This is a genomic window from Rhodococcus sp. NPDC059179, assembly GCF_042754885.1.
GTDB lineage: Bacteria > Actinomycetota > Actinomycetes > Mycobacteriales > Mycobacteriaceae > Rhodococcus_G.
The window spans coordinates 1-55,118 of record NZ_JBHZBV010000013.1 but is presented as its reverse complement, the minus strand read 5'-3'; the positions used below and the strand labels follow the sequence as shown (position 1 = coordinate 55,118).

Genomic DNA, 55,118 nt, shown 5'->3' with positions numbered 1-55,118 from the left:
CGACGCTGACCGGCGTCATCAGCATCGAGCGGGTCTCAGGCGAGGGCTACGCGGTAGGCACCCGCTGGCGCGAGACGCGCAAGATGCTGGGCAAGGAGGCGGCCGAGGAGATGTGGGTCGCCGAGGTCGAGGCGGAGCGCCGGACCGTGGTGAAGGCGAACTCCCGCGGCGCCGACTACACGACGTCTTTCACCCTCGCCCCGAGCGGCGACGGCACCGATCTCTCGATGACCTTCACGGCCGATGCGGACAAGTCGAGCTTCCTCGCGAAGGCGCTGATGAAGCTCTTCGGCGGGCTCGGCGCGAAGGCCACCGCGAAGATGATGGCGCAGGACCTGCGCGACATCGCGGCCGCAGCCGAAGCTGCCTGACCCTCGCGGCTCAGGCGCCGATCGAACTCTTGAGCATCGGCAGCATTGCCCACAGCTGGTCCTGCCAGTACGGCCAGGCATGGGTGCCGACGGCGGGGAAGTCGAAGTGCGCGGAGTCGATGCCCATGGTGAGCAGCCGGACTTGGAAGGCCCTGGTCTGAGCCAGCGACAGCGCCTCCAGCCCCATCCCCGTCGCGGTGTTGAGGTAGTCGATCGGATACACGGGCCGGTTGTGCGGTCCCGGCAGCCCGCTGGCCGCGGAGATCCACATCGGTAGCCCGCGCAGCCCCTCCGCCTGGACGAACGGGTCGTGCCGCAGCCACGCCGGGTCCCAGGGCGGACCCCACATGCAGTCCGAGTTGTACAGGCCCGCGTCGAGCATCGCGATCCGGATGGCCTCACGCATCCCGGGAGCCGACAGGTTGAGGTAGCCGGACAACGCGCCTGCGAAGGTGAACTGGTCGCGGTGATGGGCGGCCAGGATCAGCGCCGCGTTACCGCCCATCGACAACCCCACGACGGCGTTGTCGGTGCGGCTGATCCCGTACCGGGCCGCGAGGTGATCGGGCAGGTTCTGGGTGAGGAACGACTCCCACATGTATGTATATGGCTGGTTGGTGAAGTTGTTCGGTGCGTACCAGTCCGCATAGAAGCTGGACTCGCCGCCGACCGGTTCGATCACGTTGACCCCGTGGTCGGACAACCAGGCGGCGTTGGTCTCGTGCTCCCAGCCGCTCACGTCGTTGGTCGCTCGGATGCCGTCGAGTAGGTAGACCGCCCGGTTGCTGCCGTTGTTCGCCAGCCACATCCGGACCTTGATCCGCCCGACGCCGCCTGGTGCGGTCACCCAGTCCTCGTGAAACCGGTCATACGGATTGGCCGAGGCGGGCGCGGCGGCGCCGAGCGCCAGCCCGAGAGGCAACACCAGTGCTGCGATCACCAGCAGCACCGCAGACCGTGCCGCGTCCCTGACACCCCTCGTAGATCCACGCATCGCCATCGACCTCCGTCGTGACTTGAATCACATTTGCACCACGCTATTCCCCGCGACCACCCCCGGGTCGGATCCTCGGCGCAATCGTTACCTGCGCGTGGCCCGGCCCGCCGAGGGGCAACCCGCGCGTGCGCCACGCCGACCCGGAGAAAATGGCCCGAAAAATGCCATCAAACCAACCGATAGGTATGTCCGATTCGATACATTGACCGGCGAACGTGGCACGGCCACGCGGATCCTTGGGGAGGGGCAGCACGATGAGGGGAAACTGGTCGATTCGGGGGCGCGGACCGGGGGGCACCCATGCCTAGGCCCGGCCCGGTGCGACCGCTCGTCGGGGTGAAGATGGACGCCGTGCGGATCGAGGAGTACGACGCCCAGGCCCAGCAGGAGGGCCTGCTCATGAAGTCCGGTAAGCCCAACCGATCGGAACTGATCCGGATCAAGCTGGCGTTCGCCGACGAGCACATGCCGAACGGCTGGCGTCCCTGACGGACTAGACGCGGGAGTTCACCGGGGACAGTGCCCACGGACCGTCGCCTGCGAGCTCCAACTGCTGGGTGTGGTGCTGGTCGACCGTGCTGCGGTGACTGACGCTGACAAGAATGGTGTCGGGCACCTCCGCGCGGATCAGGCTGTACAGCGAGTACTCCAGGCCCTCGTCGACCGCCGAAGTGGCCTCGTCGAGGAACGCCACCTTCGGTCGGATCAGCAGGATCCGGGCGAACGCGATCCGCTGCTGCTCGCCGGGCGAGAGGATCTTCGCCCAATCCGCCTCTTCGTCGAGGCGGCCGACGAGGTGCCCCAGGTGAACATTGCCGAGGGTGGTGCGAATCGCGGAATCGTCGACGTCGTCTGGCTTCGCCGGATAGCAGACCGCCGTTCTCAGGTCGCCGAGCGGCAGATAAGGGATCTGCGAGAGGAACAGTGTGTCGTCGCCCTCGGGTCGGCGCAATTCACCGTCCGCGTAGGGCCACATCTCGGCCAGCGATCGGAGCAGCGTCGTCTTCCCGCTCCCCGACGGCCCCTTGACCACCAACGCATCTCCCGTCGCCAGTCGCAGGCTCAGGTCGTCGATCAGCACGTCGCCATCGGGCCGCCGAACGGCGATGTCGACGAGTTCGACTCCGCCGTCGGTGTCCGAAACTGCGATCTGCGGTAGTCCGCGCGACTCCCGACTCGCCTCCTTGAGCCCATGGAGACGGATCAGCGAGGCCCGATAGGCGGTGAAGTCGTCGTAGGACTCGCGGAAGAACGACAGCGAGTCATGGATCTCACTGAAGGCTCGGCCGGTCTGCTGTAGGTCGCCGAGCGTCACGGCGCCGGAGAAGAACCGCGGCCCCTGAACCAGGTACGGGAAGATCACCGACGCCTGCCCGACGCCGAAGTTCCAGGCGGTGAACTTGAGGTTCCTGAACACGATCTGCCAGGCGTTGCGGATCACCGCGGCGAACCTGGTCAGCAATCCGCGGCGCTCGACCCGCTCGCCCCGATAGAACGCGACGTTCTCCGCGCTGTCACGCAGGCGCACCAGCGCGTACCGGAAGTTCGCCGTGAAGCGTTCCCGCAGGTAGTTGAGCTGGATGAGCGGGTAACCGATCCAGAAGGCAATCGCGGTGGTGACCAGCACGTAGACGAAGACGAGAAACATCATCGCCCTCGGCACCTCGACGCCGAAGATGTTCAGCGGGCCGGAGAGTTCCCAGAGAATCTGGGTGAACGAGATTACCGACAGGACCGACCCGACCGCACCTGGCGCGGTTCCACCACCGAGCGAGAGTTGCCGCGACGTGACGGCGAAATCGGTGATGTCCTGCTGGATGCGCTGGTCCGGGTTGTCGATCGTGTTGTCGATGAACTGCCCGCGATAGTAGGCCCGCCCGTTCAGCCAATCGCCAGCGAATCGGTCGGTCAGCCACACCCGCCAGCGGATGTCGAAAGCCTGGCTGAGATAGATGCTGACCAACGCCCGGACCACGTGAATCGCTGCCAACACGCAGAAGAGCCACATTGCGGACCAGAAACCGTCCCGCGCCGAATCGAGCGCGGCGGAATCACCGCCCGACAGGGCCTGCGCCCCCAACTGGAGCGAGGTGTAGAGGTCGTTGCTCCAGTAGGTGATGAGGACATTGACGCGCACCAGACAGACCACGAGCAACAGCAGGGCGGCCAGGTGCGCCCAAACCAACGCCCTGCCAGGGCCGACGAAGTAGTCGCCGCTGATCGCCCAGAACTGACGCCCCCATCGGGTGTGCCGAAGGAGGAGAACTGCGACGACAACGAAGCAGACGGCCGTGATCCCGAAGGTGATCACGATCCACTTCAGACTCTCGACGAGCTCATCGCTCCAGACTCTGGATGTCTCCATGGGGCCACCTATCAGCTACGACGGGCAGAGCCTGCGAAGTGTAACCCCGGACACACCCCAACGCGCGGACATGGGCGCTTTGCCCGTTTCCTCAGGCCGTCAACGATTTTCAGCGCAGCGTCGGACGGCTCGCGATGCCTACTTCCGGCTCGGGAAATGCCGGATCAGGCCCTCCTGCACCACGGTGGCGAGCAGCTGACCCTCGATCGAGAAGAACCGGCCGGTCGCCAGCCCGCGCGAGCCGGCGGCCACGGGCGACTCGGTCGCATACAACACCCACTCGTCGAACCGGAACGGCCGGTGGAACCAGATCGAGTGGTTCACGGTGGCCGCGACGATGCGGTCAAGGCCCCAGGACAGCCCGTGGGTGGTGATGATCGAATCGAGCACCGTGGTGTCCGAGGAATAGCCCATGGTCGCGACATGGATGAGCGGGTCGTCGGGCAGCTCGCCGTCCGCCTTCATCCAGACCCGGTTGTGGTTGAGCTTCTCCCCGGTGCCCTTGAGAATCCAGCTCGGGTCGTTCGCATAGCGCATGTCGATCGGCTTGAGCGCGTTGACGAACATCTGCAGCCGGTCCTCGAACCCGACGAAGTGGTCGCCGAGCGGCGGCAGGGTGTCCGGGTAGGGAACATCCGGGACCTCCACCGCGTGCTCGAGGCCCTTGCCCCAGTCCTGGAACGCCACGAGCATCACGCAGAGTTCCTGGTCGTCCTGGTACGCGGTGACCTGACGGTTCGCGAAGGCCCGGCCGTCGCGGTGGCGCTGCACCCGGTACTCGATCGGCCGCTTGACGTCGCCGCCTCGGATGAAGTGGGCGTTGATCGCGTGCACCGGCCGATCGCCGGACACCGTGCGCCCGGCCGCGATGATCGCCTGGGACACCAGCTGGCCGCCGAACGTCCGGCTGCCGAGCTGGGACTGCGGCGGATGGTGCCCCAGGAATACGTCGTCGCCGAGCTGCTCGAGGTCGAGCACACTGAGGAGGGTGTCGAGGTCCCCCGCCCGAACGGGACGGGGCTGCGCCCCCGCGTCAGTCACCTAGTGGTCCTCTTCTCCAATGCGATGCACGTGAATCAAGTTGGTCGAGCCTACTGTGCCCGGGGGCGAGCCCGCCACGATCACGACCAGATCGCCCTTGTTGTACCGCCCGAGCGACAGCAGCGCGGTGTCGACCTGACCGATCATCTGGTCCGTCGTCGAGACCGGTGGCACCAGGAAGGTTTCGGTGCCCCAGGTCAGGGTCAGCTGACTGCGCACCTCCGGCAGCGGGGTGAAGGCCAGCAGCGGAAGCGGCGTGTGCAGCCGTGCGAGCCGGCGGACCGTATCACCGGACTGGGTGAACGCGACCAGTGCCTTCGCGTCGAGTCGCTCCCCGATATCGCGTGCGGCGTAGGAGATCACGCCGCGCTTGGTCCTGGGCACGTGGGTCAGCGGGGGAACCCGGGTGGATTCGTTCTCCACGGCCTGGACGATGCGGGCCATCGTCTGCACGGTCTCCATCACGAACTTGCCGACGGAGGTCTCCCCCGACAGCATCACGGCGTCGGCGCCGTCCAGGACGGCATTCGCGACGTCCGAGGCCTCCGCGCGGGTCGGCCGGGAGTTCTCGATCATCGACTCGAGCATCTGGGTCGCCACGATCACCGGCTTCGCGTTCTCGCGGGCGATCTGGATGGCGCGCTTCTGCACCAGAGGCACCTGCTCGAGCGGCAGCTCCACGCCGAGGTCGCCGCGGGCCACCATCACCGCGTCGAAGGCGAGGACGATTGCCTCGAGGTTCTCGATCGCCTCCGGCTTCTCCAGCTTCGCGATCACCGGAACGCGTCGGTCGAGACGGTCCATCACCCCGTGCACCAGCTCCACGTCGGCGGGCGACCGGACGAAGGACAGCGCGATGAAGTCCACACCGAGGCGCAGCGCGAACTCGAGGTCCTCGATGTCCTTCTCGGACATCGCGGGCACCGAGACGTCCATCCCCGGCAGCGAGACACCCTTGTTGTTGCTGACCGGGCCACCCTCGGTGACCTCACAGACGACGTCGTTGCCGTCGATGGCCGTGACGGTCAGTCCGACCTTGCCGTCGTCGACGAGCAGGCGGTCGCCTGGCTTGGCATCCTTGGCCAGCTCCTTGTAGGTGGTGGAGACGCGGTCGTGGGTGCCGTCGCAGTCCTCGACCGTGATCCGCACCTCCTCGCCGTTCTCCCACACGGTGGCGCCGGTGGCGAAGCGGCCGAGGCGGATCTTCGGCCCCTGCAGGTCGGCCAGGATGCCGACGGCCTTGCCGGTCGCTTCGGAGGCCGCGCGCACCCGCCGGTAGTTCTCCTCGTGGTCGGCGTGCTCGCCGTGGCTGAAGTTCAGGCGGGCCACGTCCATGCCGCTCTCGACGAGCTCACGAATACGTTCCCCGGTCGCGGTCGCGGGGCCGAGTGTGCACACAATCTTCGTCCGTCGGGTCACGCGTCGAGCCTAGTCGGTGCCCTCACGCATCTCCATCGGAGGCGGTGAATTGTGCATACATACAGACAATTAGACCCATTGTGTTCGTCAGCAATTCACACGACGGCAAGCGGCAGCGCCGTCGGGTGCACCGGCGAGGGCAGATCCGAGGTCCCCGAGAGGTACACGTCGACGCCCCGCGCCGCCGATCGACCCTCGGCGATCGCCCACACCACCAGCGAGGCCCCACGGTGCGCGTCGCCGCACACGAAGACCCCCGGCTCGGTCGTCTGCCAGTCCGGGCCGCAGGACAGCACGCCGCGCCGGGTCAACGACAGCCCGAGGTCGTCCAGCAATCTGCTGTACTCGACACCCTCGAAGCCGATCGCGAAAAGTGCCATTTCACAAGGCAGTTCGACCTCCTCGCCGACCGGTCTGACGTGCCTGCGTCCCGCCTCGTCCCGGCTGACCTTCACCTCGGCAAGCACCATCGCCCGCACGTTGCCCTGCTCGTCGCCGAGGAAGCGCTGCACAGCCACCTCGTAACGCCGGACGCCACCCTCCGCGTGTGCAGGCGAGGTACGCAGCACCATCGGCCAGGACGGCCATGGGGAGCGCTCGTCGTCCCGCTCGGTCGGAAGCTCAGGGTTGTAGTCGAGCTGCGTCACCGATGCCGCACCCTGCCGGTGCGCGGTGCCGAGGCAGTCGGCCCCGGTGTCGCCGCCCCCGATGATCACCACATGCTTGCCCTTCGCGGTGATCGGGCTCGCGCCGTCGCCCTCGCATTCCCGGTTCGACGGCACCAGGTGGTCCATCGCCAGGTGGATGCCCTTGAGCTCGCGGCCCTCCACAGTGGTGTTGTCCCGCGCCCGCAGCGCCCCGACGGCCAGCACGACGGCGTCGAACTCGGCGCGCAGCTGCTCGACGGTCAGGTCTACGCCCACCTCGCAGTCGGTGACGAAATGCGTTCCTTCGGCGCGCATCTGGGTCAACCGCCGCTCCAGGATCGCCTTGTCCATCTTGAAGGCGGGGATGCCGTACCGCAGCAGACCGCCGAGGCGGTCGTCGCGCTCGAGCACGGTCACGTCGTGCCCGGCGCGGGTCAACTGCTGCGCCGCAGCCAGGCCGCCCGGTCCGGAGCCGACCACCGCGACCTTCTTACCCGTGCTGATCGCCGGGAGCTGGGGCGCGACCGTGCCGCCCTCCCACGCCGCGTCCGCGATGGCCTGTTCGATCCGCTTGATGGTCACGCTGCCGCCGGTGTCGTTCTCGGCGATCGACAGCACGCACGCGGCCTCGCACGGCGCGGGGCAGACCCGGCCGGTGAACTCCGGGAAGTTGTTGGTGGCGTGCAGCCGTTCCGCGGCCGCACCCCACCGGTCGCGGCGCACCAGGTCGTTCCAGTCGGGGATCAGGTTTCCCAGCGGGCAGCCCGCGGAACCGGAGTGGCAGAACGGAACCCCGCAGTCCATGCAGCGGGACGCCTGCTCCGCGACCTCCCTGGCACGCTCCGCGGCGGGCTGCGGCGCGTAGACCTCCTGCCAGTCGCCGACCCGCTCGGTGACGGGGCGCTTGGGCGCGTCCTTCTTGACCACCTTCATGAAGCCCTGGGGATCAGCCACGAGCCGCCTCCATGATCGCCGTGTCCACGTCGCGGCCCTCGGCGCGAGCGAGTCGGGTCGCGTCGAGCACCCGCTGATAGTCGATCGGCAGCACCTTGGTGAACAGCGCGCTCCGGCGCGGCCAGTCCGCCAGCACCGAGACCGCCAGCGGCGAGCCGGTCCAGTGCCGGTGCCGGGAGACCGCCTCGTACAGCCAGGCCAGATCGTCGGCATCGAGGCGCTGCAGGGTGACCATCGCCGGGTTCACCATCGCCGGATCCAGGTCCAGCACGTACGCGATGCCGCCGGACATGCCTGCCGCGAGGTTGCGCCCCGTGCGCCCGAGCACCACGACGCGGCCGCCGGTCATGTACTCGCAGGCGTGGTCGCCGACGCCCTCGACCACCGCGGTGGCACCGGAGTTGCGCACCGAGAACCGTTCGCCCACCAGGCCCCGCAGATACACCTCTCCGGAGGTCGCGCCGTAGAGCAGGGTGTTGCCCGCGATCACCTGCCCCTGCGCCGCGAACGGCGCGTCCGGGGACGGCCGAACGACGATCCGGCCGCCCGAAAGCCCCTTGCCGACATAGTCGTTCGCGTCACCGATCATGTCGATCGTGACCCCGGGGGGCAGGAACGCGCCAAGCGACTGTCCGGCCGAGCCGGTCAGTTCCACCCGGATGGTGTCGTCCGGCAGCCCCTCCGCACCGTAGCGGCGGGTGACCTCGGACCCCAGCAGGGTGCCGACCGTGCGGTTGACGTTGCGCACCGGCAGCTCCAGGCGCACCGGATGCGCGTCCTCCAGCGCCCCCTCGGCGAGCTGGATCAGGGTGCGGTCCAGAGCCAGCTCCAGCCCGTGGTCCTGGTCGCGCTGTCTGCGACGCTGGGCCATCGGCGTGCCGTCGCGGTCGGTCGGGATCGCGAAGATCGACGACAGGTCGAGTCCGCGGCTCTTCCAGTGCGCGACGCCCTCCGCGGTCTCGAGCACGTCGGCCCGGCCGACCGCCTCGTCGACGCTGCGGAACCCGAGCTGCGCCAGGTACTCCCGGACGTCCTGGGCGATGAACCGGAAGAACTCCTCGACGAACTCCGGCTTGCCGTTGTACCGCTTGCGCAGCTCCGGGTTCTGGGTGGCCACCCCGACCGGGCAGGTATCGAGGTGGCAGACCCGCATCATGATGCAGCCGGCCACGATCAACGGCGCCGTGGAGAAGCCGAACTCCTCGGCACCGAGCAACGCCGCCACCATCACGTCCCGGCCGGTGCGCAGTCCGCCGTCGCACTGCACGGTGATCCGATCTCGGAGACCGTTGAGCACCAACGTCTGCTGCGCGTCGGCGAGCCCGATCTCCCATGGCGCGCCCGCGTGCTTGAGCGAGGTCAGCGGGGACGCGCCGGTACCGCCGTCGTGACCGGAGATCAGCACCACGTCGGCGTGTGCCTTCGACACCCCCGCCGCGACGGTGCCGACGCCGACCGAGCTGACCAGCTTCACGTGCACGCGGGCCTGCTCGTTCGCGTTCTTCAGGTCGTGGATCAGCTGGGCGAGGTCCTCGATCGAGTAGATGTCGTGGTGCGGCGGCGGGGAGATCAGTCCGACGCCAGGCGTGGAATGCCTGGTCTTGGCCACCCACGGGTACACCTTGTAGGCGGGCAGCTGACCGCCTTCACCCGGCTTGGCGCCCTGGGCCATCTTGATCTGAATGTCGGTGCCGTTCACCAGGTAGTCGCTGGTCACGCCGAATCGGCCGCTGGCGACCTGCTTGACCGCGCTGCGCCTGCGCGGGTCGTAGAGCCGGTCGGTGTCCTCGCCACCCTCCCCCGAATTCGACCGCCCGCCGAGGTTGTTCATCGCGATCGCCATCGTCTCGTGCGCCTCGGCGGAGATCGACCCGTAGCTCATCGCGCCCGTGTTGAAGCGCGTCACGATGGACTCCACCGACTCCACCTCGTCGAGCGGGACCGGCGCGCGAAGGCCGTCGCGGAACCGGAAGAGACCGCGCAGCGTGCCGCCCGCCGCGGCCAGCCGGTTCACCTCATCGCTGTACCGGGCGAACACCTCGTGCTGGCCCGTCCGGGTCGCGTGCTGGAGCAGGAACACCGTCTCCGGGGTGAACAGGTGCAGCTCGCCCTCGCGTCGGAACTGGTATTCGCCGCCCACCTCCAGTCGGCGGTGCGCGCGGTCGGTCGGGTTGTCGGGATACGCGATCCGGTGCCGGATCCGGACCTCCTCGGCGAGCACGTCGAGGCCGACGCCGCCCAGTTTGCTGACGGTGCCGGTGAAGTACTCGTCCACCAGTTCGTGATCGAGCCCGATCGCCTCGAAAACCTGTGCCGCCGTGTAGGACCCGACGGTCGAGATGCCCATCTTGGACATCACCTTGAGCACGCCCTTGCCCAGCCCGGTCAGGTAGTTGCGGACCGCGATCTGCGGTTCCACCCCGACCAGCTCACCCTCGCTGACCAAGTCCTCGATGGACTCCATCGCCAGGTACGGATTGACCGCGGCGGCGCCGAAACCGATCAGCAGCGCCAGGTGGTGCACCTCGCGCGCATCGCCGGTCTCCACCACCAGCGCCACCTTCGTGCGCTCCTTGGTCCGCACCAGGTGGTGGTGCACGGCCGAGACCGCGAGCAGCGACGGGATCGGTGCGCGGGCATGATCCGAGTCGCGGTCGGAGATGACCAGCGTCCGGTATCCGGCTGCGATGGCCTCACTCGCCGAGGCCCGCAGCTCCTCGATCGCCTCGGCCATGCCCTCGCCGCCGCGCTCCACGTCGTAGAGGGCCCGCAGCACCGTGGTGGCCAGGCCCTGGATGTCACCGTCGTCGTTGATGTGGATGATCTTGCCGAGCTCGTCGTTGTCGAGCACCGGCCAGGGCAGCACGATCTGACGGCACGAGGCCGCGGTCGGCTCGAGCAGGTTCTGCTCCGGCCCCATCACCCGGGAGAGGGAGGTGACGACCTCCTCCCGGATCGCATCCAGCGGCGGATTGGTCACCTGCGCGAACAACTCGATGAAGTAGTCGTAGATCAGCCGCGAGCGCTCCGACATCACCGCCACCGGGGTGTCGGTACCCATCGAGCCCAACGGCTCCCCGACCGCGGCGGCCATCGGGGCCAGCAGGATCCGGAGGTCTTCCTCGGTGTACCCGAAGAGCACCTGCCTGCGCACCACCGATTCGTGCGGATGCTGCAGGTGGACGCGTTCCGGCAGTTCCTTGAGCTCGAGCAGCCCGCTGTGCAGCCACTCCGAGTACGGACGCTCCTGCGCCAACCGCAGCTTGGCCTCCGCGTCGGGCACCATCCGCCCGTTCGCGGTGTCGACGAGGAACATCTGGCCCGGTTCCAGCCTGCCCTTGGCCACCACCTCGGACGGCGGCACCTCGAGGACACCGCTCTCGCTGGCGAGGATCACCCGCCCATCGGCGGTCTGCCACCACCGGCCGGGCCGCAGGCCGTTGCGGTCGAGCACCGCCCCCACCTCGGTGCCGTCGGTGAAGGTGACGCAGGCAGGACCGTCCCACGGCTCCATCAGCGAGGCGTGGTACCGGTAGAACGCGCGCCGGTCGGCGTTCATCTCGGTGTGGTTCTCCCACGACTCGGGCACCATCATCATCACCGCGTGCGCCACGCTGCGGCCGCCGAGATGCAGCAGTTCGAGCACCTCGTCGAAGGACGCGGAGTCCGACGCCTCGGGCGTGCAGATCGGGAAGAGCCGTTCGAGGTCACCGGGAATCAGCTCGCTGGCGAGCAGCGCCTCCCGCGCGTGCATCCGGTTCCGATTCCCTCGCACGGTGTTGATCTCGCCGTTGTGCGCTACGAACCGGAACGGGTGCGCCAGCGGCCAGGACGGGAAGGTGTTGGTGGAGAACCTGCTGTGCACGATCGCGATCGCGCTGTGGCAACGGTCGTCGCGCAGGTCGGGGAAGTATGCGGGCAGCTGCGCGGTGGTCAGCATCCCCTTGTAGACCATCGTCCGGCTCGACAGCGACGGGAAGTACACGCCGGTGCCGTCCGCCTCCACCTGCGGGGTGACCTGTTCGGCGCGCTTGCGCAGGCCGTAGACCAGGCGGTCGAGGTCCAGGCCCGCGGGTCTGCCGTCCCTGCCCTGCGGTGCGGCCACGAACAGGTGGCTCATGTGCGGCATGCAGTCGCGCGCGGCGCGGCCGATGTCCGCTCCGTCGGGATCGACCGGCACCTCCCGCCAGCCGAGCACCTCGAGCCCCTCCTCCGCGGCGATCGCCTCGATCCGCTCGACTGCGGCGGCGCGCCGGTCCGGCGCCTGCGGGAGAAAGCAGATCCCGGCGGCGTAGGTGTTGGCGCCGGCCTGGTTCGGCGCGGGCAGAGTGAACCCGACGACCTCACCGAGCAGAGCGGCAGGCAGTTGCAACAGGATGCCGGCGCCGTCACCGCTGTTCGGTTCGGCGCCAGCGGCGCCGCGATGTTCGAGGTTCGCCAGGGCGAGGAGTCCATCCGCGACGATGGAGTGCGAGCGCCTGCCGAGGATGTCGGCCACCATCGCGACACCGCACGAGTCGGCCTCATGGGCCGGGTCGTATAGACCCTGCGGCGCGGGCGTGTGAGAGAACAGCACCTGGGCACCTCCACGGGGCGGCCACCGTCATGGCTCGGGGCACATGAGGCAGATGACGTCCGGTGTGGCGCACAGGTGGAGACGGCCGAGCGTCACACTCGGGTGCGCCCAGTTTAACAGCGGATACACCGCTCCAATAGCGGCCAATAGGTGCTTTTCCGCTGGTCGCGGGCAGGCTGCTCAGACCGGGCTCGACTCCGGAAATGACTGCGCATCGGCGAAGGCCGCCAGATCCACTTGCCGGTGCGAATTCGAGATGCCCGTGACCACGCACGTGCCCAGCGCGCCGATCCGGTCGTACATCGTGGCCGTCGCCACGACGATCCCGCCCGCCGCGACATGGTCTTGAGCCTGCAACCCGAGCTCGGAACCCTCAGGTAGGCGTGACAGTGTCACCGTCATGTCGCAGTTGATGTAACCCACGCCCTCGGTCCCCCAGTTGCACACCAGGTTGGTTGCGTCGCCGACAAATGCGGCCCTCTGGAACGGCGACATCGGCTCACCTTCGACCAGATAGGCCAGGTTGTGCCACGCACACTTTCTTTCCCTGTTCTGGCCTGAGGCGAAGTCACCGGTCCATTCGAATTCGCCGGACTTGAACAGTGGCGGGTCGCCGTGGACTCCTGCCAGCTTCTGCACGGGCACTGGCAACTGCTGCTCCGGCTGCCACACCTGCCCGGGCGGCGGCTGGGCGCCAGCCAGGTACATCACCGTCGCGCGTGCCCGCACCTGGCCGTGCTGCACGATCGAGGCATCGACCACGCGCACTCGTTTACCGTCTCGGACCACCTCGCTGTGCAACTCGATCGGCTCGTTGAGCACCGGCCGAAACAGATCGACGGTGTATCGAGCCGGAATGAAACCCGCACCAGGACAATGGGTTTCCAGCTGGCGGGCCAGAAGTCCACACACCGCGGTCCCGCCCACCTGCGTCGGGGACCAAGGGCTGACCGACCACTCGGTCGCGAGATAGCGTCCGTCGACCACTGTGAAGAATGCAAACACCGCGCTATACCCCTCCCGTTTCAAGACCCTCGAATTAGAACATGTTCCAGAACGGAAGTTGACCAATCGACACCCCTTGCATCGGACCACCATTCGAGTAGACTCGAACATACGAGCGAACGCGGGGGGTGTTGGCGGTGGGGGCTACGGCGGAGATGACGGTCACCGACCGCGAACGTGGCCTGCTCGCCGCGGTCGGCGCGACCGCCCGCGCCGAGAACGCCGCGGCCGCCGGTCTGATCGGCCAGATCATGGGCTACATCGACTCCCGCTGCGTCTTCGCGGCCGCAGCGCCCGGATCCCGGTTCGACGGGGTCACCGCGGCACGGTCCGCGATCGCCGAACTCGCGCTCGAACTGTCCACCTCGTTCAAGTCGGTCGCCGGCCTGATGCGCCTCGGCTACGCCCTCGACCGGGTCCCCGCGGTGTCCGCCGCGTTCACCACCGGGGACATCTCGCTGCGGAAGGTCCGGGTGATCGCCGAACACACCCGCGGCGCCACCCTCGCCGCCCTCAAGCGCCTCGACACAACCATCGCCGTCGCCGCCCGCCGGCTGGCGCCCGGCCCCCTGGGTGTGGAGATCGACCGGTTGCTCATCGAGGACGACGCGAACTGGGCGGAGCGGGCCCGCCGCGGAGCCGAGGCCACCGCGAAGGTCCGCACGCACCGGCGTCCACACGGCATGGGTGTGCTGTCGGTGACCCTGACCGCGGTGCAGATGACCGCGGTGACCACCCAGATCGCAGAGGTCGCCAAGACCGTCTGCTTCCGGGATCCCCGGACCACCGACGAACTGTGCGTCGCCGCGTTCCTCGCGATCACCCAGGGCCACCGCAGCCTCGCCTGCCACTGCACCGACACGCAGTGCCCCGCCAAGACCAACCCCGAACCCGCACCGCCGCAGGTCCGGGTCAACATCATGTGCGGCCTCGAAACCCTCCTCGGCCTCTGCGACAACCCGGGCTACCTCGCCGGCTACGGATATTTGGATCCCGCCCAGACCCGCGCCCTCGCCGAAGACGCCACCTGGCAGGCGCTGATGGACTGCGCCGCAGCCACACTCGACCGCCTACGGAAACAAACCGGGTGTAGATGCGACAGCGCTACCGCTACCGAAGGCTCCGCCAACTCTCACACCGACGATGAGAACGACGCCGGGACCGATAGCGACTCTGAGGCTGCGAACAATTACGGCGTCGACTCCGAGGCGGATGGTAACGCTGGGAACAGCGACGGCACCGATAGCTACAGCGACGCTGGGCCCAGTGATGACGACGATGACGACGACCACGGCAGCGGTGACGCCGGTCCCGCGCCGGGGCCACCGCCGGGACCCGAAACACCCGGCCCCACACCACAATCAGGGAGTGCCGCGGCGCCCGGACCGGGTCTGCGCATATTCAAGAGCGCGGTCATGCCCGCCGGGACCCTCGCACCACCCGGCCGCAAACTCCCGCAGCCCGGCCTCGTTTCACCCGCCACCACGATCAACGGCCTCTACCGCGCGATCCTGACCGACCCAGGACAGATCGTCGCCGAATTCCCCGACGGCCACGGCGGCTTCACCCAACCACCACCGGGCGCCCTCACCTACCAACCCAACGACCTACTCGCCGCCGCCGTCAGACTCCGCGACGGCACCTGCCGACACCCCGGATGCACCGTGCCCGCGGCCGACTGCCAGATCGACCACATCGTCGCGTTCCTCAAGGCCAACCCGACCCTCGGCGGCTGGACCATCCTGGCGAACCTGCAATGCCTGTGCGTACTGCATCACCAACTCAAGACCGCAGGCCTGTGGAGCTACGACATGCTGACCGGCGCCATCATGCACATCCACAACAACCTCGGCCAACACGGCCTCACGCTGCCCGTCCGCCGACGCAGTAGCGACTGTCGGTGACGTCAGCTCCGGAGCTTGAGGCCCCGGCCGTCGCGGACGTTCCCGACGAGAATCATGATCCCGTCGATCACTGACCACAGCCAGAATCCGATGACGAACGGGATGCCGATCAGCAGGAAGGACATGACGATCGCGAAGAACATGCCGAGCAACTGCACGAGACCGAGCACGGTACTTCCCATGTAGAGCCGGCCCACCCCACAGATGGACAGGAACGGCAGCAGGATCTGCAGGAGCCCGGCCGCCACCTTCGACTTGTCCGACAGCGGCTCCCCCGTGATCGGGTCACGGCCGAAGGGCGCACCCGGATCTGCGCCTGCGAATCCGTAGCCGGGCACGCCGGCGAACTGCTGCATCGCGGGCGGCTGGGTGAACCCTGGTGGCGGTGGGTACGCCGGCCCACTGCCGGGTGCCCCGTAGACCGGCCCGGGCGCCTGCGGGTAGCCGGTGCCCGAGGACTCGTTAGTCGGATACTGGGAGGTCGGGTCGTCCCAGGTGCCGCCGTTCTCGATCCGCTTCCGCCAGTCGTCGTCCGGTGCGGTCACGTGTCGTCCCCCTGCGTCGTGGCGTCGTTCTTCGGCGGCGCGTCGGTCGGGCTCGCGGTCACCGCGCCGCTTCCATCAGGAGCGGTCTCGGGCCGCGGCTGATCCGCCGGGTGCTCCGCCAGGTACGCCTCGCGGGCCTTGCCGATCCGCAGCTCGGCGGGCGTCTCGCGGCCCTTCTTCGCGGTGAGGAAGTAGATCACCGCGCCGATGAACACGATCACCGAGGTGAACGAGTTGATCCGGATCCCGGCGATGAGCGTCGCGTGGTCGTCGCGCATCAGCTCGACGAAGAACCGGCCCAGGCAGTACCCAGCGACGTAGAGCGCGAACAGCCGGCCGTGGCCGATCCGGTAGCGGCGGTCCACCCACACCAGCAGCGCGACGATCAGCAGGTTCCACACCAGCTCGTACAGGAAGGTCGGGTGCACGACCTTCTCGACCACGCCGGTGGACGTGCCGGTCAGCTGATCGAGCCGGCCTGCGTCGTTGACCCGCTCGAAGATCTCCAGGCCCCACGGCACGGTCGTCTCGCGGCCGTAGAGTTCCTGATTGAAGTAGTTGCCGATCCGCCCGATCGCCTGCGCCAGCAACACCGTCGGCGCGATGGCGTCGCCGAGCGCGGCGACCGATACCCCACGCTGTCGGCACCCGATCCAGGCACCGACGCCACCGAACAGCACCGCGCCCCAGATACCGAGGCCGCCCTGCCAGATCTTCAGCGCGTCGGCTGGACTGCCGCCCTCACCGAAGTAGGTGCTCCAGTCGGTGAGCACGTGGTAGATCCGACCACCGATGAGTCCGAACGGGACCGCCCAGATCGCGACGTCGAGGACCGTGCCCTTCTCGCCGCCGCGGGCCACCCAGCGCCGGTCGCCCCACACCGCGGCGACGACGATGCCGACGATGATGAACAGCGCGTACGCACGCAGCGGCACCGGGCCGATCGTCCAGACGCCCTGGGGCGGGCTCGGGATGTACGCCAGGAGGTCGGTAGTCGAGGTCACGACGCCACGGTAGTCGAGCGGACCCCCGCGGCGAGCTCAGTGGTGATCGCGCGCAGCGCGTCCGGGCCCTCGGCAACCGCGGTCACCAGCGCGGAACCGACGATGACCGCATCCGCATAGGCGGCGATCTCGGCGGCCTGCGCGCCGGAACGGACGCCGAGCCCGACACCGACGGGAATGTCGGAGTGCGCGCGCACCCGGGCCACCAACTCCGGCGCCATGTTCGACACGGCGTCTCGGGCGCCGGTGACACCCATCGTCGAGGTCGCGTACACGAACCCGCGGCACAGGTCGACGGTGCTGGCGAGGCGTTCGCTGGTCGAGGACGGCGCCACCAGGAAGATCCGGTCCAGGCCGTGCCGGTCGGCGGCGGCCAGCCAGTCGGCTGCCTCGTCCGGAATCAGGTCAGGCGTGATGATGCCGAGCCCGCCCGCCGCGGCGAGATCGCGGGCGAACTCGTCGACGCCGTACTTGAGGACCAGGTTCCAGTAGGTCATCACGACCGCCTTGCCGCCGGCCTTGCTGATCGCCTCGACGACGGTGAACACGTCACGAACGCGGAAGCCCGCGACCAGGGCCTCGTTCGCGGCGGCCTGGATGGTCGGTCCGTCCATGACCGGGTCGCTGTAGGGGATGCCCACCTCGACGAGGTCGCAGCCGGAGGCGACCAGCGTCTCGAACGCCTCGATGGAAAGGGGCAGGTCGGGATAGCCTGCGGGCAGGTAGCCGACCAGCGCGGCGCGGTTCTCCGCCCGGCACTGCGCGAAGAGCTCGGCAAGGCGGGACGGTGCAGCGGCGTGCGGCTTCGGTGCGGTCACTTCGCGTGGCCTTCCTTGTTCGAGTGTTCGGTGTCGGTGTCGCCTTCGGGCATCAGGCCGAACCACTTCGCCGCGGTGTCGACGTCCTTGTCGCCGCGGCCGGAGATGTTGACCAGCACGATCGCGCCCTCACCGAGTTCACGGCCGAGCTTGAGGGCACCCGCCACCGCGTGCGCCGACTCGATGGCCGGAATGATGCCCTCGGTGCGGCTGAGCAACGCGAACGCGTCCATCGCCTCGGTGTCGGTGATCGGGCGGTACTCGGCGCGGCCGATGTCGTTGAGGAACGAGTGCTCCGGTCCCACACCCGGGTAGTCGAGTCCCGCGGAGATCGAGTGCGAGTCGATGGTCTGACCGTCCTCGTCCTGCAGCAGGTACGAGTACGCACCGTGCAGTGCGCCCGGGGAGCCACCGGTGATGGTCGCGGCATGCCTGCCGGTCTCGACGCCGTCGCCCGCGGCCTCGAGGCCGACCAGCTTGACCGACGGGTCGTCGATGAACGCGTGGAAGATGCCGATGGCGTTGGAGCCGCCGCCGACGCACGCGGCGACCGCGTCGGGCAGCCGGCCCGTGTGCGCCAGCACCTGCGCCCGCGCCTCGAGCCCGATGATGCGCTGGAAATCACGGACCATGACCGGGAACGGGTGCGGGCCCGCCGCCGTGCCGAAGCAGTAATAGGTGTTGTGCGCGTTGGTGACCCAGTCGCGCAGCGCCTCGTTGATGGCGTCCTTGAGGGTCCGCGATCCGGTGAGCGCCGGGATCACCTCGCCGCCGAGCAGCCGCATCCGGGCGACGTTGAGCGCCTGCCGCTTGGTGTCGACCTCGCCCATGTACACCACACACTCGAGGCCGAGCAGCGCGCAGGCGGTGGCGGTCGCGACACCGTGCTGGCCCGCGCCGGTCTCCGCGATGACGCGGGTCTTGCCCATCCGCTTGGCCAGCAGCACCTGACCGAGGACGTTGTTGATCTTGTGAGAACCGGTGTGGTTCAGGTCTTCCCGCTTGAGCAGCAGCCGCGCACCGCCTGCGTGCTCGCTGAGTCGGGTCGCCTCGTACACCGGCGACGGACGGCCCGTGTAGTCACGCTGCAGCCGATCCAGCTCGTCCAGGAAGGAGTCGTCCGCACGCGCCTTGTCGTACTCGGCGGTGACCTCCTCGATCACCGCCATCAGCGCCTCGGGAACGTACCGTCCGCCGAAGTCACCGAAATGGCCGCCCTGATCGGGTTCGTGGGCGCTGCGCTCGGTGATGCCGGCACTCATGCGGGGAAGGCCGCGGCCCTTGGCGGAAAGTACGGGATCGTCTGTGCTCACCCGTCCAGTCTGCCTTAGTCGCTGCGGTCCAACTCACGTCGGGTCCGCCCCCGAAGGGTTGCTCAGCGAGCGGGCTTGGGGCAGGACGGGTGCGCCCCGGCCGCCACCAGATCCTTGACGGCCGTGCGCGGATCGCCGCTGGTGACCAAGCCCTCGCCGACGAGGACAGCGTCCGCGCCCGCGCCCGCGTACGCCAGCAGATCCGCGGTCCCGCGGACCCCGGACTCCGCGATCTTGATGACCTCGGTCGGCAGGCCGGGAGCGATCCGGGCGAAGGTGTCGCGGTCGACCTCGAGGGTCTTGAGGTTGCGCGCATTGATGCCGATGACGCTGGCACCCGCCTCGAGGGCCCGGTCGGCCTCCTCCTCGGTGTGCACCTCCACGAGGGCGGTCATGCCGAGGGACTCGGTGCGGTCGAGCAGTGATGCGAGCGCGTCCTGCTCGAGGGCCGCGACGATCAGCAGGATGACGTCCGCGCCGTGCGCCCTGGCCTCGTGGATCTGGTACGGCCCGACGATGAAGTCCTTGCGCAGGACCGGGATGGTCACGGCCGCGCGCACGGCGTCGAGGTCCGCGAGCGAGCCGCGGAAGCGCCGCTCCTCGGTGAGCACGCTGATCACCCGGGCACCGCCCTGCTGGTACGCAAGGGCGAGCTCGGCGGGGTCCGCGATGTCCGACAGCGCACCCTTGGACGGGCTGGCCCGCTTGACCTCTGCGATGACCCCGATTCCTGGCGCGCGCAGGGCGGCGGCGGCGTCGAGTGCCGCGGGAGCGGCGGCCGCGGCCGCCTTCACTGCCCCGAAGTCCAGAACGGATTCACGGGCCGCGACGTCTGCACGCACCCCGTCGAGAATCGAATCGAGAACCGTCATCGTGTCCCGAGTCCTTTCTGGGCCGTTGCTGTGTGAGCAACCTCATCCGGATTGGGCAAGCCTAGATGCCGCCTGCTTATTGACTAACGGCGGGTGTCTGTGCCACCGGCAGACTCGGGTCCGTCCTCGGGATTTGGCCCGGCGACGTCGCCCGCGGTCGGGTCCTCCCCCGCGTCCAGGGCGTCCCAGAGCATCCGATCGCTGAGCGGTTCCTCCGAGGTCGCCGCGCGGTTGCCCGCCTCCGCCCTGCGGGCGGCCGGGGCCGCGTACTTCGACGACAGGCCGGTGCTCACCGCCGCCTTGCGGATCAGCGCGACCGCGGCGATCAGCGCCGTGACGCCACCGAGTACGACCAAGATCGCGGGCACCGCGAACGTCTGGGTCGCGGTCACCTCGGCGCGGTCGGGCAGCTCGGCGAGCCGACCGGCCTTGTCGTCGTCGACGCCCCCGATCAGTAGCGACGCCGCGGGCACGATCGCCGCGACCGCAACCAGCGCGACCAGCAGCCCGACCACGCGCAGCGCCCAGCCGCGCACGGCGAAGGAAGCGGCGATGGCAGCGACAAGCGTCAGGGCCAACGGGGTGGTCGCGGCCGCCCAGGTGCCGCCGATCAGGTCGCTGGTGCGGGCGCCGCCCAGCCCGTCGAACGACTCGACGCGGACCCAGGTCATCCGCGAGGACGCCCACAGGCACAGCGCCGCGACCGCGAGCAGCAGCACCGGCAGGACGGCCGCGGACGCCCGGCCCCTGGTGGGTGCGGCGGACGGATCCCGGTCCGGCTCCTGCTCAGTCATCGGTGCCGCCGACCGCCCTGAGCGTGCCCGCCGCCGCGATCGCGCTGAGCACCGCCATCGCCTTGTTCTTCGCCTCGGTGTCCTCGTAGACCGGATCGGAATCGGCCACGATGCCCGCGCCTGCCTGTACGTAGGCCGTGCCGCCCTTGATCAGTGCGGTGCGGATCGCGATCGCGGTGTCGGCGTCGCCCGCGAAGTCGAGGTATCCCACGATTCCTCCGTAGATGCCGCGGCGGGTCGGTTCGAGCTCGTCGATCAGTTCCATCGCGCGCACCTTCGGCGCCCCGGACAGGGTGCCAGCCGGGAAGCAGGCGGTGACCGCGTCGAGGGCGTGCATGCCCTCCGCCAGCCGGCCGGTGACCGTCGAGACCAGGTGCATGACGTGGCTGTAGCGCTCGATGTGCCGGTAGTCGTGCACCTTGACGGTGCCCGGCTCGCACACCCGGCCGAGGTCGTTGCGACCCAGGTCCACGAGCATGAGGTGCTCGGAGTTCTCCTTCTCGTCCGCCAGCAGGTCCTTCTCCAGGAGGATGTCGTCCTCCTCGGAGGCGCCGCGCCAGCGGGTACCCGCGATCGGGTGGGTGGTCGCCACGCCCTCGCTCACCGTGACCAGGGCTTCCGGGCTCGATCCGACGATCGAGAACGCGGTGCCGCCGTCGCCGTCCGGGACGTGCACCAGATACATGTACGGACTCGGGTTCGACGCCCGCAGCATCCGGTACACGTCGAAGGGATCGGCGTCGGTGTCCATCTCGAAGCGCTGCGAGAGCACCACCTGGAACGCCTCGCCCGCCTCGATCTCCGAGACCAGGCGCCGCACGTCGACGCCGAAGTGCTCGGTGGTGCGCTGGCGGCGGTAGTCGGGGGTGGTCTTGGCGAAGGTGGACACGGTGGACGGCGCGGGCGCGGTGAGCGCGTGCGTCATCGCGTCGAGCCGGGCGACGGCGTCGTCGTACGCCTCGTCAACGTGTTCGTCGGTGCCGTTCCAGTTGACGGCGTTGGCGATCAGCGTGATGGCGCCCTCGTGGTGGTCGACGGCGGCCAGGTCGGTGGCCAGCAGCATCACCATCTCGGGGATCTGCAGGTCGTCGGCGGCGTGGCTGGGCAGCCGCTCCAGCCGGCGGACGATGTCGTAGCCCATGAACCCGACCATGCCGCCGGTCAGCGGCGGCAGGTCCGGCAGGCGTTCGCTGCGCAACAGTTCGAGGGTCTGGCCGAGGGCGGCGATCGGGTCGCCGCCCGACGGCGCGCCCGCCGGGACGTTGCCGAGCCAGCCTGCCTCCCCGTCGACGACGGTCAGCGCGGCGGGGCTGCCGGCCCCGATGAAGGACCAGCGCGACCAGGACCGGCCGTTCTCGGCGGATTCCAGCAGGAAGGTGCCCGGCCGGTCGCCCGCGAGCTTGCGGTACGCGGACAGCGGGGTTTCGGAGTCCGCCAACACCTTTCGTGTCACGGGGACCACGCGATGGTCGGCCGCGAGGGCACGGAACTGCGCCCTGGTGGTGGTGTGATCGCCCGCGTCGGCGACGGCGACTGCGGGCTGGACGGTGGTTGACTCGCCGGACATGCCGTCCATCATCGCAGGAGCGGAGCCGGCGGAGCGACCAGGTCACCGGAGCGGAGCCGGCGGAGCGACCTGCCTACAGTGCGGCCCGATCCATCGGGCGTGGCAAAGGCTCGAGCGCACCGGCCCCGCGGAGTCGCCGATAGGCCAGGACCACATCGCCGACCTCACCTGGTGCCGCGATGGCCATCAGCACGCCCCCGGTCGGTTCTTCGCGCGCCACCTGCAGGTCGGCCGGCACCAGGGCCGCGCGGCCCGGGGAGAGGTAGCCGAGACGACCCACGACCGGATCACCGACCGTGAAACCCGACTCCTCCAGCGCGTCGAGCACGTCGTCGTCGGTCACGTCGCCGAAGTCCGGCTCCCACACCCGTACGACGGCCGCGAGGAGGTCGGCCTCGGGCACCTCGGCCTCGGGCGGCGCAGCGACCGCGATCACGATCGACTGCAGCAGGAACTCCGGGGCGCCTCCAGCCAGGGCGCTGACCTCCACCTCCCACCCCGACTCCCCAGCGAGGGCGAGCCGCAGTCCGGTGCCGATGCGATCCGACCAGTCATCCGCGGATTGTGCTTCGCGCAGGGCCGCCAGCAACGAGTCCCGGTCCGCCCGCAGGTCGGTGTCGGGACCGGCCCCGTGAATGTGCCGCCAGGCCCACGGCCCTCCCGGCCCGGACGGCTGGCCGCACGCAGGGAGCAGCTCCGCGAGCTGGTCCAGGGTTGCCGCCCAGCGCGTGGCGAGCGCGCCGACCGGCTCCGGCCGAGGACCCCAGAACGCCCGCACCACCCGTCGCATCCGCGCCCCCGCTCCCCAAAGCTTGTCGTCCGCCGCTCGCAGGCTAGCCCCGAGCAGTCGGCCGCGCACGTTGTAGCCTCAGCCCAATGCAGACCGGACAGCAGGCCCCCGACTTCTCGCTTCCCGACCAGGACGGCACCGTCCGGACCCTGAGCGAACTGGTTGCGGGCGGCCCCTTGGTGCTCTTCTTCTACCCTGCCGCCGCCACTCCGGTGTGCACGGCCGAGGCCTGCCATTTCCGCGATCTCGCGGGCGAGTTCGCGTCGGTCGGCGCGGCACGGGCCGGGATCAGCACCGACACGGTGGCGAAGCAGGCGTCGTTCGCGGCCGCTCAGTCCTTCGACTACCCGCTGCTGGCCGACGTCGGTGGCGTCGTGGCCGAGCAGTTCGGGGTGCGGCGCGGACTGCTCGCGAAGCTCTCCCCGGTCAAGCGGACGACCTTCGTCATCGGCTCCGACCTGACCGTGCTCAAGGTGATCGCCAGCGAGCTGCGCGCGAATACGCACGGCGACCAGGCGCTGGAGTTCCTGCGCAGCCGCGACACCGCCCTGGAGAGCTGAACCCTCGGCTACGCGACCTGGATCGAGCGCTTGGCCAGGCCCATCCAGAATCCGTCGATCACCTGCTGCGGCACCTGCTCGGGGTCTCTGGACGCACCGAGCGTGACGAACAGCGGGGCGAAATGCTCGATGGTGGGGTGCGCGTAGGGCATTCCCGGCGCCTTCGCGCGGAAGTCGATCAGCGCGTCCACGTCGGCGGCGGCGAATCGTTCGCCCGCCCAGGCGTCGAACTCGGCGGACCAGCCGGGTGCCTGGGCGGCAGGCGACGGGTCGCGCAGGAACGGCAGGCCGTGGGTGGTGAATCCGGATCCGACGATGAGCACGCCCTGCTCGCGCAGCGGACGCAGCCGCTCACCCAGGTGCAGCAGCCGCTGCGGGTCGAGGGTTGGCATCGAGATCTGCAGGACCGGGATGTCGGCGTCCGGGTACATCACGGTGAGCGGCACGTAGGCGCCGTGGTCGAGGCCACGGCTCGCTTGATGCGCGACCGGCTCGTTGTCCGGCATCAGCGCGGCGACCTGCCGGGCCAGCTCGGGTGCGCCGGGCGAGCGGTAGGTCACCTCGTAGTACCGGCGAGCGAATCCGCCGAAGTCGTAGGTCAGCGGGGTGCCGGTGGTGGTGGATCCGATGGTCAGCGGAGCCGACTCCCAGTGCGCGGACACCACCAGGATCGCCGTCGGGCGCGGCAGCTCGTCCGACCACGCGGCGAGCTGGGAAACCCACAGGTCGTCGTCGACCAGTGGAGGGGCGCCGTGGCTGAGGTAGAGCGCTGGCATAGCGTGATCGCTCATAGCGACTCCTTTTATTGAAGCTTCAAGTATCGTAGGAGTCAACGCCGGTGCACGCCAAATATTCCGATCGGAGGTCGCGGTGACGCGATGGTTGAGCGAGGAGCAACAGCGGGCCTGGCGTGAGCTGGTGAACGTGATGACCCGCATGCCCGCGGCGCTGGACACCCAGTTGCAGCGCGACGCCGGGCTGACCCACTTCGAGTACTTCGTGCTGTCGGCGCTCTCCGAGGAACCGAATCGGCGACTTCAGCTGACCGCGCTGGCGACCGCCGCGAACGCCTCGCTGTCGCGGCTGTCGCATGTGGTGACCAAACTGGAGAAGGTCGGCTGGCTGCGCCGCGAGAGCATCGTGGGTGCGCGCGGGTCGCTGGCCGTGCTCACCGATGCCGGCTACCAGAAGGTCGTCGAAGCGGCGCCCGGCCACGTCCAGACGGTGCGAGCACTGCTGTTCGACGGGCTCGACGACGCGCAGGTGCGCCAGCTCAGCACCCTCGGCGAGGCGATGGTCGCGCAGCTCGACCGCGGCCTCGCCGCAGGCAGCGGTCAGGCGTAGGCGCGTCAACCCAGCGGCGAGCCGCTACATCAACCCAGCGGGACGCCGCCGACTCCCCAGTTCTCGCGCGGCGTGTCGGTCAGGGTGACCCACACCTGTGCGGGGTTCTTCCCGGTCGCCTCCGCGTACGCCTTGGTGACGGCTTCGATGGTCGCCTTCTTCTGTTCGGTGGTGAGTCCGGGCGTCTGGCTGATCTGAATGAGGGGCATGGGCACCATGCTGCCATCGGCCGGACAATGGGCAGGGATGGCGTACTACGGAGATGTAGATGATCGATCAGGAGCTGGTGGATCGCGCGGCGATCGCGGCCGATCTCGAGCGTGCTCGGGTTGCACTGCACGAACTCGTCGATAATGCGGGTGCCATTGACCTCGCCCGATTGTCGAACGGCACCCGCTGGTCGAACGAGCAGCTGCTGTTTCACATGGTCTTCGGGTACATGGTCGTCGCTCGGCTTCTCGTCCTCGTGAGGGCGTTCTCTCGACTACCCGACAGCGCGAGCCGACTGTTCGCGAGGACCCTCGATGCCGGGACCCCGATGTTCGACGTGGTCAACTACCGCGGGTCATGCCTGGCGGCGCGGGTGTTCGATCACCGGCGAATGGGCAGGAAGTGCGACCGGGTCATCGGCACGCTCCAGCGGCATCTCGCGAACGAATCCGAGGCGGCGCTGCGCCGCGGCATGCATTTCCCGACACGCTGGGACCCGTTCTTCGCCGACTACATGACCCTCGAGCAGGTGTACCGATATCCCGGTCGCCACTTCGACTTCCACCGGAACCAGCTCACGCTCGACTGAGCGCGCAGCAGTTCAGCGATCGACCGGATCCAGGTGCAGCGCAGCTCGTAGCGCGGGAACCGACGGTGCACCGTCGAGGCCTCCGCCCTCAGCCGGGTAGAGACGGCAGGACACACTCGGCACCAACCCCGGATCGGCGAACGGGTCCTCGCCGTCGACGAGCAGGGTCGGCGAGCCCGTCATGCCTGCCGCGGTTGCGGCGGCCGGATCCACGAGCACGCGGTGCGTGATCGTCATGTCGATCTGCTCGCCCGCCACAGCCTGGGCGAGTCGCTGCTCGAGCAGCGTCACGTTGGGGCAGTCGGGAACCTGCAGGATCTCCAGCTTCATCGGATCTCTCCTTCGGCATGCAGGACTTCGACAACACCCTTTTGCAGCTTAATTCGACTTCTGTCAATATTGACACATGTCGAACCAGGAGTCGTTGGAGAGCGGTGCGTGTTGTTCGCCGCTCGTGCGTGAACCGTTGACCGAGGATTGGGCGGGCGACCTGGCCCGGATGTTCAAGGCGCTCGGCGACCCGGTGCGGCTGCGGCTGCTGAGCCTGGTGGCCAGCCACGCCGGCGGTGAAGCCTGCGTCTGCGACATCTCCGAGTCCTTCGACCTGTCGCAGCCGACCATCTCCCACCACCTCAAGGTGCTGCGTGAGGCCGGTCTGCTGGACTGCGAGCGCCGCGGCACCTGGGTGTACTACTGGGTGATCCCGTCAGCGCTGCAGCAGCTCTCGGCGGTCCTGCTCACCGAGGGCGCACCGACCGTCCCGTCCGAGGCGTGCACGGAGGTCCCCGCATGAGCGAGGCCACGACCACCGAGCACCCCGCCGTCGTCGGCAAACTCTCCACCCTCGACCGCTACCTGCCCGTCTGGATCGGCGCCGCGATGGTCGCCGGCCTGCTGCTCTGCCGCTGGGTCCCCGGGCTGAACACCGCGATCGAGAAGGTGCAGATCGACGGCATCTCCCTCCCGATCGCACTCGGCCTGCTGATCATGATGTACCCGGTCCTGGCGAAGGTCCGCTACGACCGCCTCGACACCGTCACCGGCGACCGCAAACTCCTCGTCGGCTCCCTGGTCCTGAACTGGGTGCTCGGGCCTGCGCTGATGTTCGCGCTCGCATGGATCTTCCTGCCCGACCTCCCCGAGTACCGCACCGGACTGATCATCGTCGGCCTGGCCCGCTGCATCGCGATGGTCATCATCTGGAACGACCTGGCCTGCGGGGACCGCGAGGCGGCCGCCGTGCTGGTCGCGATCAACTCGGTGTTCCAGGTGATCATGTTCGCCGTACTCGGCTGGTTCTACCTCTCGGTTCTGCCCGGCTGGCTCGGCCTGGAACAGACCACCATCGACACCTCGCCCTGGCAGATCGCGAAGTCCGTGCTGATCTTCCTCGGCATCCCGCTGCTCGCCGGGTACCTGACCCGACGCTTCGGCGAAAAGGCCAGGGGTCGTGAGTGGTACGAGACGAAGTTCATTCCGCGGATCGGGCCGTGGGCCCTCTACGGCCTGCTCTTCACCATCGTCATCCTCTTCGCGCTGCAGGGCGACCAGATCACCTCGCAGCCCCTCGACGTGGTCCGCATCGCCATTCCGCTGCTGGTGTATTTCGCGGTGATGTGGGGCGGCGGCTACGCACTCGGCGCCGCAATGGGATTGGGCTACGAGCGCACCACCACCCTCGCGTTCACGGCCGCGGGCAACAACTTCGAGCTCGCCATCGCCGTCGCCATCGCCACCTACGGCGCCACCTCCGGCCAGGCGCTCGCAGGCGTGGTCGGCCCGCTGATCGAGGTACCCGTCCTCGTCGGCCTCGTCTACGTCTCCCTCGCGCTACGCAAGCGCTTCACCCCGAAGGGCCCACTCCATGCCTGACAAGCCCAGCGTCCTGTTCGTCTGCGTGCACAACGCCGGCCGCTCCCAGATGGCCGCCGGATTCCTCTCCCACCTCGCAGGCGACGCGATCGAGGTCCGCTCCGCGGGCAGCGCCCCAGCCGCAACCATCAACTCCGCCGCGGCCCTGGCGATGGCCGAGGTCGGCATCGACATCTCGGCACAGTCGCCGAAGATCCTCACCCCCGACGCCGTGGAGTCCTCGACCGTGGTCATCACCATGGGCTGCGGCGACGCCTGCCCCGTCTTCCCCGGCGTCAGCTACCGCGACTGGGCGCTTGACGATCCGGCAGGCAAGGGCGTCGAGGCGGTCCGGCCGATCCGTGACGAGATCCGCTCCCGCGTCGAAGCCCTGATCGCCGAACTCGGCAGTCACCGCGGCGGTTCGGTCACGTAGGTGTCGACCGCCCGTTGCAGGCGTTCGAGGGCGTCGCGCATTTCCTGAATCGCCCTGTTCAGGTCCGCCGCGGTCGCCGGATCCACTTCGGCGGGAGCCGGTTCCGGCGCGGGCGGACCGGGCGGCGGGGCGACAGGATCCCCGGACTCCGGCGGCGCCGTCGCGGCGTCCCCGCCGGGGGCGGTGGCCGCGCGGCCGGTGCCAGGGCCGAACAGCTGATCCAACCCCTCCGCCAGCGTGGCGCCGTACCCGACCCGGACCCCGCCCGTCGCTCCCGGCTCCCGGTAACTGACCAGCACCCGCGAGAGTTGCGGGAACGTCGAACCGTTCTGCGCCGACGAGATCCGCTCGGTGAACAGCGGTTCGACGTAGAGCACGCCGCCGTCGGCGATCGGCAGCATCAGCAGGTTGCCGTACTCGATCCGGTTCGATCGCTCGAGCAGGGTCCGCTCGGAGGCGACTCGGGTGTCGGAGATCATCGAGTTCTGGGTCTGCACCGGGCCCTGGGTCTGGGTGTCGGTCGGCAACTGCAGCACGGTCAGCGTGCCGTAACCATCGGGGTCGGAGTGTGCCGAGATGTACGCGGACAGGAACTCGCGGTTGAAGCCCACCATCGCGCTGGCCAACCGGAACGACGGCCGCGCGGTCGCCTGGTCCCCGACCAGGACGTAGAACGGCGGCTGCTGCGGGTTTGCCTCGACCGTGGGATCGCTCGGCACCGACCAGAAGGCGTTGGTGGTGAAGAACTCTCGCGGCTCGTCGACGTGATACTTCGCGAGCATCTCGCGCTGGACCCGGAACAGGTCCTCCGGGTACCGGAAGTGCGCGCGGAGCTCGGCGGGCACCGACGTCTCCGGCTCCACCGTGCCGGGGAAGGCGTTCATCCAGGCCCTCAGCACCGGATCCTGCCCGTCCACCTGATAGAGCGTCACGGTGCCGTCGTAGGCGTCCACGGTGGCCTTCACCGAGTTCCGCGCATACGCGATCTCCGCACGCGCGTTCAGCCGGCCGGTATCGGCGTCGAACGCGAGCTCCTCCAACGAACTGTGCTGCGCGTACGGGAAGTCCGCAAGGGTGGTGTAGGCGTCGACGATCCAGACGATCTTGCCGGCCACCACCGCGGGGTACGGGTTGTGGTCGGTGGTCAGCCACGGCGCGACGTGCTCGACGCGCGCCCTGGGGTCACGATTGAAGATGATCCTCGAGTCCGGGCCGATGGCGCGGGAGAAGAGGATGTTGCGCTCGGTGTACTGGGTGGCGAATGCCAAGCGGTTGAACCAGTTTCCGATCCGGACGCCGCCGGATCCCGCGTAGGTGTACTTGGAGGTGTCGGTGTCGTACTCGCGGGGCCCCGACTCCCCCGGCCCGCCGACGATCGCGTAGTCGGGCTCGGCATGGCCGATCACCTCGCCGAAGTAGATGCGGGGCTGATCGACCGGAATCACCTGGGCACCGGAACCCTGCGACGCGATGTCGCTGACCGTGTAGATGGGGTAGCCGCTGTTGCTGTTGGAGGCGTCGACGGCCGCCTCCCGGACCGCCGCGTTCACCCGGTTGGCGGGTGCGGCGACGAACCCGTTCCCGTGGGTGTACACGGTGTGCCGGTTGATCCAGTCCGTCTGGTTGCCGGTCAGGCTGCCAGGGGACAGTTCCCTGGCGGCGACGACGAAGTCGCGCAGCTCGCCGTCGATCTCATACCGGTCGAGGTCCAGGGTCGACGGGAAGCCGTAGAAGTTCTTGAGCTGCTGCTGCTGGGTGAAGGTGCGCGAGAGCACATTCGAATCGAGCAGCCGCGCGTTCGCGATGGTGGTCACGTCGGCCGGGACGTCGCGCGGCGACGCGGTCCCCACCCCCGGATAGTCCCGGTACTCGACCCGGTCGCCACCGATCCCGTAGGCCTGCCGGGTGGCCTCGATGTTGCGCTGAATGTACGGACGCTCGACGTCGGCCGCGTTCGGGCGCACCGAGAACTGCTCCATCGCCATCGGCCACACCGCGCCAACCAGGATCGAGGACAGCACCAGCAGCGCCGCCGCCAGCGCCGGAACCCGGAGGTCGCGGCGAACGATCGCCGCGAAGAACGCCCCGGCACACAGGACCGCGATCGCGAACATGATGAACTTCGCCGGCATCACGGCGTTGATGTCCGTGTAGCCGGCGCCGGTGAACGTCGGCTCCTTCCGACCGCTCGCCAGCAGCGAGTACCGGTCCAGCCAGTACGCGACCGCCTTCAGTAGGGCGAACGTCCCGACGAGCACCGCGAGCTGGATCCGCGCGGACCGCGTCAGGCCGGGCTTGCGCCCCGAGACGCGCAGCCCGCCGAAGAGGTAATGGGTCAGCAGGCTCGCCAGGAAGGCGAAGATGATCGCGACGAACAACCAGTTCAGGACGGAACGATAGAACGGCAGGTCGAAGGCGAAGAAGCCGACGTCGTAGCCGAACTGCGGGTCCTTGATGCCGAACGCGCCACCGTGCAGGTACAGCTGCACCGTCCGCCAGTTCGACTGGGCGATCAGGCCGCACAGCAGCCCCAGGAAGACGGGGATGCCCCACCCGAACGCTCGCGGCCGCTGCGCGATGAACATCCGGTACGGCCGCAGCGGGTCGTCTCGACCCGACCCGGGTATCGGCACCGGACGCGCGTGATAGGCCAGTCGCACGGCGAGGATCACGGCGCCACCCACGAGAAGGGACACCGCGAGGAACAGCAGCACCCGGGTGAGTAGGACGGTGCCCCAGACGCTCCGGTATCCGACCTCGCCGAACCACAGCCAGTTGGTATAGGCGCCCACCAGCGGTGGGAGCAGCACCAGCACCGCGAGCAGGGCGGTGGCCGCCACCAGCAGGACCCGACCGCGCCGCGACAGCTGCGGAAGACCTTCAACCGGCCGTTGAGCCACTTCCCACGCTCCAGGTCCGAGCGCGTCGCGGCCTACCGGCGTGTCCTCACCAGCGTCGCCGCCGACGTGTGTCCGTTTCGCCCTATTCTACGGGCGCCCGCCCGGTCAGGGGGTGGCGAGCAGGACGTCCGCGTCGAAGCAGGTGTGCGTGCCGGTGTGGCAGGCCGCGCCCTCCTGGTCCACGATCAGCAGCACGCTGTCTCCGTCGCAGTCGAGCCGCACCTCGTGCACGTACTGGGTGTGCCCGGAGGTCTCGCCCTTCACCCAGTACTGCTGCCGAGACCGCGAGTAGTAGGTCCCCTTGCGGGTTTCGAGGGTGCGCGCGAGCGCCTCGTCATCCATCCACGCGACCATCAAGACCGCACCGGTGGCGCGTTCCTGGGCAACCGCGCTGAACAGTCCGGCATCGTTTCGCTTCAGCCGGGCGGCAATCGCGAGATCAAGACTCATCGGACCACGATACCTTCGGCCCGCATGGCGTCCTTGACCTGAGGAATCTCCAGGTCGCCGAAGTGGAAGACGCTGGCGGCGAGCACCGCGTCCGCGCCCGCCCGCACGGCGGGCGCGAAGTCCCCCACCGCGCCCGCGCCGCCGCTGGCGATCACCGGCACGTGCACCGCGGCCCGCGCGGCCCGGATCATCGGCAGGTCGAAGCCCGCCTTGGTGCCGTCCGCGTCCATCGAGTTCAGCAGGATCTCCCCCACCCCGAGCTCGGCGCCGCGCAGCGCCCACTCGATCGCGTCGATCCCGGTGCCGCGCCTGCCACCGTGCGTGGTGACCTCCCAGCCGGACGGCGTGTCCGGCTGCCCCTCGGGCACGGTCCGCGCGTCCACCGACAGCACGATGCACTGCGACCCGAACCGCTCGCTCAGCTCGCGCAGCAGCTCCGGGCGCGCTATCGCGGCGGTGTTGACGCTGACCTTGTCCGCGCCCGCCCGCAGCAGCCGGTCGACGTCCGCCTCGGTGCGCACGCCGCCGCCGACCGTGAGCGGGATGAACACCTGCTCGGCCGTCCGGGTCACCACGTCGATCATGGTGCCGCGATCGGAGGTGGACGCGGTCACGTCGAGGAAGGTCAGCTCGTCTGCGCCCTGCGCGTCGTACAGCGCCGCCAACTCGACGGGATCGCCCGCGTCGCGCAGGTTCTCGAAGTTCACGCCCTTCACGACACGGCCCGCGTCCACGTCCAGACACGGGATGACCCGAACCGCCACCGTCATTGCGTCAGCCTTCCTGCCGGTAGCCCAGGGTCCCGGTCCAGGAAGTCACCCGGATCGCCCAGAGCCACAAGAATATTCAACAACTCGTCGTGCACCCCGGGCGCCGCGGCGAGCACCGAGGTCGAACCGATGTGCCAGGGGTCGCCTGCCAGGTCGGTGACCACCCCGCCCGCGGCCCGCACGAGGGCGACGCCAGGCGCGTTGTCCCAGGGGTTGTGGCCGAACACCACCGCAGCGCCGAGGGCGCCTGCCGCGGTGAAAGCCAGGTCGGCGCCGGTGCTGCCGTGCATCCGCAGCCGCCTGCTCACCCGGCTCACCTCGCCGAGCGCCCGCACCCGGTACCGACCGGGGATCCGTCCCCGGCCGTCGAGGTTGAACGCGCCGAAGCCGACGAGCGAATCGGACAGCGACGCACTCGCCAGCGGCGGCAGCGCCTCCCCGTTGCACAGCACCGGGCCGTCGACCGCCGCCGCGTAGCGCCGACCCATCGCGGGCAGCCAGGTCAGGCCGAGCACCGGGACACCGTCGTCGAGCAGGGCCAGCAACATCCCCGCCGTGGGCAGGCCGGACGAGTAGTTCAGCGTGCCGTCGATCGGGTCGAGCACCCAGACCGCGCCAGAGGACAGGTCAGGACCGCCGAATTCCTCGCCGTGCACTTCGATCCCGGTCCGCTCGGTCAGTTCCGCGCTGAGCCGTCGTTCCAGCTCGAGGTCGACCTCGGTGGCGAAGTCCCTGGGGCCCTTGCTCACCGCGCTCGGCGCACCGATGCCCTCGAGGAAACGTTCCTGCGCCGCGTCCAGCAGGCCGCTCGCGATGGCGAGCAGCTCGTGCGGGTCGCGGGGCAGGCTCATCGGCGGCGCTATCGCGAAACCGCGGCGAGCGCCTCGGGGAGCGTGAACCGCCCGGCGTACAACGCCTTTCCAACGATGGAGCCCTCCACGCCCTGGCCGACGAGGCCGGCGATCGCGACGAGATCGTCGATGCTGGAGACACCGCCGGAGGCCACGACCGGCGCCTTCGTGGCGGCACACACCTGGCTGAGCAGGTCCAGGTTCGGACCGGTCAGGGTGCCGTCCTTGCCGACGTCGGTGACCACGTAGCGCGAGCAGCCGTCACGGTCGAGGCGCTCGAGCGTCTCGAACAGGTCGCCGCCCTCGGTGACCCAGCCGCGGCCACGCAGCTGGTAGCGGCCGTCGACGTTGCGGACATCGAGTCCGACCGCGATCCGGTCGCCGTACTCGCCGATGGCGCGGGCACACCACTCGGGATTCTCGATGGCGGCGGTGCCGAGGTTGACCCGCGCGCAGCCGGTGGCCAGCGCGGCGCGCAACGACTCGTCGTCGCGGATGCCTCCGGACAGTTCGACCTTCACATCGAGTTCTCCGACCACGCCCGCGAGCATCTCGCGGTTGGAGCCGCGACCGAAGGCGGCGTCCAGGTCGACCAGGTGCACCCAGTCGGCACCGTCGTTCTGCCAGGCGAGGGCTGCGTCCCGGGGGGATCCGTAGCTCGTCTCGCTACCGGCCTCTCCCTGAACGAGGCGAACAGCTTCACCATTGGCGACATCTACAGCAGGCAAAAGGACCAGGCTCACTGCGCCAACCATAGTGCGTCAGCGCGCGCGGTCGGTGTCCGGGTCGCCCTCGTCACGGTCCAGGGCGCGCCGGGTCATCCGGGTGGAGACCAGGCCCATCGCGGCGATCGCGCCCGCGACCCCGACGAGGACGATGACCAGCCCGAGCGCGGGGCCCGGTTTCAGGACCGCCAACGCCACGGTGGCCAGCGCGAGCACGGCCGCGGCGGCGCCGAGCGAGAACAGCGCCAGCCGCCCCATCGAGAGGCCCCGCCGCTGCCCGGTCACAGGGAGCGGACCCAGTTCTCCAGCAGCGCGGCACCCGCGTCACCGGACTTCTCCGGATGGAACTGGGTGGCCGAGAGCGGTCCGTTCTCCACCGCGGCGAGGAACGGTCCGCCGTGGTCGGCCCAGGTGAGCTTGGCGGGGGCGATCAGGTCCGACTCGGCGAGCTCCCATTTCTGGACTCCATAGGAGTGCACGAAGTAGAAGCGGGTGTCCGCGTCGATGCCGGCGAACAGCACGCTGTCCGCCGGGGCCTGGAGGGTGTTCCAGCCCATGTGCGGGAGCACCTCGGCCGCCAGCTTCTCGACGGTTCCCGGCCACTCACCGCAGCCGTCCGCCTCCACGCCGTGCTCGACGCCGCGTTCGAACATGATCTGCATGCCGACGCAGATGCCGAGGACCGGCCTGCCGCCTGCGAGTCGCTGGCCGATGATGCGTTCCCCGCGGACCGCGCGCAGGCCCTCCATGCAGGCGGCGAAGGCGCCGACGCCGGGGACCACCAGGCCGTCCGCGGCCAGGGCCGCCTTCGGGTCGGAGGTCACCTCGACGTCCGCGCCGACGCGCGCCAGGGCTCGCTGAGCGGAGTGCAGGTTGCCGGAGCCGTAGTCGAGGAGGGCGACGGAGGTCATGCGGCAACTCTATCGGGCCGGGCCCACGCCACCGGAATCACCAGCGCGATCGCCGCGGCGGCGACCGCGAACACCCAGGTGTACCCCGCGCGATCGGCGACCACCCCGAGCGCAAGCGCGCCGATCCCGGTTCCCGCGTCGTAGCTGATGTTCCATGCCGCACTCGCCGCGCCGAGCCGGGACGGCCCTGCGCCCGTGAACAGTCCGACCAGCGCCTCGTTCTGGCAGGCCCCGAACCCGATCCCGAACGCCACCGCGCCCGCCATCAGCAACCCGACCCGGCCGTCGCCGATCACCCCCGCCGCGAACAGTCCGGCACCGAGCGTCGCGAAGACGAGCGCGGGCACCATGGCCCTGCCGTGCCCGATCCGGTCGGCCAACGCGCCCGCGCCGTACCGCCCGACCAGAATCGCCGCACTGACCACGGCCAGCGCCACCCCGACGACCGCGGCCAGGTCCTCCACCGCGATCGGGAGCAGGCTCGTGATCCCGCCGTACGCCGACGCCACCACCACCATCGCCAAACACGGCACCAGCAGCAGCCGCAGCGACAGCCGTCCCCGCGGACCCGCTCCCCCCGGCCGCGGGATCGACGGCAACGCGGCGATCGAGACGATCGACAGCAACGGCACGAGTGCCCCGAGCACGAACACCAGCGAGGACTGCCCGCGGCCGAACAACGCCAAACCCAATGGCAGGGCGACCATCTGGGCCAGCGAGATGGCGATGCCCTGGGCACCGGTCGCCCGGCCGAGTATCTCCTTCGGGGCCAGCTCCCCGACCAGCGCGCTGCCTGCCACCGTCACCAGTCCGAAGCCGATCCCCCGCACCGCCGAGATGACGAGCGCGGGAACGGCTTCGGTGGAGAGCAGGAACGCCAGCGCGGGCAGGCCGAGCAGCAGGCAGCCAACCGCGAGCACCCATCGGTACCCCCAGACCCGCAGGAGGGTCGGCGTGCACAGCTGGGTGGCGACGGTGGTCGCCATGAAGATCGCGGTGCTCGCACCCGCCAGCGCGCCCGAACCGCCCGCCTGCGAGATCGCCAGCGGGACCACCGGCAGCAGCAACGACCAGCCGCCGAACGTGGTCGCGCCCATGACGAACGCCACCGGCAGCCCTCGGGTACGCCAGAGTCCGCCGGGTGCCGCCGCCCCGGAGGCCACGTCCATCAGATCAGCCGCAAGACCCCGCCCGCGGCCGCGATGATCGCCAGCGCGAGCAGCACGCCGGAGGCGAACTTGTTGACGGTCCACATCGAGTACGCGCCACCGAGCGCGAATCCGGCCGCGATGAACAGGATGTAGATCAGCGCATCACCCATGGTCTACAGCGCACCCTTGGTCGACGGCACACCGGTGACCCGCGGGTCCGGCTCGACCGCCTCGCGCAGCGCGCGGGCGACGGCCTTGAACTCCGCCTCGGTGATGTGGTGCTGGTCGCGGCCGTAGAGCACCCGCACGTGCAGCGCGATCCGGGCATTCGACGCGATCGACTCGAACACGTGCCGGTTGATCACGGTCGCGTACGGGACCCCCGGGTAGCCGCCGATGACGGCGTGCAGCATGTGCTCGGGTTCCCCGGTGTGCACGCAGTACGGGCGGCCGGAGACGTCGACGGAGGCGTGCGCAAGGGTCTCGTCCATCGGGATGAACGCGTCGCCGAAGCGGCGGATGCCCCGCTTGTCGCCGAGCGCCTGACCGAGCGCCTGTCCCAGCACGATCGAGGTGTCCTCGACGGTGTGGTGGGCCTCGATTTCGATGTCGCCCTCGGCCTTGACCGTCAGGTCGAAGCTGGCGTGGCTGCCGAGCGCCGTCAGCATGTGGTCGAAGAACGGCACGCCGGTGGAGATGTCGACGATGCCGGTGCCGTCGAGGTTCAGCTCGACGGCGATACTCGATTCCTTGGTGGTGCGCTCGACCTTCGCGATCCGCCCGGTCATCGTGTCTCCTCAGTGAATTCCGTTGTGACAAGTTCCGTTGCGACCAGCTTCTTGCTGACCCGCAACAGCTCGTCGTTCTCCGCGGCCAGGCCAATGGTCGCACGCAGGTAGCCCTCGATCCCGACATCCCGGATCAGCACGCCCTCGTCGAGGTAGCGCCGCCAGGTGGCGGCCGCGTTGGTGAAGTGGCCGAACAGCAGGAAGTTCGCGTCCGACTCGATCACCAGGAAGCCCATCGCCGCGAGCTCCCCCGACACCCGGTCGCGCTGCGCCGCGAGCTCGGCGACGCTGGCCAGGGTCTCGTCCGCGTGCCGAAGGGCCGCCCTCGCCGCGGCCTGGGTGATCACCGACAGGTGGTACGGAAGCCGCACCAGCAGAAGCGCTTCCACCACCGCCGGTGACGCCGCCAGATACCCGAGCCTGCCGCCCGCGAACGCGAAGGCCTTGCTCATGGTGCGGGTGACGACCAGCTTGGTCGGGAACTCGTCGATCAGCGTGATCGCGCTCGGCGCCGACGAGAACTCCCCATACGCCTCGTCCACGATCACGATGCCAGGCGCGACGGACAGCAGCAGGCGCAGGTCCGCCAGCGGAACGCTGTGTCCCGTCGGGTTGTTCGGGCTGGTGACGAACAGGACGTCGGGTCGGTGCTGCGCGATCTGCGCGACGGCGGTGTCGATGTCCAGCGAGAAATCGGCGCGCCGGAACACCGGCACCCAGCGAGTCTCGGTGCCGTCCGAGATGATCGGGTGCATCGAGTAGGACGGCACGAACCCCATCGCGCTGCGACCCGGACCGCCGAACGCCTGGAGCAGCTGCTGCAGGATCTCGTTGGAGCCGTTGGCCGCCCACACGTTGTCGACGCTGAGCGTTACCCCGGTCTGACCGGAGAGGTAGCCGGCCAGGTCGGCGCGCAGCGCTGTCGCGTCGCGGTCGGGATACCGGTGCAGCTCCTCGGCGGCCACCCGCACCGACTCGGCGACGTCGTCGATGAGTGCCTTGGTCGGCGGGTGCGGGTTCTCGTTGGTGTTCAGCTGCACGGGCACCGTCAACTGGGGGGCGCCGTAGGGGGACTTTCCGCGCAGGTTCTCCCGGATGGGTAGCTCGTCGATGCTCGCGGCGGCGCCCGGGACCCCGCTCACTTCAAACCCTCGAAGCGAAGCCGCACGGCCTCGCCGTGCGCGGGCAGGTCCTCGGCGTTCGCGAGGGCGATCACGTGCCCGGAGACGTCCTTGAGGGCGGCCTCCGAGTAGTCGACGACGTGGATGCCGCGCAGGAAGGTCTGCACGCTCAACCCTGACGAGTGCCGCGCGCAGCCGGCGGTCGGCAGCACGTGGTTCGAGCCCGCGCAGTAGTCGCCGAGGCTGACCGGCGACCACGCGCCGACGAAGATCGCGCCTGCCGAGCGGACCTCGGCCGCCACCGCGGCCGCGTTCTCGGTCTGGATCTCGAGGTGCTCGGCCGCGTAGGCGTTGACCACGCGCAGGCCGTCCTCGACGGAGGAGACCAGCACGGTGCCGGACTGGCTGCCCGCCAGCGCCGTCGCCACCCGCTCGCGGTGCTTGGTGAGCTCGAGCTGTGCGGTCAGCGCGTCGTCCACCGCGTCCGCGAGCTCGACCGACGTGGTCACCAGGACCGACGCCGCCATCACGTCGTGCTCGGCCTGGCTGATCAGGTCGGCGGCCACGTGCACCGGGTCGGCGGTGTGGTCGGCGAGGATCGCGATCTCGGTGGGTCCGGCCTCGGCGTCGATGCCGACCAGGCCTCGGCACAGCCGCTTGGCGGCGGTGACGTAGATGTTGCCGGGTCCGGTGATCAGGTCGACGGGGGCCAGCTCCGCACCGTCGGTGTCGGTGCCACCGTAGGTGAGCAGGGCGATGCCCTGGCCGCCGCCGACCGCCCACACCTCCTCGACTCCGAGCAGCTCGGCGGCCGCGAGGATCGTCGGGTGCGGCAGGCCCCCGAACGCGGCCTGCGGCGGCGACGCCACCACGAGCGACTCGACGCCCGCGGCCTGCGCGGGCACGACGTTCATCACGACCGAGGACGGGTAGACGGCGTTGCCGCCGGGCACGTAGAGCCCGACGCGGTCCACCGGCACCCAGCGTTCGGTGACCGTGCCGCCCGGCACCACCTGCGTGGTGCTGTCGGTGCGGCGCTGGTCGGCGTGCACGAGCCTGGTCCGCTCGATCGCCACCTCGAGCGCCGCGCGCACGGCCGGATCGAGCTCGGCCAACGCCTTGGTCAGCTCGCCGCGTGGCACCTTGACCTGGGCGGGCCGGACGCCGTCGAACTTCTCGCCGAACTCGAGGGCCGCCTCGGCGCCGCGGTCGCGGACGGCTTCGACCATCGGGCGCACCTGATGCAGCACCGCGTCCACATCCACTCCACCTCGGGGCAGCGCGGCCCGAAGTTCGGCCGTGGTGGGGGTTCGACCGCGGAGATCCACGCGGGCGAGCTCGGTGCGGGCAGGCATGAGGGTCCCTTCTTCAGAAATGGGGGTGTACTACTGATTATCCAGGATAGGTCCACGCGGTTTCCGCTGGCCGTCGCGACCGCTTGTTTCGTACATGCGCAGCGCAACGACGAGCCCCGACAGCGCGGTGACGACGGCGACGATCCCGACGGCGGCCCGCACGCCCCACGCGTCCGCGGTGAGCCCCCCGAGGAGTGCTCCCGCGGCGAACCCGCCGTCGCGCCACAGCCGATAGACGCCGACCGCCCGCGCCCGCCATGCCGGGTGCGCGACATCGCCGATCGCGGCGAGCAGGGTCGGATACACCATCGCGGTTCCCGCGCCGCACAACACCGCGGCGATCGCCCACAGCGCAAAGGTGCCCGAGAGAGCGATCATCGCGAGGCCGACCGCCTGGGTGAACATCCCTGCGGTGATGAGATGTTTGCGTCCCCACCGGTCCGACAGCGGTCCGGTGATCAGCTGCCCGAATCCCCAGACACCCAGGATCAGCGAGGCCAGGACCCCGATGCCGCTGACGGGTATCCCCTTGGTGGCAAACAGAATCGGGAACAGACCCCACGCGACGCCGTCGTTGAGGTTGTTGACCATGCCTGCCTGACTGGCCGACGACAGCGCCGGCTCCCGCAGACTGGTGTAGGCGAAGATCTGCCCGTTTGTCAGGTCCGCGTGCAGGTGGTCGTGCCTGCCGTCTCGGCGGGGGGTGTGGGTCCGCGCCTCCAGCCGGGCATGCTCCCTGGTCTCGCGAACGAACACGGTGGAGAGCCCGAGCCCGAGGGCGACATAGGTCAGACCGAGCAGGAACGGGGCTGGCCGCAATCCGTACCGGGCCGCCAGGTAGCCGGTGGCCAGGGCGGTTGCCGCGGCGGCGACGTACCCGGCCGCCTCGTTGAGTCCCATCGCCAGGCCCCGCCGCCGCGGGCCCGCGAGGTCGATCTTCATGATCACGGTGGTGGACCAGGTCAGGCCCTGGTTGATGCCGAGCAGCATGTTCGCCGCCACCACCCAGCCCCAGTTCGGCGCCCAGATCAGCATCAGCGGCACGGGGATCGCGATGAGCCATCCGGCCAGCAGCACCGGTTTGCGGCCGAACCGGTCCGACCAGGTGCCTGCGAAGTAGTTGGCGGCGGCCTTGGTCACGCCGAACGCCAGGATGAAGGTCAAGACGGCCGTGTAGGCGGCCAGCCGGAACTCGCGCTCGGCGAGCAGGGGCAGCACCGTCCGCTCCTGACCGAGCACGCCTCCGACCAGGGCGTTCACCGCGACCAGCAGGCTGAACTGGGCGAGGTTCGCGCGCAGTCCCAACCGCAACGGCTTGGCAGGCGTCGCGGTCGTCACGGTCCGGCGTCCAACCGCCGTCCGGTCGCGCGCTCCCAGGCGGCCGCGCCGCCCTGCAGTACGGACACTCGGTGGTGCCCGGCTCGCTCGAGCACGCTGGCGGCCTCCATCGCCCGCTCGCCGTGCGCGCACATCACCACCATCGGCCCCCGCGGCAGCGCGTCCGCGTGGATCGCGAGGTCGCCGAGCTCGATGTGCAGGGCTCCCGGCAGGTGCCCGGCGACGTACTCGGCCTGCTGACGTACGTCCAGCACGCGACCCGGGCCGACCTGATCCGGACCCACAAGCGGGGTGCTCGCGACAGCGTGGCCTGCCGCCGTCCACGCGGCCAGTCCCCCGGTGAGCTCGCCGATCACGTTGTCGTAGCCGATCTTCGCGGCCTGCGAGGCGACCTCGGCCGGATCCTGGTCGGCGTTCCGGATGACGATCAGCGGCCGGTCGCGCGGGGCGAGCCACCCGAGCCAGGTGACGAACGCAGGCCGCAGCGCGATCGACAGCGCACCGGGGACATGCGCGGCGGCGAAGTCGACGATCGGCCGCACATCGATCACGGTCGCGCCCTCCGCGAGCTGGCGGCGCACCGCGTCGACGTCTTTCGGCGGCAGCTGCGGGGGCCGCTCGAGCAGCGCGGGACCACGACGGTTGAGCTCGCCGAGCCGGAGGAAGTACGACGGGAAGGTGCCGAGCGATCCCAGCAGGGCGTCGACGAACGCGTCCTCGTCCGGGGCCGCGAGCAGTGGATTGGTGGCCAGTTCCCGACCGATGGTTGTGGTCCGCTCCGCGCCAGGCGGCGCCGAGCAGAACGAGCCAGCACCGTGGGTCGGCCAGACCGCGAGATCGGTTGGGAGCGCTGCCAGCCGGTGCAGCGACGCGTATTGCTCGCGGGCCAGCGCCTCGGTTTGCTCCGGGGAGATCAGGTCGGTGCGGGCGGCGGCGCCGACCAGCAGCGAACCACCGGTGAACACGCCCACCTCCTGCTGCCCGTCGAGCAACAGGAACGACAGGTGCTCGCGCGTGTGCCCGGGTGTCGCCAGCGCTCGCAGCCGCAGCCCGCCGAGGTCTACCTCGTCCCCCTCCCGAAGCCCGGTGTGGGCGAACTCGCGGTTGCCTGCGGCGGAGGCGAGCACCCGGGTGCCCTCCGTCGCCGACAGCTGACGCGCGCCGGAGAGGAAGTCGGCGTGCAGGTGGGTGTCGGCGGCGAAGCCGACCGTCAAACCCCGTTTCCGCGCAACGCGATACACCTCACGCAGGTCCCGGCTGACGTCGACGACCAGCGCCCGACCGTCGCCCAGGTCCACGAGGTAGGCGGAATTTCCGAGCCCCTCGTCGACCAGCGGAATGAGATCGACGGCCGCCATCACGCCGACCCTGCGCCCGGACTCCCGCCGCCTGCGAGCACACCGGGCAGGGCAAGCAGCGCGCCGACGACGAAGACCGCGGTCGCCAGGTAGATCGGGCCGAGGTGTCCGAGGGTGTCGAAATGGTTCGGATAGTGCGCGGGCAGCGCCACCGCGAGGCCGAGAACCGGCACCACGACCGCGGTCACCCAGGCCCACAGCTGCCCCGTCCGCACACCGAACCAGGCGAGCGCCACGACCGCGATCCCCGCGGCGGCGATGAAGCCCGACACCGCGATGTGCAGGTGCGAGACATACTCGGCCAAGGACGGACTGAACGCCTCGATCTCGCCTCGACCCACGCTCACCTCGGCCGGACCGATCCCGAGCTCGAGGAACGAATCGGAGAAGTTGCGGACCAGAAAGACGACCGCGTAGCCGATGAAGGCGAGCCCGGCGATCGCCATCAGCGCTGAACCGATGCGCAACCTCGAGAGCGCCGAATCGGGAGTTGTCTTGGTTGTGGACATGATGCCCTCCAAATAAATCAAGTACTCGCTTGAATTATTGAACTCCTGCGATATCCTGTCAAGAGACAGCACTGAGGAGGATTGACCGTGACCGACCATCGCGACGCGAAGGACGCGCTGTACGACGGGTTCGCCGTCGTGGCCAGGGCGCTCGGCAGCGGGCGTCGGGCCGAGATCGTCGACGTGCTCGCCCAGGGTGAGCGGTCCGTCGAGGAGGTCGCCCTTGAGATCGGGCAGAGTGTCGCGAACACCTCGCAGCACCTGCGCCACCTCGCTCGATCCGGGCTGGCGCGGTCCCGACGGGACGGCAACCGCGTGGTCTACTCGGTGGCCGGACCCCGGGTTGCCGAACTGTGGATGGCGCTGCGCGATGTCGCGGTCGATCACGTCGCCGAGGTCCGCGGCCTGGCCGAGGCGTATCTCGGGGACCGGACGGAGCTCGAACAGATCACGCGTGACGAGCTGGCCACGCGACTGCGCGCCGGGGACGTCGTGGTGCTCGACGTTCGGCCCGAGGCCGAGTTTCGCGCCGGCCACATCCGCGGCGCGCGGTCGATCCCGCTGGCAGAACTGCGGCAGCGGCTGCACGAGGTGCCCCGGGACGTCGGCGTCGTCGCCTACTGCCGCGGGCCCTATTGCGCCTACGCAGACGAGGCGGTGCACTTGATGAATCGGCAGGGCATCCGGGCCGCGCGCCTGGAGGACGGCCTTCCCGAATGGAAGCGCGCCGGTCTCGCCGTCGACCCGGTGTGAGTGTCGGACAGGAGCGATCATGAACGACAATCCGCGAGCCCTCGCCGAACGCACGCCCCCGATCCCCTCCGGCGAGGGCCTGGAGCGATTCGCCGGGTACGGGGTCATGGGGGCGCCGTTCGCCAGCGGCCACTACCTTGCGCTGCGGCACTTTCCCGCCAGCTCCATCGGCGCAGGATACGACGCGGTGTGGCATCGGGACCCGGCCGGCCGGTGGGTCATCTTCAGCAGCAACGAGCCCGAGAACAGCTGCGCCCGATACTTCGGCTCGGCGCTCGACGATGCCCGGCCCGCGGACATCGCGGTGACGTGGACCGGCCCCGGCGCCCTCACGGTGACGGTCGACAAGAAGATCGAGTGGGATCTCGAGCTCGGCAGCTCACCGGCCACCGCGGCGATGACACGGCTCGGCGGGCTGATGCCTGCCGCGTGGTGGCGTAGCAACGCGGTACTGAAACTCATGTCCCCGGTCGCGGGCCGCGCCCTTGGCGTCGGGCGGGTGCGACTGACCGGCTCGGCCTCGAACGGCCAACGGTTCCGTGCCAACCCACGCATGCTGTGGACCGTGACAGAAAGCCGGGCAACGGTCGACGGCGTCGACATCGGCCCGCCCGGCCCCCTCGCCTCGCAGGCGCGGCTGGGCGACTTCTGGCTGCCGCAACGCGGAATGTTCGTCATCGGTGAGGCCTACTTCGAGCCCTGACCGCGACGATCACCGCCACCACCACCGCACACAGCACGGGCACCCAGTTCCCGACGCGGTCGTAGACGGTGTCCTCCCCCGCTGTCGGCACATCGACGATCAGCGCGCCGCTCTCGTCGGCAGGCATCCAGGCGAGCCTGCTGCCCCGCGCGTCGAATGCCGCGGAGACCCCGGTGAGAGCGGCCGCCACGACCGGGCGTCCTGACTCGGCGGCCCGCAACGCACCGAAGCTCGCCAGCTGCGCGGGCGCCCAGCTGCCCTGGAAGGTGGCCGTCGAGGACTGGTAAACCAGCAGTGCCGCACCGTTTCTCGCCTGTGCTCGGGCCAGGTCCGGGAAGGTCTGTTCGAATGAGATCAGCGGTCCGACGGGCAGTCCCCCGACGTCCATCACCACCAGCCGATCGCCCGGCTCCCTGTTCTGGCCCGCCGCCGCGGTGATCCGGCTGAGCCAGCCGAGCTGATCGCGAAACGGCACGTACTCGCCGAACGGGACCAGCCGGGTCTTCCGGTACTCGGCCGCGATGCCGTTCCGGTCGATCAGGGTCGACGCCTTCGCGATGGCTCCGCGCTCGCCTGCCCGCGCGTCGACGTTCACCAGCAGGTCGGCCCCGACCGACGCCGACAGCGAGGTGAGCCGCTCGAGGACGTCGGGCCGGGCGGTGAGGTCGTAGCCGACGCTGCTCTCCCCCCACACCACGAGGTGCACGGGGCGGTCGAGGCTACGCGTCAACTCTTCCTGCCGAATCAGCAAGTCGTCGTGGACGATTCCCGGTTGCACGAGCGCCACGGACACGACCCCGGACTCGGACGGGCCGGACCGGGTAGCGGTCCAGATCGGACCGGCGGCCACCGCGATCAGCGCCGCCGCCACACCGACGCGTCGCGCGGCGGCAGGGCCGACGATCAGGATCACGACCCCGACGTTCGCCGCGACGACGGCGAAGCCGACCAGCCACACCCCGCCGAGCGAGGCGAGGGTGAGCACGCTCGGGCGGCGCCACTGCGTCGCGCCGAGCAGCGACCAGGGACCGCCGAGCCATTGCCAGGACCGCACCGTCTCGATCAGCACCCAGCCCGCAGGCACCCCGATCACGGCCGCCGCCGCACGGGCAGGCGTCACCGGTGCCCCCATCAACTCCCGCACCAGCACGCCCCACCCGGTCCACAACAATGCGAGCGTGCCGATCGCGAACGGGAAGAAGTAGACCAGGTTCGGCGCCAGCCAGTACTGCGTGCCTGCCAGGAATCCGACACCGGCCAGCCATCCGCACAGCGCTGCCTCGCGCACCGTCGGCGCCCCGCGCAGCAGGAGCAGGACCGGGACCAGCGCACACCAGGCCACCAGGTCGAGGCTCGGTTCGGGGAAGGCCACCAGCGGCAACGCCCCAGCGATCAAGGCGGCGCCGCGGGCCGGCCACCGCGAGCGCACCGCTCAGACGGCGGGCGTGAGCGCAGGAGCTGCCGCGGCGGGAGTGCAGGCCCGGATGAACTCGCCGACCCGCGCGATCGCCCGATCCGCCTCCGGGATGATGCCTGCGGCCGCCTGGAACACGTGGATCTGACGGTCCCAGACCTCCAACGTCACCGGCACTCCCGCAGCCCCGAGTCTCTGGGCCATCAGTTCCGCGTCCGGGTAGAGGATCTCGGTCGAGCCCACGTGGATCAGCACCGGCGGCAGGCCGGCCAGCGCGCCGTCCACGGGCGAGACCCGCGACGCCGGGTCGGTCTTCGCCGCCGCCAGCCTGGCGAGCGACACGAGCACGGACCGCGGAATCAGCGGGCAACCGTCCGCGCCCGGGTGCGCCAGCTTGGCCGCCGGGTTCATGTCGGTCAGCGGCGAGAGCGCGACGAGTCCGGCGGGCCGCGGCAGGCCCAGCTCGGCGAGCGCGATGGCCGTCGCGAAGGTCAGGTAGCCGCCTGCCGAGTCGCCTGCGATGACGATCCGCTTCCCCTCGAAACCCTGCTCGAGCAGCCACCGGTACCCGGCCACACCGTCCGCGATCGCCGAGTCGATCGGATGCTTGGGCAGCATGCGGTAGTCGACGGACAACACGGCGGCCCCCGCGGACGCGGAGATGTGCGAGACGAGGCCTCGGTGGGTGTTCAGCCCGCAGGTGAGGAAGCCGCCGCCGTGCAGGTACAGCACCACCGCGTCGCGCATCGCGTCGCGGGCCTGCAGCCATTCGGCGTCGCAGTGCGCGAGCCGAACCCGACGTCGGCCCACCCCCCTGGCAGGCGGGACAACCCGGGCAGCGAGGTCGAGCGCACCGGCAGGCCAGAGCGGGCTCGGCCAGCGGGCCCACAGCTCCAGCGCGGGCTTGACGGTCATCCGCACCGACTCGGCCAGGATCCGGGACCGGAGACTGGCACCGGGAATGAAACGCGGCTCGGCGGCGGCCGCGATCCGTGGGGAACGCGTCGATCGTGCCCGGCGGACGGACCGCCCCGACGGCGAGGTATCCGCTGTCATCTGAGCTCCCGGCGTGTGTGCCAAATCAACCACTGCCGAAAGTCAAGGGCAGTCGAATCATGGTACGTGATGCAGAACACATTTACGAGGATGTAACAAATGCGAGACGCAGGTCAGACGGTGTGGCAGCGGCGCACACACGGGATTACCGTTGAGTTGAGGGCTCGGCCGCGAAGTGGCTATGCGAGCGGCCGGGCCCCCTTCGAGCGCTGATCGTGGGAGTCGAGATGACCACATTGGGCCTGCTGGCACTGGTGGTAGGCGTCCTCCTGATCGTGGTCGAGGCGCACACCCCGACCGCGGGGGCCCTCGGCGTCGCGGGCACCCTGTTGGCCACGGCGGGAGTCTGGATGCTGTTCACCTCCGACGGCGCCGGGCCGCTGATCGCGGTTCCGGTGACGGTGGGCGTCGCCGTCGTCGGGCTCGGCGTGATCGCGCTGGCCGGCCGGAAGGTGCTGGTTGCCCGGAGGCTGCCCGTCCACAGCGGACCCGAATCCCTGATCGGTTCGGACGCCGTCGTCCGGAACTGGACCGGATCGCACGGTCAGGTGGAGACGGCGGGTGGGCTCTGGCGGGCCAAGATGGAGTTCGGGTACGAGCAGGATCCGGAGCCGGCCGAGGGTGAGTCCGTCGTCGTCGAACGGATCCGCGGGCTCACCCTGACCGTGCGCCACCGCGAACCGTGGGAGTGGTCGCCGTGACCGTCATCCTCGTCCTGCTCGTCATCGTCGTGCTGATGGTGCTGGTGCTGCCCGGCGCCTCGGTCCGGATCCTGCGCGAGTACGAGCGCGGCGTGGTGTTCCGATTGGGCCGCGTCCTCGAATCCAAGGGGCCGGGATTGGTGCTGCTGATCCCGGCGGTCGACCGGATGGTCCGCGTCAGCCTGCGCACGGTCACGCTCAAGATCCCGGTCCAGGAGGTGATCACCCGCGACAACGTGCCCGCGAAGGTCACCGCCGTCGCATACTTCCGGGTGATCGACGCGGACCGTGCGATCGTCGAGGTGGAGGACTTCCTGCTCGCGACGTTGCAGATCGCCCAGACGACACTGCGCTCGATCCTCGGCAAGGCCGAGCTCGACGCGCTGCTCGCCGAAAGGGAACGGCTGAACGAGGACCTGCAGAAGGTGATCGACCAGCAGACCGAACCGTGGGGCGTCAAGGTCACCACGGTCGAGATCAAGGACGTCGAGATCCCCGAGAACATGCAGCGGGCCATCGCGCGGCAGGCGGAGGCCGAGCGGGAGCGCCGCGCCAAGATCATCAACGCCGAGGGCGAGTTCCAGGCCGCGGAGAAGCTGGCCATGGCCGCCGACATCATCAGCCGCAACCCGACCACCCTGCAGTTGCGGTACCTGCAGACGCTGCGCGAGATCGGCAGCGAGAACAACTCCACCGTCATCTTCCCGTTGCCCGTCGACCTGATCCGCCCGTTCCTCGAGGCGGGGCAGCGGGCGGGAGCCTCCGAGAACGCTCCGGCCGACGGCCCAGCGCCGACCGCGGAGGCGCCCGCCCTCGATCAACCCAACGGGGTGCGGAAGCCGGTCGCCGGCTAGCGCGAATCCGCCACTCCTCGTGCTCGGCTGCCCTACCCTGCTGGCGTGACCCGAACCCTGCGCGCCCTGGCGACCGTCCTCGTCCTCGCGGCCACTCCACTCCTGGCTGGACAGACCGCGCACGCCGAGCCGGCCGGCCTCGGCGCCGGCTTCGAATGGGGGGTTGCCACCTCCGGCTTCCAGTCCGAGGGCACGCCGCCGGACAGCAACTGGTCCCGCTACGTTTCGACGGGCAAGACCCATGACCCGTACGGTTCCGGGCCGGACTTCCGGCATCGCTATCGCGAGGACATCGCGTACGCCGCGGCCCTTGGCGTCGACGTGTTCCGTTTCTCCGTCGAGTGGGCGCGCGTGCAACCCACCCCGGACGGCTGGGACGAGGCCGAGTTCGCCTACTACGACGACGTGGTCAGGGAGATACGCGGGCACGGCATGAAGCCGATGATCACCCTCGACCACTGGGTGTACCCGGGCTGGATCGCCGACCGTGGCGGCTGGGCAGACACCGACACCCCGGCGCGCTGGCTGATCAACGCCGAGCGGGTGGTCAGCCGCTACGCCGACGCGGGCGCCGACTGGATCACCTTCAACGAGCCGACCGTGTTCGTGCAGAAGGAACTGACCTTCGGCGGCATCGCGATCGTCGCGGCCCCGCAGATGCTGGACCGCATGGCGCAGGCGCACCGCAGCATCTACGACACCATCCACCGACTCGACCCCGGCGCCCGCGTCTCGAGCAACGTCTCCTACATCCCGGCCGCGATGGGAGCGGTGGACTCGGCGTTCGCCGACCGGGTTCGCGACAAGCTCGACTTCCTCGGCCTCGACTACTACTACGGCGTCTCACTCGACAACCTGACCGCCGCGAACGCGGTGACCGACGCCTTCTACGACATCAGGCCGCAGCCGGACGGGATCTATCACGCCGCGATGTACTACGCGCGCAAATACCCGGAGCTGCCGATCTACGTGGTGGAGAACGGAATGCCAACCGACGACGGCGCCCCGAGGCCCGACGGGTACACCCGCTCGGACCACCTGCGCGACCACGTCTACTGGCTCACCCGTGCAAAGGCCGACGGCGCCGACGTGATCGGCTACAACTACTGGTCCATCACCGACAACTACGAGTGGGGCACCTACCGGCCGCGGTTCGGCCTCTACACCGTCGACACGCTGACCAACCCGACGCTGACCCGCAGGCCCACCGACGGCGTCGCGGCGTACCGGGACCTGATCGCAGCAGGCGGGGTGCCCGCCGACTACGAGCCGGTGATGAAGCCCGCGTTCTGCTCGCTGGTCAGCCCGCCGCAGAGCTGCCTGAACCCGCCTGCTTCCGGATCGGCGGGGTCCGGCGGTTAGGCGTACCGCCGCTGCAGACGCTCGAGGGTCGCCGAGATGCCCTTCGCGTTCTTCTGCGGAAACTTGCTGAGCTCCAAGCCCTTCGCCATCTTCGAGCTGGAGTAGTCGAACACCTCGGTCACCTGGGTCTGCGGTACCGGCGCATCGGCCGACGACACCTCGGCGAACTCCCAGCGCCACCGGTGCCCGAACGGGTGCCGCCATTCGATCACCCGGCCGTCCTCGAACGCGGTGACGGTGCTGGTGATGCGGTAGGGAAAGCCGAACATCCGCATCGACATCGAGAACTTGGCGCCCCGGTCGAGTCGGTCCGGTCCGGTGACGGCGGCCTGCACGGTTCCCGATCCGTCCAACTCGTGATGTCGTCTCGGGTCGGCGACCAGGCCGAACAGTTCATTCGCGGGGGCATTGACCAGGACGCGGCGGGCCACCTTGCGGGGTCCCAGGTCGACGGGCTCGACTGCGAGTGCGGGCATGGCCACAAGATACGCGGGATAGCGCCCCTCCTATGCTTCACCTGCGGGCGTGCGCATCGCGTGTCGCCCGCTGGGTGTACCGGTGAAGGTGGAGTTCTCATGGCATGGCAGGTGTGGTTCGCGTTCTTCGGCGCCGCGTGGGTGATCAGCCTGTCCCCCGGCGCGGGCGCGATCGCGTCGATGTCCACCGGCCTCAGCCACGGCCTGCGCCGCGGCTACTGGAACATCCTTGGCCTGCAGATCGGGCTGCTGCTGCAGGTGGTGATCGTGGCCGCCGGGGTCGGCGCACTCCTCGCGAGCTCCGCGCTTGCGTTCACCGTGATCAAGTGGTTCGGCGTCGCCTACCTGGTCTACCTCGGGATCCGGCAGTGGCGGGCCGCGCCCACCGAGGTGTCCGCCGATACCGATGCCCGCCGCCACTCCGCGGCAGGCCTGGTGGCCCGCGGGTTCCTGGTCAACGCCAGCAACCCGAAGGCCGTGGTCTTCATGCTGGCCGTGCTGCCTCAGTTCCTCGACCCGGCCGCGCCACTGGTCCCGCAGTACGCGATCATCGCCGCGACCATGATCGCCGTGGACGTCATGGTGATGACCGGCTACACCGGGCTGGCCGCGAGGGTGCTGCGGATGATGCGCTCGCCGAAGCAGCAGCGCGTCACCGGCCGGGTGTTCTCCGGCCTGTTCTTTGCCGCGGCGGCGTTCCTGTCACTGGTACGGCGGGGCGCTACGGCCGCATAGGTGCGGCTCAGCCCTGCGGTTGACCGATATTGACCATCCAGGCGATGCCGAACCGGTCCGTGCACATGCCGAACTCGTCGCCCCACATCTGCTTCTCCAGCGGGACCGACACCGAGCCACCGTCGGACAGCTTCGTCCAGTAGCCGCGTAGTTCGTCGGCGTCGTCGCCGCTCAGGCTCACCGCGAAGTTGTCCCCGGGGTTGTACTCCACCCCTGGCGGGGTGTCGGCTCCCATCAGCGTGTATCCACCGGTGGTCTCCAACATGCCGTGCATGATCAGGTTGGCTTCCGGCGCGTCCGGGGCGCCGAATTCGCCGAAGGTGCTCAGGTTCAAGGTGCCCCCGAACACGTCCTGGTAAAACTCCATTGCCTGCCTCGCGTTGTCGGCGAAGCTGAGATAGGGGTTGAGACGAGAGCTCATCGGATGCTCCTTTGTCCGCGACCACTGTCCGGTCCTAGCAGACTAACCCTCGAGCCGCGTCACATGTCCAGGCCGAGGTCCAGCACGGTCACCGAATGGGTCAGGGCACCGACGGCGAGGTAGTCCACGCCGGTCCCCGCATAGTCGGCCGCGACGTCGAGGGTGAGTCCGCCGGAGGACTCCAGCTTGGTCTGCGGCGCCACCGCGTTGCGCCGCTGCACGGCGGTCTGCGTCTCCCAGAGCGCGAAGTTGTCCAGCAGCACCAGCTCGACGTTCTCGGCCAGCACCTGGTCCAGCTGGGCCAGGCTGTCCACCTCGACCTCGCACTCGATGTCCGGGGCCGCCGCCCGCACCGCGTTCAGCGCGGCGACCACCGAGCCGGCCGCCGCGACGTGGTTGTCCTTGATCAGCGCGGCGTCGCCCAGGCCCATCCGATGGTTGACGCCGCCGCCCATCCGGACCGCGTACTTCTGCAGCGCCCGCAGCCCCGGGAGGGTCTTGCGGCTGTCGCGGATCCGGCAGTCGGTGCCCCGTACCTCGTCCACCCAGGCCGCGGTCGCGGTCGCGATCCCGGACAGGTGGCAGATCAGGTTGAGCATGGTCCGCTCCGCGGTGAGCAGGTCCCTGGTCGGGGCCAGCACGCTCAGCACGGACTCCCCCTGGTGCACGGCGGCGCCGTCCTCGACCCGTCCGAGCACCTCGTAGTTGCCCGCGCCGACGACCTCGTCGAGCACCAGCAACCCCACGTCGAGCCCCGCGACGGTGCCGGCCGCCCGGGAGACCACCGAGGCCTTGGCCACCGCCCCCGCGGGCACCGTCGCGACCGAGGTGATGTCGGGCCCGTACCGCAGGTCCTCGTCCAAGGCCACCCGCACCAACGTGAGGATCTCGTCGCGGTCCAGGCCGTCGGCCAGCGTGGTCATCGTGCTCCTGTCGGGATCAGATCGGCGACGGCGAGGGTGCCGTCGGGAGTGCGGCGCACGTGCAGCGGGCGCCGCCAGGTGTCGTCGGTCTCGGGGTGGTCGCTGCGAGTGTGGCAGCCGCGACTCTCGGTCCGCGCCCGTGCCGCCAGCACCAGGGCCGACGCCGTCACGGCCAGCGCCGCGTCCTCGAGACCCGCCGCGTCGGCCGGGACGAGTGCCACGGAGTCGGCGAGTTCGATTGCCGCCGTCGACAATCCGGCCCCGTCCCGGACGACGGAGGCGTGCGAGGTCATCAGCGCCTGCACCCGGTCGCGGGCGACGTACGGCAGCGGCCGGAGCTCCGCGGAGCCGACCTCCACCCGCGTCCCGGCCCGCTCGGCGGCCGCGACGCCCGCCCGCTCGCCGACCACCAGGCCCTCGAGCAGGCTGTTGGAGGCGAGCCGGTTTGCGCCGTGCAGTCCGGTGCGCGCGACCTCGCCCGCCGCGTAGAGCCCGGGCACCGCGGTGCGCCCGTGCACGTCGGTGACGACGCCGCCGCACGCGTAGTGCGCCGCCGGGGCCACCGGGATGAGCTGGTGCGCGGGGTCGATCCCCGCCGCCAGGCAGGACGCGGTCACCGTCGGGAACCGCTCGGCGAACCCGGTCAGGTGGCGCGCGTCGAGGTACACGTGGTCGGTGCCGAGGCGGCGGATCCGGTCCGCGATGGCCCGCGACACCACGTCCCGCGGGGCCAGGTCGCCCATCGGGTGTACGCCCGCCGTCACCGAATCACCGTTTCCGTCCACCAGGATCGCGCCCTCGCCGCGCACGGCCTCGCTGATCAATGGCCGACGGCCGACGCCGCCGGGGCTGAACAGCACGGTCGGGTGGAACTGCACGAACTCGAGGTCGGCGACCGCCGCGCCCGCGTCCAGGGCGAGCGCGAGACCGTCCGCGGTGGCGCCGGGCGGGTTGGTGCTGCACGAGTACAGCTGCCCGAGACCACCGGTGGCCAGCAGCACCGACGGCGTGTGGATGACCCCGAGGCCCTGGTCGGAGAGCACCAGCAGTCCGACAACGCCGCGCACGTCGGTGACGACCCGCGCGGCCGACGCCCCGAACAGAACCGGCAGGCCCGCGGCGTTCAGCGCCCGCTGCACCTCGGCGCCGGTGGCGTCGCCGCCCGCGTGGATGATCCGGCGGGTGCTGTGGCCGCCCTCGCGGGTCCGCGAGACCGCGCCGTCGCGTCCCCGGTCGAAGACCGCCCCGAGGTCGGCGAGCGCGGCGACCGCGTCGTTGCCGCCCGCGACGATCGAACGCACCGCGTCCTCGTCGCACAGCCCGGCGCCCGCCGCGCAGGTGTCCGCGACGTGCGCGGCGACGTCGAAGCCCGAGCTCACGGCGATGCCGCCCTGCGCGTACATCGTCGCGGTGTCGGTCGGGCCGCCCTTGCTGACGGTGAGCACCTTCAGTCCGCGCCGCGAGGCGGTGCGGGCCGCGGTCAGTCCCGCGACGCCGCCGCCGACCACCACCAGGTCGGCGGCGGCCTCCCAGGCGACGCCCCCGAGTGCGGCGGTCATTACTCGCCGCCGCCAGGCGTGCCGATCTCGATCATCCGCTGCACCGACTTGCGGGCCCGCTCGGCGGTGGCCAGGTCGACGTGCACCTCGTCCTTGCCCTCGATCAGGCAGCGCAGCAGCGCGGCGGGGGTGATCATCTTCATGTACGGGCAGGATGCGCGGTCGTTGACGGCCTGGAAGTCGATCTCGGGCGCGGCCTTGCGGAGCTGGTGCAGCATGCCCACCTCGGTCGCGACCAGCACCTGCCTCGCGTTGCTTGCCCGGGCGGCGTCGAGCATGCCGCCGGTGGACAGGATCTTCACTTTGTCCTCGGGCACGAAACCCTCGCCCGCCAGGTACAGCGCCGAGGTGGCGCAGCCGCACTCCGGGTGCACGTACAGCTCGGCGTCGGGGTGCGCCTTGGCCTGTGCCGTCAGCTCGTCGCCGTTGATGCCGGCGTGCACGTGGCACTCGCCCGCCCAGATCTGCATGTTCGTCCGGCCGGTCACCCGCTTCACGTGGGCGCCGAGGAACTGGTCCGGCAGGAACAGCACCTCGCGGTCGGGGTCGATCGAGTTCACGACGTCGACCGCGTTGGAGGAGGTGCAGCAGATGTCGGTCAGGCCCTTCACCTCGGCGGTGGTGTTCACGTAGGACACCACCACCGCGTCCGGGTAGTCGGCCTTCCACGCGCGCAGGTCGTCAGCGGTGATCGAGTCGGCCAGCGAGCAGCCTGCCCGCTCGTCGGGGATCAGCACGGTCTTGCTGGGGCTGAGGATCTTGGCGGTCTCGGCCATGAAGTGCACGCCGCAGAACACGATGGTGTCCTCGGGCGCTTCCGCGGCGATCCTGGACAGCGCCAGCGAGTCGCCGACGTGATCGGCAACGTCCTGGATCGCGGGTAGCTGGTAGTTGTGCGCGAGCAGCGTCGCGCCGCGTTCCTTGGCGAGGCGTCGCACCTCGGCAGCCCACTCCGGAGTGGCCTCCACGCCCGTGTAACCGCCGGGTGCGTCCGTGATCGAACCCGCACCTGCCCACAACGTCGATGTCATGGCCTTGCTCCTTCACCGTCGATCCGGTCGGTCTGCGCCGGATCTGCCATCCGATTCCTCAGGCTGAGGGTTTCGCCTTTCGGGGTTTTCGACTTAGGATCGAAAACATGCCTCATCCTAGCACCGTCCACGAAGTGCTCACCGCGGTCTTCCAGGTTCGCGACGTCGACGGCCACCCCGAGCTGGCGGTACTGCTGTGGCAGCGCGCCCTCGACCCGCAGAAAGGCACCTGGTCGCTGCCCGGCGGCCAGCTCGGTGACGACGAGGACCTGATCACCTCCGCGCGGCGCCAGCTCGCCGAGAAGGTCGACGTGCGAGAGGTGGCGCACCTCGAGCAACTCTCGGTGTTCAGCGATCCCGCCCGGGTCCCCGGCGACCGCAGGATCGCGTCGACCTTCCTCGGGCTGATTCCCCTGCCGTCGGACCCGCACCTGCCCCCCGACACCGCCTGGCACCCGGTCTCCGCCCTGCCCGCGATGTCGTTCGATCACGGTGTCGTGGTCGAGCACGCGCACACCCGGCTGGCGGCCAAGCTGTCCTACACCAACATCGCCTTCGCGCTTGCGCCTGCCGAGTTCGCCATGTCGACACTGCGCGAGATCTATTGCGCCGCACTCGGATATCAGGTCGACGCGACCAACCTGCAGCGGGTCCTCGGGCGCCGCGGCGTGCTCACGCCCACCGGCACCACCGCACCGTCCGGCAAGGCAGGCGGACGGCCGCCAGCGCTGTACCGGTTCGCGCAGTCGCGGCTGCGGGTCACAGACGAGTTCGCGGCACTGCGACCGCCGAGTTAGGCGTCGAGCCGACTGTGCACCTGCTGGGGCATCGGCCCTCGCAGATTCATATGGTCAGAGCAACAACTGATCATGAGGGGGTCGGCCGGTGGGATTGGCGCGTAATCGGAAGTTGTTTCGGCTCGTGTGTCGGG

Annotated in this window: 56 protein-coding genes (1 of these 56 running past the window's edge); 16 read left to right on the top strand and 40 right to left on the bottom strand. The window is 69.7% G+C overall.

Features of this window, described 5'->3' with window-relative positions; all coding sequences use genetic code 11:
* A protein-coding gene (locus ACFXMV_RS20040; RefSeq protein ID WP_378503470.1) for an SRPBCC family protein crosses the window boundary here: on the top strand, positions 1-371 show its 3' portion. It extends 91 nt beyond the left edge of the window; the window shows 371 of its 462 coding nt (coding positions 92-462); its start codon lies off the left edge, out of view; the stop codon is at positions 369-371.
* Between the two features lie 10 nt (positions 372-381).
* Here the strand turns inward: ACFXMV_RS20040 and ACFXMV_RS20035 are convergent, their stop codons facing one another.
* Entirely contained in the window at positions 382-1,365 is a 984-nt protein-coding gene (locus ACFXMV_RS20035; protein ID WP_378501521.1) for an alpha/beta hydrolase, read from the bottom strand.
* 303 nt (positions 1,366-1,668) lie between these two features.
* Between ACFXMV_RS20035 and ACFXMV_RS20030 the strand changes: the two genes are divergently transcribed.
* Positions 1,669-1,857 (top strand): hypothetical protein, encoded by a 189-nt coding sequence (locus tag ACFXMV_RS20030; protein WP_378501522.1) that lies wholly within the window; start codon positions 1,669-1,671, stop codon positions 1,855-1,857.
* A 4-nt stretch (positions 1,858-1,861) separates the two neighbouring features.
* On the opposite strand, the gene ACFXMV_RS20025 is transcribed toward ACFXMV_RS20030, so the two are convergent.
* From ACFXMV_RS20025 to ACFXMV_RS20000, 6 genes are all read right to left on the bottom strand, one after another.
* A complete protein-coding gene (locus ACFXMV_RS20025) occupies positions 1,862-3,733 on the bottom strand; it encodes an ABC transporter ATP-binding protein/permease (protein ID WP_378501523.1) in 1,872 nt (623 codons plus the stop codon).
* Between the two features lie 138 nt (positions 3,734-3,871).
* Positions 3,872-4,774, bottom strand: a complete 903-nt coding sequence (locus tag ACFXMV_RS20020; RefSeq protein WP_378503469.1) for an acyl-CoA thioesterase — start codon at positions 4,772-4,774, stop codon at positions 3,872-3,874.
* Positions 4,775-6,193, bottom strand: coding sequence for a pyruvate kinase (gene pyk, locus ACFXMV_RS20015; protein ID WP_378500142.1), 1,419 nt, complete (start codon positions 6,191-6,193; stop codon positions 4,775-4,777). It lies immediately after the preceding gene.
* A gap of 95 nt (positions 6,194-6,288) precedes the next feature.
* On the bottom strand, positions 6,289-7,794 hold the full coding sequence (locus ACFXMV_RS20010; protein WP_378500141.1) for a glutamate synthase subunit beta: 1,506 nt from the start codon (positions 7,792-7,794) through the stop codon (positions 6,289-6,291).
* The gene (gltB, locus tag ACFXMV_RS20005) at positions 7,787-12,370 is read right to left on the bottom strand and encodes a glutamate synthase large subunit (RefSeq protein WP_378500140.1); all 4,584 of its coding nucleotides are present in this window, start codon (positions 12,368-12,370) and stop codon (positions 7,787-7,789) included. Before gltB ends, ACFXMV_RS20010 begins: the two co-directional genes overlap by 8 nt.
* Positions 12,371-12,550: 180 nt before the next feature.
* Entirely contained in the window at positions 12,551-13,375 is an 825-nt protein-coding gene (locus ACFXMV_RS20000; RefSeq protein ID WP_378503468.1) for a thioesterase family protein, read from the bottom strand.
* Between the two features lie 137 nt (positions 13,376-13,512).
* Here ACFXMV_RS20000 and ACFXMV_RS19995 point away from each other — a divergent pair, with 137 nt between their 5' ends.
* Positions 13,513-15,279 (top strand): DUF222 domain-containing protein, encoded by a 1,767-nt coding sequence (locus ACFXMV_RS19995; protein ID WP_378503467.1) that lies wholly within the window; start codon positions 13,513-13,515, stop codon positions 15,277-15,279.
* A gap of 2 nt (positions 15,280-15,281) precedes the next feature.
* Here the strand turns inward: ACFXMV_RS19995 and ACFXMV_RS19990 are convergent, their stop codons facing one another.
* The 8 genes from ACFXMV_RS19990 to ACFXMV_RS19955 all read right to left on the bottom strand — a co-directional run bounded on the left by ACFXMV_RS19990 (position 15,282) and on the right by ACFXMV_RS19955 (position 22,982).
* Complete coding sequence (locus ACFXMV_RS19990) at positions 15,282-15,824, bottom strand: TM2 domain-containing protein (protein WP_378501232.1); 543 nt, start codon at positions 15,822-15,824, stop codon at positions 15,282-15,284.
* The gene (gene lgt / locus ACFXMV_RS19985) at positions 15,821-16,828 is read right to left on the bottom strand and encodes a prolipoprotein diacylglyceryl transferase (protein ID WP_378501231.1); all 1,008 of its coding nucleotides are present in this window, start codon (positions 16,826-16,828) and stop codon (positions 15,821-15,823) included. Before lgt ends, ACFXMV_RS19990 begins: the two co-directional genes overlap by 4 nt.
* Positions 16,825-17,646 (bottom strand): tryptophan synthase subunit alpha, encoded by an 822-nt coding sequence (gene trpA, locus ACFXMV_RS19980; protein ID WP_378501230.1) that lies wholly within the window; start codon positions 17,644-17,646, stop codon positions 16,825-16,827. Before trpA ends, lgt begins: the two co-directional genes overlap by 4 nt.
* A complete protein-coding gene (gene trpB / locus ACFXMV_RS19975; protein WP_378503497.1) occupies positions 17,643-18,908 on the bottom strand; it encodes a tryptophan synthase subunit beta in 1,266 nt (421 codons plus the stop codon). Before trpB ends, trpA begins: the two co-directional genes overlap by 4 nt.
* Positions 18,909-19,021: 113 nt before the next feature.
* Complete coding sequence (gene trpC, locus ACFXMV_RS19970) at positions 19,022-19,831, bottom strand: indole-3-glycerol phosphate synthase TrpC (RefSeq protein WP_378501538.1); 810 nt, start codon at positions 19,829-19,831, stop codon at positions 19,022-19,024.
* An 83-nt stretch (positions 19,832-19,914) separates the two neighbouring features.
* Entirely contained in the window at positions 19,915-20,625 is a 711-nt protein-coding gene (locus tag ACFXMV_RS19965; protein WP_378501537.1) for a TIGR02234 family membrane protein, read from the bottom strand.
* The gene (locus ACFXMV_RS19960; protein WP_378501536.1) at positions 20,618-22,192 is read right to left on the bottom strand and encodes an anthranilate synthase component I; all 1,575 of its coding nucleotides are present in this window, start codon (positions 22,190-22,192) and stop codon (positions 20,618-20,620) included. Before ACFXMV_RS19960 ends, ACFXMV_RS19965 begins: the two co-directional genes overlap by 8 nt.
* Before the next feature lie 73 nt (positions 22,193-22,265).
* Positions 22,266-22,982, bottom strand: a complete 717-nt coding sequence (locus tag ACFXMV_RS19955) for a hypothetical protein (protein ID WP_378503466.1) — start codon at positions 22,980-22,982, stop codon at positions 22,266-22,268.
* Between the two features lie 86 nt (positions 22,983-23,068).
* On the opposite strand from ACFXMV_RS19955, the gene ACFXMV_RS19950 reads away from it, so the two are divergent.
* Positions 23,069-23,542 carry a peroxiredoxin gene (locus ACFXMV_RS19950; protein WP_378500010.1) on the top strand — a complete coding sequence of 158 codons (474 nt, stop codon included), beginning with the start codon at positions 23,069-23,071 and terminating at the stop codon, positions 23,540-23,542.
* 8 nt (positions 23,543-23,550) lie between these two features.
* On the opposite strand, the gene ACFXMV_RS19945 is transcribed toward ACFXMV_RS19950, so the two are convergent.
* Positions 23,551-24,333 carry a dioxygenase gene (locus tag ACFXMV_RS19945; protein ID WP_378500009.1) on the bottom strand — a complete coding sequence of 261 codons (783 nt, stop codon included), beginning with the start codon at positions 24,331-24,333 and terminating at the stop codon, positions 23,551-23,553.
* A 136-nt stretch (positions 24,334-24,469) separates the two neighbouring features.
* On the opposite strand from ACFXMV_RS19945, the gene ACFXMV_RS19940 reads away from it, so the two are divergent.
* Complete coding sequence (locus ACFXMV_RS19940; RefSeq protein ID WP_378500012.1) at positions 24,470-24,886, top strand: MarR family winged helix-turn-helix transcriptional regulator; 417 nt, start codon at positions 24,470-24,472, stop codon at positions 24,884-24,886.
* A 29-nt stretch (positions 24,887-24,915) separates the two neighbouring features.
* Here ACFXMV_RS19940 and ACFXMV_RS19935 read toward each other — a convergent pair whose 3' ends face one another.
* The gene (locus ACFXMV_RS19935) at positions 24,916-25,095 is read right to left on the bottom strand and encodes a 4-oxalocrotonate tautomerase family protein (RefSeq protein ID WP_378500008.1); all 180 of its coding nucleotides are present in this window, start codon (positions 25,093-25,095) and stop codon (positions 24,916-24,918) included.
* 59 nt (positions 25,096-25,154) lie between these two features.
* Between ACFXMV_RS19935 and ACFXMV_RS19930 the strand changes: the two genes are divergently transcribed.
* Positions 25,155-25,685 carry a DinB family protein gene (locus ACFXMV_RS19930; protein WP_378500007.1) on the top strand — a complete coding sequence of 177 codons (531 nt, stop codon included), beginning with the start codon at positions 25,155-25,157 and terminating at the stop codon, positions 25,683-25,685.
* 12 nt (positions 25,686-25,697) lie between these two features.
* On the opposite strand, the gene ACFXMV_RS19925 is transcribed toward ACFXMV_RS19930, so the two are convergent.
* Complete coding sequence (locus tag ACFXMV_RS19925; RefSeq protein WP_378500006.1) at positions 25,698-26,015, bottom strand: alkylmercury lyase; 318 nt, start codon at positions 26,013-26,015, stop codon at positions 25,698-25,700.
* A gap of 76 nt (positions 26,016-26,091) precedes the next feature.
* Between ACFXMV_RS19925 and ACFXMV_RS19920 the strand changes: the two genes are divergently transcribed.
* Genes ACFXMV_RS19920 through ACFXMV_RS19910 form a run of 3 tightly spaced genes read left to right on the top strand, consistent with a single transcriptional unit; the run spans position 26,092 to position 27,972 of the window.
* Positions 26,092-26,478, top strand: coding sequence for an ArsR/SmtB family transcription factor (locus tag ACFXMV_RS19920; RefSeq protein ID WP_378500005.1), 387 nt, complete (start codon positions 26,092-26,094; stop codon positions 26,476-26,478).
* The gene (gene arsB / locus ACFXMV_RS19915; protein WP_378500004.1) at positions 26,475-27,557 is read left to right on the top strand and encodes an ACR3 family arsenite efflux transporter; all 1,083 of its coding nucleotides are present in this window, start codon (positions 26,475-26,477) and stop codon (positions 27,555-27,557) included. Before ACFXMV_RS19920 ends, arsB begins: the two co-directional genes overlap by 4 nt.
* On the top strand, positions 27,550-27,972 hold the full coding sequence (locus ACFXMV_RS19910; protein WP_378500003.1) for an arsenate reductase ArsC: 423 nt from the start codon (positions 27,550-27,552) through the stop codon (positions 27,970-27,972). The genes arsB and ACFXMV_RS19910 overlap by 8 nt, the downstream gene beginning before the upstream one ends.
* On the opposite strand, the gene ACFXMV_RS19905 is transcribed toward ACFXMV_RS19910, so the two are convergent.
* From ACFXMV_RS19905 to ACFXMV_RS19835, 15 genes are all read right to left on the bottom strand, one after another.
* Positions 27,948-30,872, bottom strand: a complete 2,925-nt coding sequence (locus ACFXMV_RS19905) for a UPF0182 family protein (protein WP_378500002.1) — start codon at positions 30,870-30,872, stop codon at positions 27,948-27,950. The two genes, ACFXMV_RS19910 and ACFXMV_RS19905, sit on opposite strands and share 25 nt — an antisense overlap.
* A 105-nt stretch (positions 30,873-30,977) precedes the next feature.
* The gene (gene hisI / locus ACFXMV_RS19900; protein WP_378500001.1) at positions 30,978-31,322 is read right to left on the bottom strand and encodes a phosphoribosyl-AMP cyclohydrolase; all 345 of its coding nucleotides are present in this window, start codon (positions 31,320-31,322) and stop codon (positions 30,978-30,980) included.
* Positions 31,319-32,092 (bottom strand): imidazole glycerol phosphate synthase subunit HisF, encoded by a 774-nt coding sequence (gene hisF / locus ACFXMV_RS19895; RefSeq protein WP_378500000.1) that lies wholly within the window; start codon positions 32,090-32,092, stop codon positions 31,319-31,321. Before hisF ends, hisI begins: the two co-directional genes overlap by 4 nt.
* Entirely contained in the window at positions 32,089-32,943 is an 855-nt protein-coding gene (locus ACFXMV_RS19890; RefSeq protein ID WP_378503465.1) for an inositol monophosphatase family protein, read from the bottom strand. Before ACFXMV_RS19890 ends, hisF begins: the two co-directional genes overlap by 4 nt.
* Positions 32,944-32,951: 8 nt before the next feature.
* On the bottom strand, positions 32,952-33,686 hold the full coding sequence (gene priA / locus ACFXMV_RS19885) for a bifunctional 1-(5-phosphoribosyl)-5-((5-phosphoribosylamino)methylideneamino)imidazole-4-carboxamide isomerase/phosphoribosylanthranilate isomerase PriA (protein WP_378503464.1): 735 nt from the start codon (positions 33,684-33,686) through the stop codon (positions 32,952-32,954).
* Positions 33,687-33,704: 18 nt separating this feature from the next.
* Positions 33,705-33,926 carry a hypothetical protein gene (locus ACFXMV_RS19880; protein ID WP_378499558.1) on the bottom strand — a complete coding sequence of 74 codons (222 nt, stop codon included), beginning with the start codon at positions 33,924-33,926 and terminating at the stop codon, positions 33,705-33,707.
* Between the two features lie 23 nt (positions 33,927-33,949).
* On the bottom strand, positions 33,950-34,579 hold the full coding sequence (gene hisH, locus ACFXMV_RS19875; protein WP_378499556.1) for an imidazole glycerol phosphate synthase subunit HisH: 630 nt from the start codon (positions 34,577-34,579) through the stop codon (positions 33,950-33,952).
* Positions 34,576-35,748 carry an MFS transporter gene (locus ACFXMV_RS19870; RefSeq protein WP_378499555.1) on the bottom strand — a complete coding sequence of 391 codons (1,173 nt, stop codon included), beginning with the start codon at positions 35,746-35,748 and terminating at the stop codon, positions 34,576-34,578. Before ACFXMV_RS19870 ends, hisH begins: the two co-directional genes overlap by 4 nt.
* Positions 35,748-35,900 (bottom strand): hypothetical protein, encoded by a 153-nt coding sequence (locus ACFXMV_RS19865; protein WP_378499554.1) that lies wholly within the window; start codon positions 35,898-35,900, stop codon positions 35,748-35,750. Before ACFXMV_RS19865 ends, ACFXMV_RS19870 begins: the two co-directional genes overlap by 1 nt.
* 3 nt (positions 35,901-35,903) lie before the next feature.
* Positions 35,904-36,518: an imidazoleglycerol-phosphate dehydratase HisB gene (gene hisB, locus ACFXMV_RS19860; RefSeq protein ID WP_378499553.1), complete on the bottom strand. Its 615-nt coding sequence runs from the start codon at positions 36,516-36,518 to the stop codon at positions 35,904-35,906.
* The gene (locus ACFXMV_RS19855; protein ID WP_378499552.1) at positions 36,515-37,660 is read right to left on the bottom strand and encodes a histidinol-phosphate transaminase; all 1,146 of its coding nucleotides are present in this window, start codon (positions 37,658-37,660) and stop codon (positions 36,515-36,517) included. Before ACFXMV_RS19855 ends, hisB begins: the two co-directional genes overlap by 4 nt.
* Positions 37,657-38,994, bottom strand: a complete 1,338-nt coding sequence (gene hisD / locus ACFXMV_RS19850) for a histidinol dehydrogenase (RefSeq protein WP_378499551.1) — start codon at positions 38,992-38,994, stop codon at positions 37,657-37,659. The genes ACFXMV_RS19855 and hisD overlap by 4 nt, the downstream gene beginning before the upstream one ends.
* Positions 38,995-39,024: 30 nt before the next feature.
* Complete coding sequence (locus ACFXMV_RS19845) at positions 39,025-40,332, bottom strand: MFS transporter (RefSeq protein ID WP_378499550.1); 1,308 nt, start codon at positions 40,330-40,332, stop codon at positions 39,025-39,027.
* Entirely contained in the window at positions 40,329-41,690 is a 1,362-nt protein-coding gene (locus ACFXMV_RS19840) for a rhodanese-like domain-containing protein (protein ID WP_378499549.1), read from the bottom strand. Before ACFXMV_RS19840 ends, ACFXMV_RS19845 begins: the two co-directional genes overlap by 4 nt.
* Complete coding sequence (locus ACFXMV_RS19835) at positions 41,690-42,199, bottom strand: hypothetical protein (protein ID WP_378499548.1); 510 nt, start codon at positions 42,197-42,199, stop codon at positions 41,690-41,692. The genes ACFXMV_RS19840 and ACFXMV_RS19835 overlap by 1 nt, the downstream gene beginning before the upstream one ends.
* Before the next feature lie 87 nt (positions 42,200-42,286).
* Here ACFXMV_RS19835 and ACFXMV_RS19830 point away from each other — a divergent pair, with 87 nt between their 5' ends.
* Together ACFXMV_RS19830 and ACFXMV_RS19825 are read left to right on the top strand one after the other, a co-directional pair.
* Positions 42,287-42,952, top strand: a complete 666-nt coding sequence (locus tag ACFXMV_RS19830; RefSeq protein WP_378499547.1) for an ArsR/SmtB family transcription factor — start codon at positions 42,287-42,289, stop codon at positions 42,950-42,952.
* Positions 42,953-42,971: 19 nt separating this feature from the next.
* Complete coding sequence (locus ACFXMV_RS19825) at positions 42,972-43,655, top strand: hypothetical protein (RefSeq protein ID WP_378499546.1); 684 nt, start codon at positions 42,972-42,974, stop codon at positions 43,653-43,655.
* Here ACFXMV_RS19825 and lnt read toward each other — a convergent pair.
* Positions 43,627-45,084 (bottom strand): apolipoprotein N-acyltransferase, encoded by a 1,458-nt coding sequence (gene lnt, locus ACFXMV_RS19820; RefSeq protein WP_378503463.1) that lies wholly within the window; start codon positions 45,082-45,084, stop codon positions 43,627-43,629. The two genes, ACFXMV_RS19825 and lnt, sit on opposite strands and share 29 nt — an antisense overlap.
* Before the next feature lie 3 nt (positions 45,085-45,087).
* Positions 45,088-46,125, bottom strand: coding sequence for an alpha/beta hydrolase (locus ACFXMV_RS19815; protein ID WP_378500497.1), 1,038 nt, complete (start codon positions 46,123-46,125; stop codon positions 45,088-45,090).
* Between the two features lie 227 nt (positions 46,126-46,352).
* Here ACFXMV_RS19815 and ACFXMV_RS19810 point away from each other — a divergent pair, with 227 nt between their 5' ends.
* The 3 genes from ACFXMV_RS19810 to ACFXMV_RS19800 are packed head-to-tail and all read left to right on the top strand — an operon-like array spanning position 46,353 to position 49,042.
* Positions 46,353-46,826, top strand: a complete 474-nt coding sequence (locus tag ACFXMV_RS19810) for an NfeD family protein (protein ID WP_378500498.1) — start codon at positions 46,353-46,355, stop codon at positions 46,824-46,826.
* Positions 46,823-47,680 carry a slipin family protein gene (locus ACFXMV_RS19805; protein ID WP_378500499.1) on the top strand — a complete coding sequence of 286 codons (858 nt, stop codon included), beginning with the start codon at positions 46,823-46,825 and terminating at the stop codon, positions 47,678-47,680. Before ACFXMV_RS19810 ends, ACFXMV_RS19805 begins: the two co-directional genes overlap by 4 nt.
* A 45-nt stretch (positions 47,681-47,725) precedes the next feature.
* Entirely contained in the window at positions 47,726-49,042 is a 1,317-nt protein-coding gene (locus ACFXMV_RS19800; RefSeq protein WP_378500500.1) for a glycoside hydrolase family 1 protein, read from the top strand.
* Here ACFXMV_RS19800 and ACFXMV_RS19795 read toward each other — a convergent pair.
* On the bottom strand, positions 49,039-49,518 hold the full coding sequence (locus tag ACFXMV_RS19795) for an SRPBCC family protein (RefSeq protein ID WP_378500501.1): 480 nt from the start codon (positions 49,516-49,518) through the stop codon (positions 49,039-49,041). The genes ACFXMV_RS19800 and ACFXMV_RS19795 overlap by 4 nt on opposite strands.
* A gap of 99 nt (positions 49,519-49,617) precedes the next feature.
* Between ACFXMV_RS19795 and rhtB the strand changes: the two genes are divergently transcribed.
* The gene (rhtB, locus tag ACFXMV_RS19790) at positions 49,618-50,253 is read left to right on the top strand and encodes a homoserine/homoserine lactone efflux protein (RefSeq protein WP_378500502.1); all 636 of its coding nucleotides are present in this window, start codon (positions 49,618-49,620) and stop codon (positions 50,251-50,253) included.
* A 7-nt stretch (positions 50,254-50,260) separates the two neighbouring features.
* Here the strand turns inward: rhtB and ACFXMV_RS19785 are convergent, their stop codons facing one another.
* From ACFXMV_RS19785 to nadA, 4 genes are read right to left on the bottom strand one after another with little or no spacing between them, the layout of a single operon-like run.
* Positions 50,261-50,674 carry a VOC family protein gene (locus ACFXMV_RS19785; RefSeq protein WP_378500503.1) on the bottom strand — a complete coding sequence of 138 codons (414 nt, stop codon included), beginning with the start codon at positions 50,672-50,674 and terminating at the stop codon, positions 50,261-50,263.
* Between the two features lie 59 nt (positions 50,675-50,733).
* Entirely contained in the window at positions 50,734-51,597 is an 864-nt protein-coding gene (gene nadC / locus ACFXMV_RS19780) for a carboxylating nicotinate-nucleotide diphosphorylase (RefSeq protein ID WP_378500504.1), read from the bottom strand.
* Complete coding sequence (locus tag ACFXMV_RS19775; protein ID WP_378503462.1) at positions 51,594-53,156, bottom strand: L-aspartate oxidase; 1,563 nt, start codon at positions 53,154-53,156, stop codon at positions 51,594-51,596. Before ACFXMV_RS19775 ends, nadC begins: the two co-directional genes overlap by 4 nt.
* Complete coding sequence (gene nadA / locus ACFXMV_RS19770; RefSeq protein WP_378502287.1) at positions 53,156-54,187, bottom strand: quinolinate synthase NadA; 1,032 nt, start codon at positions 54,185-54,187, stop codon at positions 53,156-53,158. The genes ACFXMV_RS19775 and nadA overlap by 1 nt, the downstream gene beginning before the upstream one ends.
* 107 nt (positions 54,188-54,294) lie before the next feature.
* On the opposite strand from nadA, the gene ACFXMV_RS19765 reads away from it, so the two are divergent.
* A complete protein-coding gene (locus tag ACFXMV_RS19765; protein WP_378502288.1) occupies positions 54,295-54,984 on the top strand; it encodes an NUDIX domain-containing protein in 690 nt (229 codons plus the stop codon).
* The last annotated feature ends 134 nt before the right edge of the window (positions 54,985-55,118 follow it).

What these genes read in the sequence shown, in the direction of transcription:
- ACFXMV_RS19765 (WP_378502288.1), top strand. Translation starts at nt 54,295, where the DNA reads ATGCCTCATCCTAGCACCGTCCACGAAGTGCTCACCGCGGTCTTCCAG.
- ACFXMV_RS19825 (WP_378499546.1), top strand. Translation starts at nt 42,972, where the DNA reads ATGAACGACAATCCGCGAGCCCTCGCCGAACGCACGCCCCCGATCCCC.
- ACFXMV_RS19910 (WP_378500003.1), top strand. Translation starts at nt 27,550, where the DNA reads ATGCCTGACAAGCCCAGCGTCCTGTTCGTCTGCGTGCACAACGCCGGC.
- ACFXMV_RS19940 (WP_378500012.1), top strand. Translation starts at nt 24,470, where the DNA reads ATGACCCGCATGCCCGCGGCGCTGGACACCCAGTTGCAGCGCGACGCC.
- ACFXMV_RS19945 (WP_378500009.1), bottom strand. Translation starts at nt 24,333, where the DNA reads ATGAGCGATCACGCTATGCCAGCGCTCTACCTCAGCCACGGCGCCCCT.
- arsB (WP_378500004.1), top strand. Translation starts at nt 26,475, where the DNA reads ATGAGCGAGGCCACGACCACCGAGCACCCCGCCGTCGTCGGCAAACTC.
- ACFXMV_RS19965 (WP_378501537.1), bottom strand. Translation starts at nt 20,625, where the DNA reads ATGACTGAGCAGGAGCCGGACCGGGATCCGTCCGCCGCACCCACCAGG.
- ACFXMV_RS19835 (WP_378499548.1), bottom strand. Translation starts at nt 42,199, where the DNA reads ATGTCCACAACCAAGACAACTCCCGATTCGGCGCTCTCGAGGTTGCGC.
- ACFXMV_RS19955 (WP_378503466.1), bottom strand. Translation starts at nt 22,982, where the DNA reads ATGCGACGGGTGGTGCGGGCGTTCTGGGGTCCTCGGCCGGAGCCGGTC.
- ACFXMV_RS19795 (WP_378500501.1), bottom strand. Translation starts at nt 49,518, where the DNA reads ATGCCCGCACTCGCAGTCGAGCCCGTCGACCTGGGACCCCGCAAGGTG.
- nadC (WP_378500504.1), bottom strand. Translation starts at nt 51,597, where the DNA reads ATGACCACGCTGGCCGACGGCCTGGACCGCGACGAGATCCTCACGTTG.
- ACFXMV_RS19925 (WP_378500006.1), bottom strand. Translation starts at nt 26,015, where the DNA reads ATGAAGCTGGAGATCCTGCAGGTTCCCGACTGCCCCAACGTGACGCTG.
- ACFXMV_RS19785 (WP_378500503.1), bottom strand. Translation starts at nt 50,674, where the DNA reads ATGAGCTCTCGTCTCAACCCCTATCTCAGCTTCGCCGACAACGCGAGG.
- ACFXMV_RS20035 (WP_378501521.1), bottom strand. Translation starts at nt 1,365, where the DNA reads ATGCGTGGATCTACGAGGGGTGTCAGGGACGCGGCACGGTCTGCGGTG.
- ACFXMV_RS20025 (WP_378501523.1), bottom strand. Translation starts at nt 3,733, where the DNA reads ATGGAGACATCCAGAGTCTGGAGCGATGAGCTCGTCGAGAGTCTGAAG.
- ACFXMV_RS19840 (WP_378499549.1), bottom strand. Translation starts at nt 41,690, where the DNA reads ATGGCGGCCGTCGATCTCATTCCGCTGGTCGACGAGGGGCTCGGAAAT.
- ACFXMV_RS19950 (WP_378500010.1), top strand. Translation starts at nt 23,069, where the DNA reads ATGCAGACCGGACAGCAGGCCCCCGACTTCTCGCTTCCCGACCAGGAC.
- hisD (WP_378499551.1), bottom strand. Translation starts at nt 38,994, where the DNA reads ATGCCTGCCCGCACCGAGCTCGCCCGCGTGGATCTCCGCGGTCGAACC.
- ACFXMV_RS19920 (WP_378500005.1), top strand. Translation starts at nt 26,092, where the DNA reads ATGTCGAACCAGGAGTCGTTGGAGAGCGGTGCGTGTTGTTCGCCGCTC.
- ACFXMV_RS19815 (WP_378500497.1), bottom strand. Translation starts at nt 46,125, where the DNA reads ATGACAGCGGATACCTCGCCGTCGGGGCGGTCCGTCCGCCGGGCACGA.
- ACFXMV_RS20030 (WP_378501522.1), top strand. Translation starts at nt 1,669, where the DNA reads ATGCCTAGGCCCGGCCCGGTGCGACCGCTCGTCGGGGTGAAGATGGAC.
- ACFXMV_RS19810 (WP_378500498.1), top strand. Translation starts at nt 46,353, where the DNA reads ATGACCACATTGGGCCTGCTGGCACTGGTGGTAGGCGTCCTCCTGATC.
- trpB (WP_378503497.1), bottom strand. Translation starts at nt 18,908, where the DNA reads ATGAGTGCCGGCATCACCGAGCGCAGCGCCCACGAACCCGATCAGGGC.
- rhtB (WP_378500502.1), top strand. Translation starts at nt 49,618, where the DNA reads ATGGCATGGCAGGTGTGGTTCGCGTTCTTCGGCGCCGCGTGGGTGATC.
- ACFXMV_RS19930 (WP_378500007.1), top strand. Translation starts at nt 25,155, where the DNA reads ATGATCGATCAGGAGCTGGTGGATCGCGCGGCGATCGCGGCCGATCTC.
- ACFXMV_RS19775 (WP_378503462.1), bottom strand. Translation starts at nt 53,156, where the DNA reads ATGACCGCCGCACTCGGGGGCGTCGCCTGGGAGGCCGCCGCCGACCTG.
- hisH (WP_378499556.1), bottom strand. Translation starts at nt 34,579, where the DNA reads ATGACCTCCGTCGCCCTCCTCGACTACGGCTCCGGCAACCTGCACTCC.
- ACFXMV_RS19865 (WP_378499554.1), bottom strand. Translation starts at nt 35,900, where the DNA reads ATGGGTGATGCGCTGATCTACATCCTGTTCATCGCGGCCGGATTCGCG.
- trpC (WP_378501538.1), bottom strand. Translation starts at nt 19,831, where the DNA reads ATGACGGTTCTCGATTCGATTCTCGACGGGGTGCGTGCAGACGTCGCG.
- ACFXMV_RS19960 (WP_378501536.1), bottom strand. Translation starts at nt 22,192, where the DNA reads ATGTCCGGCGAGTCAACCACCGTCCAGCCCGCAGTCGCCGTCGCCGAC.
- nadA (WP_378502287.1), bottom strand. Translation starts at nt 54,187, where the DNA reads ATGACATCGACGTTGTGGGCAGGTGCGGGTTCGATCACGGACGCACCC.
- ACFXMV_RS19890 (WP_378503465.1), bottom strand. Translation starts at nt 32,943, where the DNA reads ATGAGCCTGCCCCGCGACCCGCACGAGCTGCTCGCCATCGCGAGCGGC.
- hisB (WP_378499553.1), bottom strand. Translation starts at nt 36,518, where the DNA reads ATGACCGGGCGGATCGCGAAGGTCGAGCGCACCACCAAGGAATCGAGT.
- ACFXMV_RS19880 (WP_378499558.1), bottom strand. Translation starts at nt 33,926, where the DNA reads ATGGGGCGGCTGGCGCTGTTCTCGCTCGGCGCCGCCGCGGCCGTGCTC.
- hisF (WP_378500000.1), bottom strand. Translation starts at nt 32,092, where the DNA reads ATGACGGTGGCGGTTCGGGTCATCCCGTGTCTGGACGTGGACGCGGGC.
- ACFXMV_RS19935 (WP_378500008.1), bottom strand. Translation starts at nt 25,095, where the DNA reads ATGCCCCTCATTCAGATCAGCCAGACGCCCGGACTCACCACCGAACAG.
- ACFXMV_RS19870 (WP_378499555.1), bottom strand. Translation starts at nt 35,748, where the DNA reads ATGGACGTGGCCTCCGGGGCGGCGGCACCCGGCGGACTCTGGCGTACC.
- hisI (WP_378500001.1), bottom strand. Translation starts at nt 31,322, where the DNA reads ATGAGTCTTGATCTCGCGATTGCCGCCCGGCTGAAGCGAAACGATGCC.